Raw genomic sequence first — 56,787 nt, forward strand, 5'->3', positions numbered from 1 at the left:
CACGCGCAGCATCCCCAACGGCATCGACCTGCCGCGCCTGGCGCCGCTGCGCGCGCGCCGCAAGCCGGGCGTGCCGCCGGTGCTGTGCCTGATCGGCCGGGTGGTGCCGATCAAGGACGTCAAGACCTTTATCCGCGCCATGCTGACGGTGGTGCGTGAGTACCCCGATGCAGAAGGCTGGATCGCCGGGCCCGAGGACGAGGATCCCGACTACGCGCGCGAATGCTGCAGCCTGGCCGAAAGCCTGGGCCTGGGGCAGAAGGTCAAGTTCCTGGGCTTCCAGCGCATTGACGCGCTGCTGCCGCAGGTGGGCGTGCTGGTGCTGAGCTCGATCAGCGAGGCGCTGCCGCTGGTGGTGCTGGAAGGCTTTGCCGCCGGCGTGCCGTGCGTGACCACCGACGTGGGCTCGTGCCGCGAGCTGCTGTTCGGCCTGCCCGGCGAGGATGCCGCGCTGGGCTCGGCCGGCGAGGTGGTGCGCATTGCCGACCCTGCGGCACTGGCCGCGGCGGCGTTAGGGCTGCTGCAGGACCCGGCGCGCTGGCAGGCGGCGCAGGCCGCCGGCGTGGCGCGCGTGGAGCGCTACTACACCCAGGACCGCATGGTGGGCAGCTACCGCGAACTGTATCAACGGCTGATGGCGCAACCAGACGGCGCCGGGCATGGCGGACCTGAGCGGCAGGGCGGCGGCAACCCCGCGCGCTGCCCGGTCCACGGAGGAGCCTGAGCATGGCTGGCATTGGATTCGAGCTGCGCAAGATGCTGCGGCGGGACAACCTGTCGGGCATGCTGAGCGCCTACGCGTATGCCGGCATCATCAGCTCCGGGCCGTGGATCCTGTCGATCGTCGGCATCCTGCTGATCGGCATGCTGAGCCTGCCCTTCGTGGTGCCGGGCTCGCTGATCACGCAGTTCCAGGTGTCGGTGACCTACCTGATCGCCGGCAGCCTGATCCTGACCGGGCCGATGCAGCTGGCGTTCACGCGCTTCACCTCGGACCGGCTGTTCGAGAAGCGCGACCACCTGGTCCTGAGCAACTACCACGCGGTGGCGCTGCTGGCGACGGTGCTGTCGGGCGGCATCGGCGTGGCGTGCGCAGTGTTCAGCTTCGGCGAGCAGTCGGTGCTGTACCGGCTGCTGATGGTGGCGGGGTTCGTGGTGCTGAGCAATATCTGGATTGCCGCGATCTTCCTGTCGAGCATGAAGCAGTACAAGGCCATCGTGTGGACCTTCCTGCTGGGCTATGCGATCTCGGTCGGGGCCGCGCTGGCGCTGCGCGGCCACGGGCTGGAAGGGCTGCTGGGCGGTTTCGCCGCCGGCCAGCTGTGCCTGCTGACCGGCATGGTGACGCTGATCTACCGCAACTACACCAGCCGCCAGTTCATGTCGTTCGAGGTGTTCCAGCGCCGCTATGCCTACCCCAGCCTGGTCGCGATCGGCCTGCTGTACAACCTGGGTATCTGGATCGACAAGTTCATGTTCTGGTACGCGCCCTCCACGGGGCAGCAGGTGATCGGACCGCTGCATGCGTCGATCATCTACGACATCCCGGTGTTCCTGGCCTACCTGGCGATCATCCCCGGCATGGCGGTGTTCCTGGTGCGCATCGAGACCGATTTCGTCGAGTACTACGACGCGTTCTACAACGCGGTGCGCGGCGGCAGCTCGCTCGAGCATATCGAGGACATGCGCAACACCATGGTCCAGACCATCCGGCTGGGTTTGTACGAGATCGTCAAGGTGCAGGCCATCGCCGCGCTGCTGCTGTTTGCGGTGGGCGTGTGGGTGCTGCGGCTGCTGGGCATTTCCGAGCTGTACCTGCCGCTGCTGTACGTGGACGTGATCGGCGCCAGCCTGCAGGTGGTGCTGCTGGGGGTGCTCAATATCTACTTCTACCTGGACCGCCGCCGCGAGGTGCTGCTGCTGACCGCGACCTTCGTGGTGCTGAACTTCGCGCTGACGCTGCTGACGCTGCACCTGGGACCGGCGTGGTACGGCTACGGATTTGCGGTGTCGCTGCTGGTGGTGGTGGCGCTGGCGCTGTACCTGCTGGACCGCAAGCTGGACCGGCTGGAGTACGAGACCTACATGCTGCAATAGGTCCTGCCGGGGCCGCGCCGCCCGGCTCCCCGAGCAGCGCGATGGCGGCAAGGAGGGCGCAGATCGAAAGACGATCGCGGAGGGATCGGCGCAGTTACCGCCGCCACCCCTCGTCGGGGCATCTCGACGAATGGGCCCGCGATTGGGTAACATGGAGGCAGCCGGCGGGCTTCGGCCTGGCCCGTCGGATCAGATCGACGGCCGCGCCCCCTGGGGGTGAATATGAGGAATGACTTGCCGGCCGAGCCGTCGACATGCCGTGGCAGAGACCGCAGTTGCAGTCGGAAGCTGGCAGAAGGATGTAGAGGTATGCGTATTGCCTCCGTGGAGGATGATCCGGATCAGGCCGAACTGATCCGGCAGATATTGAGCGAAGCCGGCTTCGAGTGCGAGTCCTTCGCCAACGGTGCGGACTTGCTGCGCGCGCTGCGCGAGCGCGCCTATGACCTGTTGCTGGTCGACTGGCAGCTGCCGGGCACCAGCGGCTATGAGCTGGTCAGCTGGGTGCGGCAGAAGTCCGGCAATATGCCGCCGATCCTGTTCGTCACCAGCCGCACCGCTGAATCCGATATCGTCGACGGCCTGACGGTGGGCGCCGACGACTACATGCTCAAGCCTATCCGCGCCGGCGAGCTGATCGCCCGCGTGCGCTCGCTGCTGCGCCGCGCCTACCCCGAGGCCGCGCAGGAAGTGGAGCTGATCCGGCGCGGCAACTACACCGTCGATACCCACGCGCGCACCATCACCGTCGGCGGCGAGCCGGCGCTGCTGTCGCCGCGCGAATATGAGCTGGCCCTGTTCTTGTTCCGCAATACCGGGCGCCTGCTGGCGCGCGAGGTGATGGAGCAGGCCGTCTGGGGCCGCGCCATGGGGGCGGGCTCGCGCACGCTGGATACGCATATCTCGCGGCTGCGCCTGAAGCTGGCGCTGCGCCCCGAGAACGGCGTGCGGCTGACCTCCGTGTATTCGCACGGCTATCGCTTTGAAGAGGCTTCCGCGGCTGACGCGGAAGCGGATGAGGCCGGGGCGGATGCGTAAGGTGATGGGTGGTGTCGCGCTGGCCCTGCTGGCCGGCGTGGCGGTTCCGGCGCACGCCGGGCCCGCGGGCGCGGAAGGCGCCGATTTTATCTACCTGGTGGAGCCGGGCGATACGCTGATCGGCCTGGCCTCGCGCTACATGGCGTCCGAGCAGGGGTGGCGCACGCTGCAGCGCCTGAACGGCGTGGCCGATCCGTACCGGCTGGTGCCCGGCTCGCGCCTGCGCATCCCGCTCAGCCAGATTCCCGAACAGGCCGCCTCGGCGCGCGTGGTCTATGTGGCCGGCGAGGTCCGCGCCAATGGCCGGCCGGTGCAGGCCGGCATGACGCTGGACGAAGCCGCGCGCATCGAGACCCCCGCGGGCGGCTCGGTCACGCTGGAGCTGCCGGACCGCAGCCGCGTCACGGTGCCGCCGGCCACCAGGCTCTCGGTCAGCCGGCTGCGCACGTTCGCGCGCAGCGGCCTGACCGACACCGTGATCCGCATCGACAAGGGCGCCGCCGATACGCGCGTGGCGCCCACGGGCGGCGGCGTCGGCCGCTTCGAGCTGCATACGCCGATGATGGTGACCGGCGTGCGCGGCACCCGCTACCGGGTCTCGGCCGACACCGCGGGAAGCCGCAGCGAGGTGCTGGAAGGGCGCGTCGGCGTCAGCGCGGCGCGGGGCGCCCGCGCCCGGCCGGCAGCGGAGCGCGCCATGACCGCGGCGGCTTCGGTCGGTGCCGGCTATGGCATCGGCGTGTCGGCCGGCGGCAAGCTGTCGCAGCCGGTGGCGCTGCTGCCGGCGCCGGCCCTGCTGCCCCCGGCCGATACCGTGCTGGGCCCGTCCTTCGAGGCCGCCTGGCAGCCGGTGCCGGGCGCCACCGCCTACCGCGTGCTGGTGGCGCGCGATGCGGCGCTGAGCGAACTGGCCTGGACCGGCATCGTCAGTGGCGCCAAGGCCACGACCGCCCGTGTAGACGGGCTGCCCGAGGGCACGCTGTACCTGAGCGTCAGCGCCATCGACAAGCACCAGCTGACCGGGCACGGCGCGCAGGCGCCGGTGGCGGTGCGGCTGAACCCGCCGGCGCCGTTCACGCGGCAGCCTGCCGCGGATGCGGTGCGCTATGCCGACGCCGTCGCCTTCGAATGGGCCACCGTGCCGAGTGCTGCGCGCTACGAACTGGCGCTGGCCGCCGATCCCGCCTTTACGCGCGATGCCGTGGTGCAGGCGGCCTCCGGGCCCGCCGCCGCGCAAGCGCTGGTGCCGGGCCGCTGGTGGTGGCGCGTGCGCAGCGTCGATGCGGCGAGCCGGCCGGGCCCGTGGTCGGATGCGGTCCCGTTCAGCGTCGAGCCCAAGCCGCCCGTGCCGACCCTGCAGGACGACGGCGGCGCGCTGCATATCGGCTGGCCCGAGGGCAGTGGTGCCGGCGCGGGCTACCGGGTTCAGGTGTCGGCCGATGCCGGCTTTGCCACGCTGCTGGCCGACGAGCACACCACCACCAACACCATTGACCTGCCGCGCCCCGCGCCCGGCGTCTATTTCATCCGCGTGGCACGTGCGGCGCCGGGGGTGACGCCTGACCCGGCGGCGTTCTCCGCGCCGCAGCGCATCGAGGTCTCTGCCTTCCTGCGCGACTCGCAGGGCGGCGCGATCGGGTCGGGCGACCGGCCGGACGGTGGTGGCCGCGTCCGGCTCAACTGACGCGCCAGGCTCGCCACCGGCCGCGCCTACGCGGGCAGGCGGGCGGGCTTTCGGGCGGCGCACGCGGATCGAATGGTGCCTGCTGCTTGCGGCCGTGCTGGCGCTGGTGGTGCTGGCCGCGCGCCAGGGCTGGACCGAGCGCGCCGACCTGGCCGCCTACGATATCGCCATCAGCGCGCAGCACCATCCGGCCCGCGACGACATCGTCATTGTCGGCATCGATGACGCCAGCATCACCGCCATCGGCCGCTGGCCTTGGCGCCGCGCGGTGCTGGCGCAACTGGTCGAGCGCATCGCCGCCGGCCGGCCGCGCGTGATCGGCGTGGACGTGATCCTGTCCGAGCGCGACACCCGCTATCCGCAAGACGACGCCGTGCTGGCCCGCAGCCTGGCCCAGGCCGGCAACGTGGTGCTGCCGGTGGTGGCCGAATCCGGCCCCGCCGGCATGCTGGTGCGCTACCCGCTGGCCGGGCTGGGCGCCGCGGTGGGCCATATCAACATGGTGGTCGACACCGATGGCGTGGCGCGCCAGGTCTATCTGAGCGAGGGGCCTCATCCGGTGGCCGCCGCCGGCGTGCCGCACCTGGCCGCGGTGATGGCGGCGTTCGGGCACGCCGGAGAGCCGCCCGGCATCGCGCGCCAGGAGCCGGCCCGGATCACCGAGGCCAACGGCTGGGAGCGCAGCGGCCGCCTGCGCATCCCGTATGCCGGCCCGCCCGGCACCTTTGCCCGCGTGTCGGCGAGCGACGTGCTGGACGGCCGCGCCAATCCCGCCATCTTCGCCGGCAAGGCCGTGCTGATCGGCGCGCTGGCCACCGGCATGGGCGACGTGCTGCCGACGCCGGTGTCGCGCGATGGCCGCGGCATGAGCGGGGTGGAGATCCTGGCCAATACCGTGCAGGCGCTGGCCGACGGCGACGCCATCGTGGCGGTGCCGCGCGCGTGGCAGGTCGGCGGCACGCTGCTGGCGGTGCTGCTGGCCGCACTGGCCGCGCTGCGCCTGCCCCCGCGCGGCGCGCTGGTGGCCACCGGGCTGCTGCTGGCCGCCCTGCTGGGCGGCTCGCTGTTGCTGCTGGCGCTGGTGCGGCTGTGGTTCGCGCCCGCCGCCGCGGCGCTGGGCTGCGTGCTGTTCTACCCGCTGTGGAGCTGGCTGCGCCAGGAGGCGGCCCTGCGCTTCCTTACCGACGAACTGGCGCGGCTGGAACGCGAGCCCGGCCTGATTGCCGCGCCGCGCCATACCGGCGCCACGCTCGACAGCCGCATGCGCGCCGTCTACGGCATGAGCGCGCAGCTGCGCGGCACGCGCCGCTTCCTGTCCGATGGCCTGGAAAGTCTGCCCGATGCCACCGCGATCTGCGACCTGGATGGCGGCGTGATGCTGGCCAACCGGCGCTGCGTGGCGCTGGCGCCCGCCGTGCTGGACGGCGAGCCCGCGCGCGCGCCGGGCGAGGCCGGGCCGCCGCGGCCGGCCATCCACGCGCTGATCGAGGCGCTCTTTCCCGCGCCGGCACCGGCCCTGGCGTACTGGCAGGCGCTGCACGACCGCCACGCCGGCGCCCGCATCGCCCCGGCCCCGGTCCCCGACGGCGGCATCGAGGTGGCCGGGCGCGGCGACCGCCGCTACCTGCTGCATGGCGCGCCGCTGCATGCCGAGGCCGGCGCCGTGGCCGGCCTGATCGTCAGCGTGATCGACATCACTGCGATCCGCATTGCCGAGCGCCAGCGCGAGCAGATGCTGCGCTTCCTGTCGCACGACATGCGCTCGCCGCAGGCCTCGATCCTGGCCTTGATCGAGCTGCATGAGCGCCGCGCGCGGCGCGATGGCGCAGCCACCGGCGATGTCGCCACGGACAGCAGCGTGCTGGCCCGTATCGCCGCGCATGCACGCCGCACGATGACGCTGGCCGACGACTTCATCAGCGTCGCGCGCGCGGAGTCGAAGACCCTGGCGTTCATGGAAGTGGAACTGGGTGGCCTGGTGCTGGATGCGACGGACCAGCTCTGGGCACTGGCCAAGGCCCGCGACGTGACGCTGCAGATCGATCTGCCTGACGACCCCGCGGTGCTGCAGGGTGAACCGACGCTGCTGGCACGCGCCATCGCCAACCTGGTCAGCAATGCGATCAAGTTCAGCCCGCAAGGGGAGACCGTGACGGTCTCGCTCACGCGTGAGCCGGGCAGCTTTGTCGTTGCAGTGCAGGACCACGGGCCGGGGATTGCCGAGGCCGACCAGGCTCGATTGTTCGAACCGTTCGCGCGCCTGCATGAGGGACAGCAGGGCGCGCCGGAAGGCGCGGGCCTGGGGCTGGTGCTGGTGCGGGCCGTGGCCGAGCGGCATGGCGGCAAGGCCAGCGTGCGCAGTGCCGCTGGCGCGGGGGCGGTGTTCCGCATCGAATTGCCTGTGGCCTGAGCGGCACGGAAATTGCCGCTAGGCGTGTTGCGGCCGCCGACACAATTGTTGGCAGTCGTCACAGGCGGATTTGCGTAGCATCGGATCGCCGCTGGAGCCGCATCCGGTGGTTTTCGCGCCCACGCCAGCTCCCCCAATGGCCGTAACTGGCGTGGGCGGCTTTTTTTGGGGTTGGCAGCGGGTACGGCTTCGCGACAACGCGGAGCGCTCTCTCGCCGGCACAGGTGCGGGTGCAGCGACAGACACGCAGCCCGGCCTATCCCCTGAACGTCAAGACAAAGCGCGTCCTTCCCCCCTCCGACTCCACCCCGATTCCCCCGCCATGCGCAGCCACAATCGCCTGCGTAATCGCCAGCCCCAGCCCTGCACCATCGGACTCGGGCCGCGCTCGCGACTTGTCGGCACGGAAGAACCGGTCGAACAGCGATGGCAGCAATTCCGGCCGGATGGTGTCGCCTTCGTTCTCGACGACCACCGTCACCCCTTCGGCCGAGCGCAAAATCTCCACCACAATGCCCTTGCCGGCCGGCGTATGCCGCAGCGCATTCGACAGCAGGTTGCTCAACGCCCGCCGCAGCATCAGCCGGTCACCGGTGATGCGGCCACTGCCGCGCACGGCCATTCGCACGCCCTTGTCCTCGGCCAACGCATCGTAGAAATCGAACAGCGCAGCCACCTCATCAGCGACCTCGATCGGCTCGGCGTTCGGCAGGGTGATGCCGTGCTCCATCTTCGCCAGGTAGAGCATGTCCGACACCATGCGCGACAGCCGCTGCAGCTCTTCCACGTTGGACGCCAGCACGTCGCGGTACTTGTCCGCATCGCGCGGCTGCGAGAGCACCACCTGGGTCTGCGTCATCAGGTTGGTGATCGGCGTGCGCAGCTCGTGCGCCAGGTCCGATGAGAACTCCGACAGGCGCGCGAAATCGCGCTGCAGGCGTTCCAGCATGGCGTTGAGCGTCGCGGCGAGGTCGGCCATTTCCACCGGCACGGCATCGACCGGCATGCGCTCGTCCAGCTTGTGCGCGGTGACGGCGCGCGCGCGCGAGGCCATGGTGCGCAGTGGCCAGAGCCCCCGGCGCGCGGCCCACCAGCCCAGCAGCCCGCTCGCCAGCGCGGCCAGCGCGGTGTAGAAGGCCAGCGACTGGCGGAAGGCGTGCATGAAGTGGGCATGCAGCGAAGTGTCCATGCCGACCACGACCTGCAGCGGCCCCGGCTGCCCGGGCGCCAGCTGGGCCAGCGCACGCATGCCGCGGTAGGTCTGGCCACCCTGTTCCCAGGTGAAGGCATGCCGCTGCGCCGGCAGTTGCGCGGCTGCAGCCAGTGCGATGCCGAAGTCGAAGTCCTGCGTGGCATACAGGCGCCTGCCGTCGGCGGCGCGCACTTCGGCGACGAAGCCGGCATGGTGTTCCAGCACCGGGCCCAGGCGCTGCGGCAGCGACGCTGCCGGGCCTTTGGCCGCGATCTTCTGGATCAGCCGCACGTTGTCACCCAGCACGGCGTAGTCCTCGTCGGCGAAATGATTGTCGATCGCCAGCCAGATCAGCACGCCCAGCCCCAGCAGCACCGCGGCCGACGACAGCGAGAACAGGATGGTGAGCCGTGCCGTCAGCGACATCCGGCCCTTCATTCAGCGTCCTCCGCAGCCTCGGGGGCTTCCAGCACATAGCCCATGCCGCGCACGGTCTGGATCAGCTTGGGCTCGAACTCATCGTCGATCTTTGCGCGCAGGCGCCGGATGGCGACGTCGATGACATTGCTGTCGCTGTCGAAGTTCATGTCCCACACCTGCGAGGCGATCAGCGAGCGCGGCAGCACTTCGCCGCGGCGGCGTGCCAGCAGTTCCAGCAAGGCGAACTCCTTGCTGGTCAGCGTGATGCGGCGACCGGCGCGCGTGGCCCGGCGGCGGCCCAGGTCCAGCACCAGGTCGGCCACCTGGATGCGGTCCAGCGCCATCTGTGCCGTGCCCCGGCGCAGCAGCGTGCGCACCCGCGCGAGCAGCTCGGAAAAGGCGAAGGGCTTGACCAGGTAGTCGTCCGCACCCAGCTCCAGCCCCTTGACGCGGTCGGCCACGCTGTCGCGCGCTGTCAGGAACAGCACCGGCACGGCGTTCTCCGCGGCGCGCAGCGCCTGCACGATGCGCCAGCCGTCGACGTCCGGCAGCATCACATCCAGGATGACCAGGTCATAGGGCTCGGTCATCGCCAGATGCTGGCCGTCCAGCCCGTTGGCCACCAGGTCGACGACAAAGCCCGCCTCGGTCAGCCCCTGGCGCAGGTATTCGCCGGTCTTGGACTCGTCCTCCACCACTAGCAGTTTCACAGCACTTTCCTTGATCGATCGGCCCTTTGGGCAGGGTCCGGCAACTCTACGCCGGTAACGCGGGCGCCAACATGACCGGAAGATTACCGGAATGTCATGTTCCAGTCAGACGTGCGTAGGGTGGCCTTCGCTACGCTTGGCATGCTTTCAACCAGGACTGATGACATGCGACGCCACCCCAGTACCGGCCTTGTGCTGCCCGATTTACCCCGCCGCCGCTTCGTGCAAGGGCTGGTTGCCGGCGGCGTGGTGGCCAGCCTTGCCGGCGTTGGCGGCAGCGCGTGGGCGCAGCATGCGGGCCAGCGCGCCGGGCAGGCTGCCCCGGCCGGCTCCGGCTCGGCGCCGGTCCTGCGCGGCACCGAGTTCGACCTGGTGATCGGCGAGTCGCTGGTCAACTTTACCGGCAAGCCGGCCATCGCCACCACCATCAACGGCATGCTGCCCGGCCCGACGCTGCGCTGGCGCGAGGGCGACACGGTCACCATCCGCGTGACCAACCGCTTGCGCGAGGCCACCTCGATCCACTGGCACGGCATCATCCTGCCGTACGAGATGGACGGCGTGCCGGGCATCAGCTTTGCCGGCATTCCGCCCGGCGAGACCTTCACTTACCGCTTCAAGGTCGCGCAGACCGGCAGCTACTGGTACCACTCGCATTCCGGCTTCCAGGAAATGACCGGGGTGTACGGCGGCATCGTCATCGATCCGGCCTCTGGGCAGGAAACCGTGCGGGCCGACCGCGACCACACAGTGCTGCTGTCGGACTGGACCGACGAAGACCCGATGCGGGTGCTGACCAAGCTCAAGATCCAGGGCGACTACTACAACTACAACCAGCCGACGGTGGTCGACTTCTTCCGCGACGTCTCGCGCGACGGGCTGAAGCAGGCGCTGGACAAGCGCAGCATGTGGAACCAGATGCGGATGAGCCCGACCGACCTGGCGGACCTGTCCAGCGCCACGCTGACGCACCTGGCCAACGGCGTCACCCCGGCCGGCAACTGGACCGGGCTGTTCCGGCGCGGCGAATCCGTGCGGCTGCGCTTTATCAACGGCTCGGGCAACACCTTCTATGACGTGCGCATCCCCGGACTGAAGCTGCGGGTGGTGCAGGTCGATGGCCAGAATATCGACCCGGTCACGGTCGACGAATTCCGCTTCGGCCCCGGCGAGACCTGCGACGCCATCGTCGAGCCGCGCGACGACGCCTACACCCTGTTCGCGCAGTCGATGGACCGTACCGGCTATGCGCGCGGCACGCTGGCGGTCAGGGAAGGGCTGGCGGCGCCGGTGCCCGCGCTCGACCAGGCCGAATGGCTGACCATGACCGACATGATGGGCGCGATGACAGGCCACGGCGGGCATGGCGGACACGGTGGCATGCAGCACGGCGCGATGCCGATGCAGGGCATGGACCACGCCGGCATGGATCACAGCCAGCACGCCATGGCCGCCGCCGATCCGCTCAAGGTCCCCAGCAAGACCGCCCGCCACGCCCGCACCGAATACGGTCCGGGCACCGACATGCGCGTCGACATGGCCCGCACCAACCTGGACGATCCCGGCATCGGCCTGCGCAACAACGGCAGGCGCGTGCTGACCCTGGCCGACCAGCACACCATCGGCGGCGCCATGGATGCGCGCGGCCCCGGGCGCGAGGTCGAGCTGCACCTGACCGGCAATATGGAGCGCTACACCTGGTCCTTCGACGGCGTCGAGTTCGGCAAGTCGACGCCGATCTACTTCAAGCACGGCGAACGGCTGCGCGTGATTCTGCACAACGACACCATGATGACCCACCCCATGCACCTGCACGGCATGTGGAGCGAGCTGGAAGCGCCGGACGGCAGCTTCCAGGCGCGGCGCCACACCATCCCCGTGCAGCCGGCGCAGCGCATCAGCTTCCTGGTCACCGCCGATGCGCTGGGGCGCTGGGCCTGGCATTGCCACCTGATGCTGCATATGGATGCGGGCATGTTCCGCGAAGTGGTGGTGGCGTGATGGCTCAACCTGAATTCGCAATCTCCATGCACAGGCACACGAAGACGATACTGGCCGCGGCGCTGGCCTTGACCGCAATCGGCGCAGCCCAAGCGCAGGACCCGCATGCCGGCCATGCGCACAAGCACGATGCCCCGGCCGCCATGCAGGGCATGGACCATGGCCAGATGCAGGGCATGGAGCAGGACGGGATCCAGACCATGGACGGTGGCGGCGCGCCGGTGCCGGACATGCAGGGCATGGCCGCCCCCGCCATGGACCACGGCGACATGAAGATGCAGGGCGGCAGCGCGCCGCCCGACGCCCGCGATCCGCATGCCTATTCCGGCGGCTACCAGCTGGGCGTCGGCAAGTACGCGCTCGGCGACAAGCGCCAGCTAGTGATGGCGGACGAGCATTTGTTCGCCTCGGTGCTGGTCGACCGCCTCGAATGGGCCCACGCCAACGGCAGCAATGCCGCCGCCTACGAGATGCAGGCATGGTTCGGCAACAGCTACGACAAGCTGGTGCTCAAGGCCGAGGGCGAAGCGTCGAAGGGCAAGATGCACGAGGCCCGCACCGAGCTGCTGTGGGGCCACGCCGTGGCCAGCTACTGGGATACCCAGCTGGGCCTGCGCAACGACGCCGGCAGCGGCCGCCCGGCCCGCAACTGGCTGGCCTTCGGCGTGCAGGGGCTGGCGCCGTACTGGTTCGAGGTAGATGCCACTGCCTATGTCGGCACCAGCGGCCGCACCGCGCTGCGGCTGTCCGCCGAATACGAATTGCTGCTGACGCAGCGCCTGATCCTGCAACCACGCATCGAAGCCAACCTCTATGGCAAGAACGACCCGGAGGTGGGCATCGGCAGCGGCTTGTCCAACGGCACCGTGGGGCTGCGGCTGCGCTATGAGTTCAGCCGGCAGTTTGCGCCGTATATCGGCGTGGAGCGCTACCAGGCCTTCGGCAATACCGCCGACATGATCCGGACCTCTGGCGGCAAGGCGGGCGAAACGCGTTTCGTCGCCGGTGTCCGGGTCTGGTTCTGACACCACAACTTCATCATCCCCAAGCGGAGATAACCATGCATGCCAATCGCCCCCTGATCCAGACCCTGCTTGCCGCCAGCGCCGCGCTGGCCAGCAGCATCGCCTTCGCGCACCCGAAGCTGGTGTCGTCCACGCCGGCGGACAAGGCCGAAGTGGCGGCGCCGCAGAAGATCGAACTGCAGTTCTCCGAGACCCTGGTCACCCAGTTTTCCGGCGCCAGTCTGGTGATGACCGGCATGCCGGGCATGGCTAGTCATGCGCCGATGAAAATGGCCGCGAAAGTCTCCGGCAGCGACGACCCCAAGGCCATGGTGATCACGCCGGCGCAGCCGCTGCCGGCCGGCAGCTATCGCGTCGACTGGCGGGCGGTGTCATCCGATACCCATCCCGTCAACGGCAATATCGCCTTCACGGTGAAGTAATTGCCGCAACCGGACTGGGTGGCCGCCGGGCTGCGCCTGGCGCTCTATGTCGACCTGGCCTTGCTGTTCGGGCTGCCGCTGTTCTGCACCTATGCGCTGCATCGGGGTGAACGGGCCTCACGCTTTGCCATGCGATGCCAGGCGCTTGCGCTGGGCTGTGCCGTAGCGGGCATCGTGCTCTCGCTGGGCGCCCTCGTCGTGATGGCCCGGGCGATGACGGGGGTGTCCGACTACGCTTCGTTGCAGGGCCACGTCTTCGCGATGATCGTCACGGGCACGGATTTCGGCTTGGCCTGGTCGGTGCGCCTGATGGCCCTGCTGCTTTGCGTGCTGGCCGGCGTGTCCTGGCGCAGGCGGCCGGGCGCGCGCTGCGCTGCGCTGGCCGGGTTCGGCGGGATTGCACTGGCCACGCTGGCCTGGGGCGGCCACGGCGCGATGCATGAGGGCGCCTTGCGCTATGTCCACCTGAGCGCCGACGTGGCGCACCTGCTGGCCGCCGGCGCATGGGTTGGCGCGTTGGCCGCGTTCGTGCTGTTGTCCCTGGCGCGGCCGGGATCGGACCAGGCGGCCGTGGCGTTGCTGAGCCGCACCTCGAACGGCTTCGCCCGCGTCGGCACCATTATTGTTGCCACGCTGCTGTTGACCGGCGTGCTCAACTACTGGTTCATCGTGGGCCCGGCGCTGCCCGATGTTGCGCCGATGTCCTATGGCGGGCTGCTGGCCGCCAAGCTCGCGCTGTTCGTGGCGATGCTTGGCATGGCTGCCGCGAACCGCTTCCGCCTGAGCCCGCAGCTGGCGTTGGCGGTGCAGGCCGGGGACCATCGGGTGGCGGCGCTGGCGTTGCGGCGCAGCCTGCTGCTGGAGGCCGGCGCCGCCGCGCTGGTGATGGCCCTGGTGGCCATGCTGGGGATGCTGTCTCCGGCGCCGATATGAGGCCGGCGCGATCAGACATAGGCAATCAAACGCCCGGCACAGATTACCAGCGACCACGTCACCATCGAGGCAATGGCGCTGATCCGCGCGCCGGCTGGCGGCGCGACGCCGCTGTCCCAGCCCCGTTGCCCGGCATGCAGGCTGCGATATGGCCCCAGGTGGAACCAGAGCACATTGGCCAGCGCCAGCGCGATCAGGCACAGCTTGGCCAGGAATGCAGGATTGACGGCCAGCTCATCGGCATGGGCCAGGAACAGCAGCACGCCGCTGGCCGCGACCGCGACGAAGGCGCCGGCGGTGAAGGGCAGCGCATGGCGCAACAGCAGGCTCACCGGCAGCCGCCGGCCGAGTCCGGCCAGGCGCATGTCGACCACGAAGATGGAGCCGAACAGCAGCGCCATGCCGGCCAGGTGGACGATCTCCACTGCGGGATAGGCCCAGGCCGAACTGCGCAGGGCCATCGGGAACGGCAGCCGCGCCAGCGCGCCGGCCCATTCCGTCCATTGCGCGAACAGCACCGACATGCGGCGCGAGCCGGCTCAGCGCAACTCGACGGTCTTGCCGTCCATTGTGATGCGCTCGGCGCGCAGCTCGTCGGCCTTTTCCTTGCTGGCGTAGCCGACCAGCGTGACCTCGCGCCCCACGGCGACCTTGTCGGCGGTGGCGCCGCGCGCCTCCATCCGCGACACCGGTGCCAGCACGGCCAGCCAGCGCTTGCCGCCGGCGTCGACGCGGATATGCGCGTGGGGGTTCTCGTAGTGGCTTTCGACGATCTTGCCGGTCAGCGTCAGCGGCCTGGTCTCGTCATAGGTGGACCAGCCGTGATGGGCAATGGCCGGCACTGCGGCCAGCGCCAGCGCGGCGCTGGCGGCAAAGAGGGCGGGGCGGAACAGGGCGCGGATGCTGGGCATGGGTGGTCTCCGGTCAGGACAGGTGCAGTATATGCGCCGATCCCGACCGTGGAAGTGAGACCTATGCGCGGCACGAGTCTGCGCGCTGCACCAGCCGGTGCAGGCTAGGGCTCATGGGCTTGAGCGCGGCGCGTTCGGCCGTGAGCGCAATCGCCAGGTTGCTGCGGCCGCCGCGCAGCGCCGCCTCGAGCAGGGTCAGGCTGATGACGTCGCGCTGCGCATGGCTGCCGCCGAAGCGGTGGGCGATCAGGCGCACCGGCGTCAGCAGGTCGATGGCAGTGGTGTAATCGCCCTGGTCGAACGCGATCAGGGCATCGGCCACCGGCAGCCCCACATCGCGCGACATCATGGCATTGGTGCCGTTGCCCAGGGCGGCGCGCTCCAGCGCGGCACGGACCTGGTCGGCGGCCGCGGGCCGGTGCGCGCCCAGGCTGGCCATCACGGCATGGACATCGTTGAAGGCGTAGTAGCCGGCCGCGCCGCGGCCCAGCCAGTCGTCGGCCACCGGCTGCCAGCGCCGGCCCACATCCACGCCGCGCAGGTGCAGCCGCCACAGCAGCGCTGAGGCATCCACCAGGTCCAGCGCGATCGCCGGCGCGGGGCGCTTGATACAGCGGTCGTACAGCGCCAGCACCTCGTCGGTCCTGCCGTCTTCCAGCTGGAACAATGCCAGGTGCCACCAGTTGTGCACGGCCAGCATATTGTCGTCGGACCAGTCGTCGCGGCGCCCGTCCAGCCAGGCGATGCCGTCGGCCAGGCGGCCCTGCATCTCCATCACGTGCGCCACCGCGTGCACGGCCCATGGGTCGCGCGGATTGAGCTCCAGCGCGCGCCGGCCGCTTTCCTCGGCGCGCTCGTAGAGCTGGGTTTCCTCCAGGCCGAAGGCATGCATGCCGAGCAGGTAGCCGTAGCCCGGCATGCCGGCATCCCAGTGCGGCAGCGCCTGCGCCACGCGGTCGCGCAGCATCGATGACTGCCCCAGCAGGAAGTCTTCGAGATGCGCGGTCTGGATCGCCAGCAAGTCGCGTGGATAGTCGATCACGATATCGCCGTAGAGTCGGACCGAGCGCTCGAACTCGCCGTCCAGCCAGGCGCGTGCCGCGGCAATATGGCGGCGCTCGCGGTCGTTGGCGCTGGTGTGCAGGGCTTCGCCGGCTTCGACGCTCTGGCGCAGCATGAGCTCGGCGGTGCCGTCGCCAGAGGTGACCATCAGCGCGGCGCGCAGCGCGTGGCCCATGGCGAAGCCGGGGTCGGCGGCCAGCGCCGTGTCAATGGCGGCGAGCGGGTTGCCGTAGTAGCTGTTCAGCAGTTGCAGGGCGGTCTCATACTGCTCGACCGAGCGGGCGTTCTGGGTCGAGACCGGAAGATCCCGTGAATCCGTGAGTGCCATGGCAATCTCCGTGCGCCCGCGGCAGCGGGGCTGTCACGAACCATCGTAGACGGCAAAACGCCCCGTGTAACGGATGCGGCGGGGTGCGCCGCACCATGCCCGCCACAAGGCGCATGGCCGGGGTGCGTTGTGCGCTATATGCCGCTGCCGCCATATCGTTGCCGTGTGTCGGTTAAACTGCCGCATCCCCAATCACGACCTCACCATCAGGTTTCCCATGAAAACACTTGCGCTTTTCCTCGGCACCCTGACCTTCGCCTGCGCCGCATCCGCGGCCGCCCCGGCTGCCTCGGCCCCGGCCGCCCCGGCCGCCCCTGCCGCACCCGCGGCGGCGCCGCAGACGCTGGCGTCGGGCATGACCATCCAGCACCTGATCAAGGGCAATGGCGCCTCGCCCAAGGCCACCGACTCGGTGCAGGTCCACTACCGCGGCACGCTGGCCGACGGCACCGAGTTTGACAGCTCGTACAAGCGCGGCCAGCCGATCTCGTTCCCGCTCAACCGCGTGATCCCGTGCTGGACCGAAGGGGTGCAGGCGATGCAGGTGGGCGGCAAGGCCAAGCTGACCTGCCCGCCGGCCACGGCCTACGGCGCGCGCGGCGTGCCGGGCACGATCCCGCCGAACGCCACGCTTACCTTCGAGGTGGTGCTGCTGGGGATCGGCGGCTAAGAGCCCGCATCAGCGCGGCGCCTGCGGCTGCGCGGGCGCAGGCGTGCCCGCCGGCGCCTCCGCGGCGGGCGCTGCGGCCGCGCCGCTGTCGTCGTTTTCGTCGTAGTCCGGCAGCGACGTGCTCTCTCCCAGCAGGTAGCGGCGCCGCTGCACGTAGGCATCGCGCACAAAGGTGTACTTGTCCAGCGCCGCCAGCTTCAGCAGGTCGGTGGCGCCCAGCAGGTTGGTGCGCACGTCCACCACGTTCATCCCGAACAGCGAATTGCGCACCGCCGGCTCGGCATAAGTGGTCGGGTCGAACTGGAAATTCACATACAGGCCCACGCCGTCGCGGAATGAGCTGGGGCCAAACAGCGGCAGCACCAGGTAGGGTCCCGACGGCACGCCCCACGTGCCCAGCGTCAGGCCGAAATCCTGCGAATGCTTCTGCAGGCCGGCGGGCGTGGCGATGTCGATCAGTCCGCCGATACCCAGCACGGAATTGATCGCGACCCGCATGAAGCTCTCCGCGGCCTCAACGCCCTTGCCTTGCAGCAGGTTGTTGGCAAAGTTGCCGATGTCCGCGATGTTCGAATAGAAATTGGTGACCGCGGTGCGCACCGGCTCCGGCGTGACCGCCTTGTAGCCCTTGGCCACCGGCACGGCCACGTACTGGTCGAGCTTGTCGTTGACGGTGAAGACCGCGCGGTTCATGGGCTCGAACGGATCGTCGGGATTGGCTTGCGGGCCGGTGGCGCAGCCGGCGAGCAGGGTGGCGGCAATGGCGGTGGTGGCAACGGATGTAGCGCGCTGGCGTAAAGGCATCGTACGAAGGGGTTCGGGGTCGGCCGCGTCGGGTTTGTGATTATGACCGGGCAGCCTTGTCATGTTTGTGATGGGCGCCTTCGCGCGGGCGGCCCATCAGGATCGGCTGGAAGAACACGGCCCCAACCAGCGTGCACGCCAGCGCCAGCGCCAGCAGCTTGCCCATGCTGGCGGTGCCGGGATGCTGCGACAGCCACAGGCTGCCGAAAGCGGTGGCGGTGGTGGCCGCGCTGTACAGCACGGCGTGCGTCAGGCTGGACTGCAGCAGCTGGGTCTTGCCGTGCCGCCAGGCAATCACGTAATAGATCTTGAACGCGACGCCGACGCCCAGCAACAGCGGCAGCGCGATCACGTTGGCAAAGTTCAGCGCAATGCCGAACAGCACGCACAACTCCAGCGTGACGATGGCCGAAACCAGCAGCGGTATCAGCGTGCGCAGCACGTCGCCGAAACGGCGCAGCGTGATCCACAGCAGGATGGTGATCGACACCACCGCCCACGCGCCTGCCTGGGTAAAGGCGGCCATGATGGTATCGGCCGAGCCGCGGATCGCGATCGGCCCGCCGGTGGCGGTCGGTGCCACGCGCTGCACCGCGGTGATGAAGCGGTCCAGCGCGGCCTCGCGCTGCGCGCTGGCGGGCGGCGGCAGCTTCGGGCTGACGCTGACCAGCGCGCGCCCGTCCGGCGTGATCCAGTCGCGCACCAGTTCGGGCGGCAGCGTCTGCTGGCTGACAGGCTGCGGGTCCAGCGCCAGCTTTAGCCGTGCCAGCGCCAGCTGCAGCGGCACGGCGATGGCGCGCTCGGCGCGGTCGCGCGTGGCGGCGTCGGCGGAGGCCAGCTTCTTCAGCGCGGCGGACAGGTGCGCGGCTTCAGCCGCACCCGGACCGGGATGCTCGTCGGCGGCGATGGCCAGCTGCCGCGCGGCATTGCGCAGCGCATTGACGCGCACGCTGTCGGTGGCGGGCGTGGCGGTGGGTTGCGTCAGCGCCGGCATCAGCGCGGCCGAAGCCTGGCCGATGGCCTGCAGCTTGGGCGGCTGGTCGCCGGGGATAAAGGTCTGCAGCGTGACCGCGCGTGCCACCTCGGACAGCGCCGCGAGCTTGCCGGCGAGATCGCGTGCGGCCGGCAGCGAAGGCGCTAGCACGCTGACATCGTCGGTGCCGGCCTGCGGCGCGTCCCTGAGCGCCAGCAGCGTGGCCATCGATTCAGATTTGGGGTCCTTCAGGTGCAGCGGGTCGAAGTCAAAGCGCAGGTGCGGCAGCAGCGGCGCGCCTGCCAGGATCGCGAGCAGGGTGACCAGCAGCACCGGCTTGCGATAGCGGTCGAAGAACCGGTCCGCGGGCGCCAGCCACGCGAAGCCCGGCGCCTCGGGCTCGCCGCCGGGCTTGAGCACGCAGATCAGCGCCGGCAGCAGCGTGAAGGTGGTGGCGAATGCCACCATCATGCCCACGCCGGCGATCAGCCCCAGTTCGGCCACGCCGCGGTAGTCGGTGGGCAGGAAGCAGAAGAATGCCGCCGCCGTGGCCGCGGCGGCCAGGGCCAGCGGCGCGCCCACGCCGCGCGCGGACAGCCCCAGCGCTTCGACGATATGGTCGCGGTCATGGCGCTCGGCGCGGTAGCGCACGCCGAACTGGATGCCGAAATCCACCCCCAGCCCGACGAACAGCACCGCGAACGCCACCGAAATCATGTTCAGCGAACCGACCATGGCCAGCCCCAGCGCCGCGGTGATCAGCAGCCCGGCAAACAGGCTGGCCAGCACCGCCACGATCAGCCGCGCCGAGCGCAAGGCCAGCCACAGGATCAGGACCACCACCAGCACCGTCAGCACGCCGTTGAGCACGGCGCCGTCGCTGACCGAGGCGAATTCATCGTCGGCCAGCGCCTGCGGGCCGGTCAGGCGCACCGTGGCCTGGTAGCGCTGCGCCAGCTGCAGGTCGGCCGCTGCCTGCCGGATCGCGCGCGAGGCGGCGGCCCCGGCCTGCAGGTCGCTGTAGTCCAGCACCGGGCTGAGCGCGAGGTAGCTGTAGACCTGGCCATCGGGCCCAGGCTTGAGGCTGTCGTCAAGCAGCCCTGCCCAGGACAGCGCGGCGGGCTTGCCGGCCAGCACCTGGTCCAGTGTCTGGGCACTGCTGCCCAGCAGCCTGGCCATGTCGCCCAGCTTTACCTGCCCCATCTGCAGCGGCAGCGTCAGCGTGGTGGTGAGGAGATCGGACAGGCCGCGCAGGGTCGGGTCATGCGCGAGCGCGTTGACCAGCGGACGCGCCTGCACGAGCTGCTGCGAGAGCTGGCGCACTTCATCGTTGCTGGCGAACAGCAAGCCGTTGCGCGCGAAGAACGGGCCGCCGCCGGGCTGGCTGACCGCGGTGAAGCGTGCCGGCTGGCGGCGCAGCGCCTCGGCCAGCGCGTCGGCGGCGGCGTCGGCCAGCTCTGTCGCGGGCGCCTGCACCACCGCCAGGATCAACTGGTTGCGCTGGGGAAAGGCGTCGCCGATGGCGGCGTCGCGCACCGCCCAGGGGGCGTCGGATTCCAGCAGGCGGCCGATATCGGTGTTGATCGCAAAATTACGGGCCACGTAGACGCCACTGGCGGCGGTCAGCAATGCCGCGAGGATGATGACGCGCCACGGCCAGGCGGTGGCAAGCCGGACAATGCGTGTCAGCAGCGAAGTCAGCATGGGCGGATCCAAGGAGCACGAACCGCGAGTATATCGGCTGGAAGCGTGGCGCATGCGGCATGCGGCATGCGCGGCACAGGCATCCGCGATTCAGGCCGATCCGCTATAAACTGTCAGCCTGGCGCCTGCGCTGCAGCGGCGGCGCCGCTTCACATTCCTTCCTGGCTCTCACATCCATGACGATTCACGGTTTGCTTCCCCTGGCGCCGCTTGCAGCGGTGGCCATGGTTTCCGTAGCGCACGCCCAGGCTGTCCAGCCCGGCGACCTGCGCGCCAGCCCCGAGCGGCTGGTGCAGGCCGCGGTAGAGGGCGTGATCGGCACCATCCAGTCCAATCCCGACACCCGCGCCGGCGACCTCGGCAAGATTACCGCCGTCGTGCAGAAGCAGTTCCTGCCTTACACGGATTTCCAGCGCACCACGCGGCTGGCAGTGGGCAGTGCCTGGCGCACCGCCACGCCGGAGCAGCAGCAACAGCTCCATGAGCAGTTCCAGATGCTGCTGGTGCGCAGCTATGCGGTGTCGCTGGCGCAGCTGCGCGAGCAGAACGTCAAGTTCCGCTACCAGCCGATCAAGTCCGGCAGCGGCGCCACCGATGTGGTGGTGCAGACGCGCGTGATCAACAATGCCGACGAGATGCAGATCGACTACCGGCTGCAGCGCACTCCCAACGGCTGGAAGATCTACGACATCAATATGATGGGGGCGTGGCTGATCGAGGTGTACCGCAAGCAGTTTGCGGACATCGTCGCGCGCAGCGGGGTCGACGGGCTGGTGAAGTACCTGACCACCCACAACGCGCGCCAGGCATCTGACGCCTGAGCGCCGCACGCCATTATGGGGCGGCGTGACCGGTGTCCCGGCTGCGCCGCCAGTGGCGCAACTCCACCCATTGCCATGACAGCAGCGCGGGCACGCCGAACAGGATCTCGCGCGCGCGCTTGACCAGCGCCAGCGCTAGCGAGACCTGCGCATCGATCCCCAGCACCTGCCCCAGCAGCATTACCACCGCTTCCTGCACGCCCAGCCCGGCGGGCACGAAGAAGGCCACCTGGCGCGCGGCCTGGGTCAGCGATTCGATCGCCAGCGCCTGCCAGACCGGCACCGGATGGCCCAGCAGCATCAGCGCCAGCCAGATCTCCAGCGTGCCGCTGACCAGCCCTGCCAGTTGCCAGCCCAGCGCCGCCAGCAGCTCGCGCCGGCGCCGGTTGAGCGCGCGGATATGGGCATCGAGCCGCGCGCCGTCGATCATCGCGACAATGCGGTGATCTTCGCCAAACAGCTTGCGCGCCGCGCCTTCCAGTTTCTCGAAAATCGCGGTATGCCGCAGCGACATCGCGAACAGCACCGGCACCGGCAATGACAGCAACAGCCCGGCCAGGATGACCCAGGCCCCGCCGCTGTCCTGCAGCGCGGCCACTAGCAGCAGCACCCCCATGGCCGAGAACAGGTACTGCGAGAACAGCGTCAGCATCACTTCGACCACGATGCTGGCAGTCACCGCGGTGGTGTCGCGGATGCGCAGCCGCGTCAGGCGGATGCCGACCAGTTCGCCGCCGACCCCCACCGTCGGCAGCAGGCGGTTGACCGCTTCGCGCACTGTGGCGACCCACCACAGGAAACCGAGCCCCGCCTTCTCCTCGGGGTCGGCCGAGGTCAGCAGGACGCGCCAGCCTTGCGCGTCGAGCAGCAGCGGCAGTGCGTGCAGGGGCACCAGCAACAGCAGCAGCCAGCCGCCCTGCGCCACGATCGCGGCGATATCGCTGGCGCCCTGGTGGATCACCAGCGCGGTGAGCGCCAGCAGCCCGAGCAGGCCGGTCAGGTAAGCAATGCGTTTCATGTTGAAAAGTCAGGGCACCAGCACGTCGGCAAAGCCGCCGCGCCGGTTGGCCGCGCGCTCCAGCGCGGCGCGCACGCGCGGCGACAGCAGCGCGGCCAGTTCGTCGGCGTGGCGGTAGCCGCGCATCGATGCGGTGATGGCCTCGCCAGAGACCACGGCCGGGTGCAGGTAGATCTCGCCCACGCCCGCGGGCAACTGCGCCAGCGCCTGCAGCAGGGCTGCCTCGTCCATCTGGCCGCTGCGCGCGATGCCAACCACGTAGTCATTGTGCGCAATGCCGGCGCGGTCCAGGCGCCGGCGCAGCAGCGCCAGCCAGGGGCGCAGCAGCAACGGCGCGCCATGCTCGCGCGGCAGGCGCATCGCACGCAGGCCGTAGTCGCGCCCGATCGACAGGATCAGCGACAGCACCGTCGGGTGCAGGTGGAAATGCTTGTGTGTGTTGACGTGGTCCAGCGGCAGGCCGGTGGCGGCAAAGGCTTCGAACTGCGCGCGGATCTCCGCCGCCAGCTGGCGGCGCACCCGCGGCAGGAAGAAGAAGCGGCAGCCGTCCAAGGCCATGGCCGAGCCGAAGCGGCCTCCGGCGTCGACCAGGTCGGGGATCTGCGCGCGCGGCAGCGTGGCCGGGCCGTCGGCCAGCACCACGTGCAGCCCCACGCGCAACGACGGCAGCCGGCGCGCGCGCTCGACCGCGTCCGCCACGGCGGGCGCGCCCACCATCAGGCTGGCGGCGCTGAGCACGCCGTCGCGGTGGGCCAGCTCCACCGCCTCATTGACGGCGGGGTGCAGCCCGAAGTCGTCGGCGGTGACGATCAGCGCGCGTTGCGAGGCACAGGAAAGCGCGTGGGCCAGGATCAGGCCTCGTGCGAGCGCAGGAAGCGGAAGAACTCGACGCCTTCACGCAGGCGCCGCTTCATCATGTCCCAGCTGCCCAGCATCTCGCGCACGATTTCCCAGATTTTGCCGGGGCGGAAGTAGAAGCGCTTATAGAAGGTCTCCACGCCGTGGTAGATGTCTTCCTTGGACAGGTGCGGATAGCTGATCGCGGCCAGCTGCACGCCCTGGTCGTTGACCAGGTTGATGACCTTGTTTTCCTCGAGCCAGCCGTTCTCCACCGCCTGCCGGTACAGCGTGGTGCCGGGGTAGGGCGCGGCCAGCGACACCTGGATGGTGTGCGGGTTGATTTCCTTGGCGTACTCGATGGTCTTCTCGATGGTCTCGCGCGTCTCGCCCGGCAGGCCCAGGATAAAGGTGCCGTGGATCTGGATGCCCAGCTTGCGGCAGTCCTCGGTGAAGCGGCGCGCAATGTCCGTACGCAGGCCTTTCTTGATGTTCAGCAGGATCTGGTCGTCGCCGGACTCATAGCCCACCAGCAGCAGGCGCAGCCCGTTCTCCTTCATGATTTTGAGCGTGCTGTACGGCACGTTGGCCTTGGCATTGCATGACCACGTTACGCCCAGCTGGCCCAGCCCCCGAGCGATCTCTTCCACGCGCGGCTTGAAGTCGGTGAAGGTGTCGTCGTCGAACATGATCTCCTTGACCTCGGGCATGTTCTCCTTGATCCATTTGACCTCGGCGATCACGCTTTCAGCCGAGCGCGTGCGGTAGCGGTGCCCGCCCACGGTCTGCGGCCACAGGCAGAAGGTGCAGCGCGAACGGCAGCCGCGGCCGGTGTAGATCGACACATAGGGGTGCTTCAGGTAGCCGATGAAGTAGTTGTCGATCTTCAGGTCGCGCTGGTAGACCGGCGCCACGAAGGGCAGCTCGTCCATGTTCTCGATCATCGGGCGCTGCCCGTTGTGTTCGAGCGAGCCGTCCGGCAGGCGGTAGGACAGCCCCAGGATGTCCTTGAGCGGCTTGCCCGCGGCCACGTCCTGGCAGGTGTAGTCGAACTCCTCGCGGCAGACGAAGTCGATGGCCTCGCTCGCGCCTAGCGTGCCGCCTGGATCGACCGCGGGCTTGGCGCCGACCATGCCGATCATCACATCCGGCTTGCGCTTCTTCAGTTCCTCGGCGAACTTGGCGTCGGTGGGGAACGAGGGCGTGCTGGTGTGGATGATGACCAGTTCATAGTCCGCGGCGATATCCAGCGACTGCTGCACGGTCAGGCCGTCGGCCGGTGCGTCGAGCACCCGGCTGCCCGGCACCAGCGCGGCGGGCTGCGCCAGCCAGGTCGGGTACCAGAACGACTTGATCTCGCGCTTGGCCTGATAGCGCGAGCCCGCGCCGCCGTCGAAGCCGTCGAAGGAAGGGGCCTGGAGGAAAAGGGTTTTTTTCATAGCGGCCTCTGGGGATGGATGCCGGTGGATGAAGGTTGATTCGGGGTCAGCGCAGGACTGGCGTGCAGGGCATCGCGCACCGACAGCACCTGCTCGCGCCACTGCACGCGCTTGCCTGCCAGCGCAAATGCCCAGCCGGCCAGCAGCAGCGCATCGCGCAACGGTGCGCGCAGTGCGGCGGCGACGCTGCCTGCCAGCACGCTGCGCGCCAGCGCGCCGACGGCCGCCACCGCAAGTACCAGCGGCAGCGGTGCCAGCAGCACACCCAGCGCCAGCATCGGCCAGGTGAACGTGATGAAGGTAAAGGCAAAGCCCGGCGGATTCAGCGAACGGATCGTGCGTAGCCAGCGCAGCTCATGTCGCCACAGGTCGGTGAAATGGTCCTCGGTGACGTCGGTCGTGACCACCACCTCCGACAGCACCGTGCGCAAGCCTTGCTGCCGCGTCAGCTCACCCAGCCAGTAGTCGTCGGCCAGCCGGCCGGACAAGGCTGCGAGGCCGCCGATGGCTTCCAGCGCATTGCGGCGCAGCGCAATGGTCGCGCCAAAGGCAAAGCGTTGCGATCCGCCCGCGTGGGCGATGCGCACCGACGGCGCGAACCAGTCGTCGATAAACTGCGCACCAATGCGCGACCACAGCCCGCCAGTCGGTTTGCCGCGGTAGAGGCAGGTGACCACGCCCACGCCGGCGTCGGCCAGCGGCGCGGTCACGCGCGCCAGGTATTCGGGCGGCACGGCGATATCGCTGTCGGCGATCACCAGCACATCGTGCCTGGCCTGCGCGAACAGGTTGATCAGGTTGCTGACTTTCAGGTTGGTGCCGTGCACTTGCGGATCGACCACCAGCGCGATGTCGCACGCCGGGAAGTCGCGGCGCAGCCGTTCAACCACGGCGATGGCGGGATCGTCTGCGGCACGCACGCCGAATACCAGCTGGAACGACGGATGCCGCTGCCGGCACAGCGTGGCCAGGTTCTCGTACAGCCGGGGCTCGGCGCCGCACAGCGGCTTGAGCACGCTGACCGGTGTCGTTGCCGTGCCGCCGCCTGCCGCGGGCGCGCGGCGCGACAGCCAGGCGGCGGCCAGCGCATAGCCCGCCGACACGCAGGTCAGCGCAGCGCCCGGGAGGGTGGCGGCAAGTTCGGTGGCCATCGGCAGTGCAGTCAGTGCGTGGCCGCGGCGTTGGCCTTCGCCGGCCGCGGCCGGTTGGCGGGCGGCTTCGCGCGCTGGATTTCCTCGAGCTTGATCTCGACGTGGCGCGAAAACACGTAGTCGGCCGGCCGCTGCTTGTCCAGCGCAATATCGGGCGCCATCGGCCCGCTGGTGCGCACGCCGCGAAGGCTCACGCCCAGCGCCTTGAGCGGATGGGCAAAGGTGTCCGCCACGGCGGTGGCCTCATAGCCGCTGTGCACCATGCAGTCGGCGCACTTCTCGTAGTTGCCGGTGCCGTAGGCGTCCCAGTCGGTCTCTTCCATCAGCTCGCGGAAGGTGGCGGCATAGCCCTCGCCCACCAGATAGCACGGACGCTGCCAGCCGAATACGGTGCGCGCCGGGTTGCCCCACGGGGTGCAGTGGTAGGTCTGGTTGCCGGCCAGGAAGTCCAGGAACAGCGTCGACTGGCTGAAGGCCCAGTTCTTGCCGGCGCGGCCACGGCTCAGGATGTCGCGGAACAGCTGGCGGGTCTTGCCGCGGTTCAGGAAGTGCTGCTGGTCCGGCGCGCGTTCATAGGCATAGCCCGGCGACACGGTGATGCCGTCCACGCCCAGCGCCTTGACCGAGTCGAAGAACTTCGCCACGCGCTCGGGCTGGGCATCGTTGAACAGCGTGCAGTTGATATTGACGCGGAAACCCCGTTCCTTGGCCAGCCGGATCGCCTCGACGCAGCGGTCGTACACGCCTTCCTGGCACACCGAGCGGTCATGCATCTCGCGGTCGCCGTCCAGGTGCACCGACCAGATGAAATACGGGCTGGGCTGGTACTGGTCCAGCTTCTTTTCCATCAGCAGCGCATTGGTGCACAGGTAGACAAACTTGCGCCGCGCGATGATGCCTTGCACGATCTCCGGCATGTCCTTGTGCAGCAGCGGCTCGCCGCCGGCGATGGACACCACCGGGGCACCGCATTCATCCACCGCCCCCAGGCATTCCTGCACCGACAGGCGCTGGTTCAGGATGGGGTCCGGATAATCGATCTTGCCGCAGCCTGAACACGCCAGGTTGCAGCGGAACAGCGGTTCCAGCATCAGGGCAAGCGGATAGCGTTTCTGTCGCGACAGATGCTTGCCGACGATGTAGGCGCCCACGCGGGCGACCTGCAGTAGCGGAATAGCCAAGGCAACTTCCTCTGGTTGGGTTCAGCCGGCGATATTCTCGTTGGCGGTGGCAGGTACGGCCGCGGCTGCGGCGGTTTCCTTGCCGGCCTTGCGCGGGGCCGGTCTCGGCTTCACGTCGGCCAGCTCGGCCGGCAGCCGGAACTCGGCATGTTCCTCGCGCCCGGCCATGGTGGTGACATCCACCGGGCCCAGCCGGCGCAGCGCGTTGATCACGTCCTCGACCATTTCCTCGGGGGCGGAGGCGCCGGCGGTGATGCCCACCACGTTGGCGTTGCGCACCCAGGCGGGGTCCAGTTCGCTGCCTTCGGCGATCAGGTAGCTGGGCACGCCGCTTTCCGTGCCGATCTCGCGCAGGCGGTTGGAGTTGGAGCTGTTGGTCGCGCCAATCACCAGGATCACGTCGGCCAGCTTGCACAGGTCGCGCACCGCGCTCTGGCGGTTTTGCGTGGCGTAGCAGATGTCGCGCGTATCGGGACCGACCAGGTTGCTGAAGCGGCGCCCGAGCGCGGCGATGATATTGCGGGTGTCGTCCACGCTCAGCGTGGTCTGCGTGACGTAGGCGACCGGGGTGTCGGCGGGCAGGTCAAGCTGCGCGACCTCGGCCTCGTTCTGCACCAGGATCACCTTGCCCGGGATCTGGCCCATGGTGCCTTCCACCTCCGGGTGGCCGGCATGGCCGATCAGGATCACGGTGCGGCCGCTGGCCGCGTACTGGCGCCCCTGGGTATGGACCTTGATCACCAGCGGGCAGGTGGCGTCGATGGCATGCAGCTGGCGCTGGCTGGCATCGGCGATGACCTCGCGCGAGACCCCGTGCGCGCTGAAGATGGTCACGGCGCCGGTCGGGACTTCGTCCAGCTCCTCGACGAAGCGCGCCCCCTTGTCCTTCAGTCCCTCTACGACGTGCTTGTTGTGCACGATCTCATGTCGCACGAACACCGGGGCGCCATGCTTGACGAGGGCGCGGTCGACAATCTCGATCGCGCGCACCACGCCGGCGCAGAAGCCCCGGGGCTGAGCAAGAATCACCTGCATAGAGTAAGCCCCCCGACCCATTTCAACGGGTGTCAGTGTTTGGGATGGCGGGACGGGAAATGCACCGGCAACCACCGGAGATCCACCGCAGATCACATTTCCGTCGCACGGTGGTTACTATATACCCGACACGCCGGCTTTGTCTGGAGTCGCCTTGGCCAGCGCGAGGCTGGCCAAGGCGACTCCGCCTCACGGGAAAACGGGTTTATGACGAAAAACGATGACGTGCTGGTGACAGGCGCCTCGGGCTTTCTGGGCTCGGCGGTGGCGCGCAGGGCGCTGGCACGCGGCTTCCGGGTGCGCGTGCTGGTGCGCCCGCAGAGCCCGCGGACCAACCTGGCCGGGCTGCCGGTGACCGTGGCGGAAGGCGACATGCGCGACGCCGGCGCGGTGGCCGCCGCGCTGCAGGGCGTGCGCTACCTGTTCCATGTGGCCGCCGACTACCGGCTGTGGGCGCCGGACCCCGAGGACATCGTGCGCACCAACGTCGACGGCACCCTGGCCGTGATGGAGGCTGCGCAGCAGGCCGGCGTCGAGCGGGTGGTCTATACCAGCAGCGTGGCGACGCTGCGCGTGGCCGGCGCGCGGGCGCCGGTGGACGAGACCGCGGCGCTGCGCCCGCACGAGGCCATCGGCGCCTACAAGCGCAGCAAGGTGCTGGCCGAGCGCGTGGTCGAAAAGCTGGTGGCCGAGCGTGGCCTGCCGGCGGTCATCGTCAACCCGTCCACCCCGATCGGCCCGCGCGACGTGCGGCCGACGCCGACCGGGCGCATCATCGTCGAGGCCGCCACGGGCAAGATCCCCGCCTTTGTCGATACCGGCCTGAACCTGGCGCATGTGGATGACGTGGCCGAAGGGCATTTCCTGGCGCTGGAACGCGGCCAGGCCGGCGAGCGCTACATCCTGGGCGGCCAGGACGTGATGCTGCAGCAGATGCTGCGCGACATCGCGCAGATGTGCGGCCGGCGCCCGCCGACCATGCAGCTGCCGCGCTGGCCGCTGTACCCGCTGGCGTACGGGGCGGAGGCGGCGGCGCGCTTTACCGGCAAGGAGCCGTTCATCACTGTAGATGGACTCAATATGTCCCGGTACCGGATGTTCTTTACATCAGACAAGGCGCGCAAGGTGCTGGGCTATCAGCCGCGGCCATACCAGGAGGGCTTGCGGGACGCGCTGGAGTGGTTCCGGGCGCAGGGGTATCTCGACAAGCGCTAAGCTGGCACGGCACGCTCAGGACCGCACCGGCGCCTGCGCCCGGCCCTTCCACTGCCCGCCGCGCCGCAGCCAGTAGCGCCGTGCCGAGTCGATGGTCGCCCCCAGGTAGAACAGCGCCGTGACCGGCAGCAGCGGCGCCAGCCACGCCGGCTGCCGGTATTCGCGCAGCATCGGCAGGTAGGCCAGGGTCATCGCGCCCCAGGCCAGCCATGCCGGCCACAGCCGCCAGCCGAGCGCCAGCACCGGCGGCACCAGGTAGGTCAGCGCCATGCCCGCCACCGCGCCGCCCAGCAGCAGCGGCGAATAGCGCAGCTGGGTGTAGGCGCTGCGCGCGATCATGTCCCACAGGCTGCGCCAGTCGTTGTAGGGCCGCAACGACACGCTGTCGTCGGCCAGGTCCAGGCGGATCGCGCCGCCGGGCTTGATGCGCGAGGCCAGGCTGCAGTCGTCGATCAGCTCGCCGCGGATGGCGGCAAAGCCGCCAATGCGCGCCAGCGCCGCCCGGCTGGCCAGCATGCAGCCCCCGGCCGCGGCGGCCACGCGGCTGCGGCCATCGCGCACGCGGGCGAAGGGGTAGAGCTTGGCGAAGAAGAAGACAAAGGCCGGCACGATCAGCCGTTCCCAGGCGGATTCGCAGCGCAGCCGCACCATCAGCGAGACCAGGTCGCGCCGCTCGTGCTCGGCGCGCGCCACCAGCGCGGCCAGCACGCCGGGGCCGTGCCAGATATCGGCATCGGTCAGCCAGACGTAGCGGGCCTGCGCGGCGATGCGGTCGGCCGCGGCCAGCCCTTCGGATTGGGCCCAGACCTTGCCGCTCCAGCCGGCCGGCAGCTCGCGGGCGCCGATCACGGTCAGCCCCCGCGGGCGCGCGGTGGCCGCGGCGGCGGCGCGGGCGATATCGGCGGTGCCGTCCTGGCTGTGGTCGTCCACCACCACCAGCGCCAGCCGGCCCGGGTAGCGCTGGCCCAGCACGCCGGCCACGGCGCGGCCGATCACCTCGGCCTCGTTGCGGGCTGGGATGACCGCGACCACGTCTGGCCAGGCCGCGGGATCCGGTGCGGCAGCCGGCTTGCGCACGCGCCAGAAGCCGGCACGGGCAAAGATCAGCACCAGCCAGACCGCCAGCGACAGCAGTGACAACGCCAACGCAAGGTGCATGGGCCGGCCCTATTTGACGAAGCGCCGCGCCAGCCGGGCCAGCCGCGGCACGGTTTCCGGGCGCAGCAGGCGCGCGTCGTAGCCGGCCATGCGCCGGTCGTTCTCGGCCAGGCACAGGTCGATCATCGCGCCCGGCGTCAGGGCTTCGCCCAGCGCCGCGGAACCGTTCATGGTGAAGTTGGCGTCCTGGGCCACGCCGTCGGTGTCGATGCCGCGCGCAATGCCGATGCGCTCCCAGACCAGGAAGGCCCACACCCGCGCCACCTTCAGCGCAAACAGCGGGCGGCGCCACCACGGCAGGTTGCGCCGGTACCAGGCGGCCCAGTTGACGAAGAACAGGATATGGCGGCCTTCCTCCTGGATCACCGGCTCGAAGGTCTCGACCAGCTCGGCGGGGAAGAAGCCCGAGCGCCTGGCCGCGGCGAACAGGCCGAAGGCGAAAAAGCTGTCGATGCACTCGCTGTAGCCGGTGACCAGCCAGCCCCATTCCGGATCGTCAGGTGGCGGGTAGTCAGGCTCGGGCGCGAGCGCGATGCCATAGGCCTCGACCAGCTTCGACAGCACCACCTTGTGGCGCGCCTCCTCGCCGCCGTCCATTTCCAGCGCGCTGCGCAGCAGCGGATCGCCGACGGTATCGGCAAAGGTCTTGACGCGGATCGAGGCGCGGCCCTCGGTCTGCACGGCGATGTCCCAGATCGGCAGCGAGGTGACGCGGTGCAGGGCCTCCGGCGACAGCTTCGGCCAGTCGATCACGGTGGGTTTGTAGGGGTTGTGGGTCTGCAGCAGCATATTGCAGAACGTCTGCAGGTGCTGCGGGGAGCCGATGCGCACCGGCCCCGGGGTGGGGTCGGTCCAGTGGCGCATGGTATGGTCGGCCTGCTCGACGGCAGTGCGAGCGACCGTATCGGCAACCGCGATGGCGCGGGCCTCGGCATCGGCGGCGCTGTTGCGCGGCGGCGCGGCCGCCGCGTTGCCAGCAACCTCAGTGGTCTCGGACATTCGGCCCCCCTGGCGTTGGATTGCCCGGGGGTCATTGTAGCGAGGCGCGCCGGCCGGCGCACCCCGCAGGCTACGGCAAGGTCAGGCGCGGTAGCTGACCGGCCCGCGCGAGCGCATGTCCAGCGCGTAGTAGCACACCGTCAGCAGGACCAGCCAGCCCGGGCCCACGTACAGCGCCACGCGGGTCTCCGGGAAGTAGGCCATCAGCGCCACCACCAGCGCCAGGAAGGCCAGCGCGATGTAGGAGCCATACGGCCAGAACGGCATGCGGAAGGCCAGCGCCTTGCGCTCGGCCGCCGACAGGCTGCGGCGGAAGTTGATCTGCGTGACCAGGATGATGGCCCAGGTCCAGACCGCGCCGAAGGTGGAGATCGCCGTCACCCAGACAAAGACCTGCTCCGGCACCAGGTAATTGAGCAGAACGCCGCACAGCAGCGCGGCGATCGACACCAGCAGCGCGCGGCGCGGCACGCCATTGCGGTCGACCCTGGCAAAGGCCTTGGGCGCCTGGCCCTGCTGCGCCAGGTTGTACAGCATGCGTCCGGTGCTGAAGATGCCGCCGTTGCACGACGACAGCGCCGCGGTCAGCACCACGAAGTTGATGATGCCGGCGGCGGTCTTGATGCCCAGCCGCTCGAAGGTCAGCACGAAGGGGCTGCCCTGGGCGCCGATCTCGTTCCACGGGTACAGTGCCAGGATCACGAACAGCGCGCCCACGTAGAAGATCAGGATGCGCCAGAACACCGAGTTGATCGCGTCCGGGATCGACTTCTTCGGGTTGCGCGCCTCGCCGGCGGTCAGGCCGATCATCTCCACGCCCAGGTAGGCGAACATCACCATCTGCAGCGACATCAGCACGCCGGAGGCGCCGTTGGGCATAAAGCCGCCGTGCGCCCACAGGTTGGAGATGCCGGTGGCGACACCGCCGTTGCCAAAGCCGAACACGATCATCGCGCCGCCGCCGAACAGCATCAGCACGATGGTGACGATTTTGATCATGGCGAACCAGAACTCGAACTCGCCATAGGCCTTGACCGCCATCAGGTTGACCGAGCCCATCGCCGCCAGCGCGGCCAGTGCCCAGATCCAGCGCGGCACGTCGGGGAACCACATGCCCATGTAGATGGCCACGGCGGTGATTTCCGCCACGCAGGTCACCAGCCACAGGAACCAGTAGTTCCAGCCGGTCAGGTAGCCCGCCAGCGGGCCCATGTGGTCCTGCGCGTAGCGGCAGAAGGAGCCGGCCACGGGGTTGTGCACGGCCATCTCGCCCAGCGCGCGCATGATCAGGAAGATCACCGCGCCGCCGATCAGGTAGCCCAGCATGATGGCGGGGCCGGCCATCTTGATGGCATTGCCGGCGCCCAGGAACAGGCCCACGCCGATGGCCGAACCCAGCGCCATCAGCCGGATATGGCGTTCGCCCAGGCCGCGTTGCAGATGTTCTGCGCTTGCACTCATGTGTCGTTGTCTCCGTGTCATCTGAAAGGCCGCGCCGGCCTTCGTGGGGCCGGCGGGAGCAGCTATTTTCTCGTCCGCGGTGGGCCGCAAACGGAAAATAGCGGGCAGGTTAATCAGATAACGGGGGTATTTGTTGCTGAATTCGTCGTGAAAATCAGGAAAGATTGCTGGCGATGGGAGCGGCGATACCCCTGCGCGCAATTGTGTGGCTCGATGGTCCTGCCGTACTGGCACGGGAGCGGCCCCCCCTCCGGCTCAACTTGACACGTCGGTCGCCATCCCGATCCTGAAGGAGGAGATCGAGGCCGCGCGGCAGTCCTGAGCTTCCGCGATTGAGCTGTTCAGCCCAAAGCCTGGACGCCGGCTGAGCCTCGGTAGCTATGAGGTTTACCGGACCTGGATGATGGTCGAAGCCAATCCTGCGATCGAGACCTTTACTGAACGCCCAGCTCGAATTGCCGGTCCGGGCGGCGACGTGATTGACTTCTGGGTCCGCGTGTGCGAAGTGCCCGTCAGTGGCTATCGCGCAGCCCCAGCACGTTTGCGCCGATCTTCGGGTCGATGCCGCGTTCCAGTTGCTGCGGATAGGCCGTCACCGTCACTTCCAGCGATCCGGTGCCGACCTCCATCGACAGGATGTGGCCGCCGTACGTGTCGAAACTGCTGTCGCCGGCCACGCCGTGTGCATGAATCGACGGCTTGCCTTCTTTCCAGGCCAGGCTGCCGACGATGCTGGCCATCTCCACGTTGCGGAAGGTGCGCGGGTTGAACTGCTTCTTCGCGGCATCCCAGAAGCCGAACATGACGTTGGCGAAGCCGATCGCGGACAGGCTTGCGCTGGGCACCTTCTCGCAGATGGCAAAGGCTTCGATCTGCTCGAAGACGTTGTCGCCCATGCGCAGCACTAGCAGGTAGCCGGTGGGGGTCTTGATGTAGCGCGGCACGCTCTCGCGCGGGTAGTTCGGGTTCTGGGCACGGGCGTCCAGTGCCGTCCTGCATTCGGCGGATGGCGCCGGCTGCGCCGCGGCTGGCGCGGGCATCAGGGCGAGGCCGCCAACGGAGGTGGCCGCTGCGAGGATGGCGAGCGCCTGGCGGGCGCGCAGGGTTATGCGAAGGATCATCTGTAGTCTCCTGTCTGGTTTGTTTGCGGTTGGGTTTGTGGCTACGGCAAGAAAATTACGGAGCAGGCGGATGCGGCGGCAGCACGATGTGCCGCCGTCCATATGGACTTCGATGCGGACTCGGTCCACGAACCGGAGTCGGCGTACTCATAAAACATGCGCGGTACCCGCTGCCGGGCGAGCCGACGCAGGTCCTCGATCTCGTTGATGGATGACATCTTGTGTCCTGCAAGGAAGGGAAGCGGCGCGCGGTTGGCCTCAATGCAGCCATGCGGCCGGCACGAGAATCAGCTGCGGGAACAGCACGAACAGGAACATCAGCGCGGTCAGGCTCAGCAGGAAGGGCCAGACGCCGCTGATCACGCTGTCCAGGCTGCACCGGGAAGTGCCGGCCACCACATTGAGCACCGTACCGACCGGCGGCGTCAGCAGGCCGATGGCATTGTTGAGTACGAACATCACGCCGAAGTACACCGGGTCGATGCCCGCCTTGGTGATCACCGGCATCAGGATCGGCGTCATGATCAGCACGGTCGGCATCAGGTCGAGCGCGGTGCCGACCACGATCACCAGGACCATGATCACGAACATCAGCAGGATCTTGTTGTCGATGAACGGCTCGAGCAGGTCGGTCACCTGTGCCGGGATGTTGGCGATGGTGATCAGCCACGCCGAGACCAGCGCGCACGCCACCAGGAACAGCACCGTGCTGGAAGTCTTGGCCGCGGTGACGATCAGATCCGGCAGCGCGCGCAGCTTCAGCTCGCCGTAGACGAAGCGGCCGACCGCCATGGCGTAGACCACCGCCACCACGGCGGCTTCGGTCGGCGTGAAGGCGCCGATCTTCATGCCGCCGATGATCACCACCGGCAGCACCAGCGCCCACACGCCGTCGAGCGCGGCCTTGGCCAGGCGGCGCGCACTGAACGGTTCCACCGGCGCCAGCTTCTCCTTGCGCGCGCAGAAGTGCCAGGTGACGGCGAGCGTCAGCGCCATCATGGCGCCGGGCGCGATGCCGGCCAGGAACAGCTTGGTGATCGAGACCTGCGCGACCACGCCGAACACGACGATGGCGATCGACGGCGGGATCACCGGCGCAATGATGCCGCCCGCTGCGATCAGGCCCGCGGCGCGCGGCACGTTGTAGCCGGCGTTGCGCATCATCGGGATCAGCAGCGCGGCGACGGCGGCGGTATCGGCCACCGCCGAGCCGGAGATGCTGGCCACCACCGTGGCCGCGATGATCGCCACGTAGCCCAGCCCGCCGCGCACGTGCCCGACCGCCGCATTCGCCACGCGCACGATCCGTTGCGACAGCCCGCCGGCGTTCATCAGCTCGCCGGCCAGCATGAAGAACGGCACCGCCATCAGCGGATAGTTGTTGACGCCCTCGAGCATGTTCTGCGCGAGGATCTGCGTATCGAAGTTGCCCAGGTGCAGCATCAGCGCGACACCAGAAGCGAGCAGCGCAAAGGCGATGGGCATGCCGAGCGACATCGCGCCCAGCAGCGAGCCGACAAAGACAAAGATGGTCATGATGGGCTCCTCGCGGTCATTCGCCGGTGGCGCCGGACTGCGGCACCAGTTCATGCTGCGGCATGCGGCCGCTGACCAGCCGCCACAGCCCGTGCAGAAGAATCGCCGCCATGCCGACGCTGCATACCAGCAGGCAGGCATAGACCACGCCCAGCGGCACGCCGGTGACGGGGGCACGGTCGTCCATGCCGATCGCCACCAGCTGCCAGGCGCCGTGCGCCAGCAGCAGGCAGCAGCCCAGCGCGCCTGCATCGGCCAGCAGGCGGCAGGCGCGCTGGCCGTTTTCCCCCAGTCGCGAGACCACCGTGGACATGCCGAGGTGAGCCTTGTCGTGCATCACCAGCAGCGCGCCGGTCAGCGTCAGCCACATGAAGATGAAGCGCGAGGCTTCCTCAGAGAAGGCAATGCCGGAATTGAAGACGTAGCGCAGGACCACGTTGCCGAAGACCAGCACGATCATGGTGGCCATCATGGCGACCATGGCGCCCTGGGCCAGGCGGAGCGTAATGCGGTTCATGATTTGGAGCTCCTGGTTGGACGGGCGTCAGCGCAGGCTCGCTGCGGGCGCCTCGATCCGGTAAAAGCGCATGGCGTTGTCGTGCCACACCGCTTGGGCGGCGGCGTCGGGCAGGCATTCCAGCCCCGCGGCCACGGTGTTGACGATTTCATGCAGAGATGCGCGCAGGCCGGAAACCGGCAGATTGCTGGCGAACATGCAGCGCTGCCAGCCGAAGATTTCCAGCGCCTGCTGGATCACGCCGACATTGCCGGCGCGGTCCCACGCCGCGCCGGGCAGGCCGAACTCGGACAGCTTCAGGTGCACGCCGGGCAGGCTGGACAGCGCCGTGAGTCCGCGGCGCCAGCCGCCCAGGCCGGCTTCCGAGCGGTCCCACGGCAGGCCGGTGTGCTCGACCACCACCGCCAGTCCCGGCACGGCCGCTATCGCCTCCGCGGCTTCCTCAAGGTGCCACCAGGGCACGCGCAGGTCCCACGCCAGACCATGCTCGGCCAGCCGCTGCAGGCCGGACTGCCAGCGCGGATCCTGTAGCGTGCCCGGCTGCCCGCGCACGCTGCCATCGGCGGTGCGGCTGGTGCGCGGCTTGCACCGCACGCTCCGCACCAGCGGGAAGGCCTGGTGCGCGCGCAATTGCGCCGCCAGCGTGTCACTGTTGAAATCGGCATGCGCCACCACTGCATTGGGAAAGCCGTGTCGCGCGTGGACCTGATGCAGCCACGCGGTCTCGGCCATCGACTCGTCGGCATGCCGTTCGGCTTCGACATGCACGCTGGCGGCCAGGTGCAGCCCGTCCCACTGCCGCAGGTAGTCCGACGGATCGAAGTCCTGCCGCAGCGTGGCGTAGTCGCCAAGGAAGAAGGCGGCAGGGTCGTATCCTTCCTGCAGCCAGGGGTAGCGCGCCGTGCCGAGCCGCCACAGGTGGTGGTGGGCGTCGACGATGGCGGTGGGTAGCACCGGCATGGCTCGTCCTCCTACCGCTGGGCGTCCATGGCGCGCAGCACGGCGTCGCCGTTCTTCTGCACGAACAGCTGGCGCGTTTCCTCGCGCACTACCTTGCGGATGCCGGAGTTGTCGGGATGCTCGTTGACCTGCACGCCCTTGGCGCGCAGCGTGGCGATTGCGGCCGCTTCGTTGTCGGCGTTGAGCTTGCGCTGGTAGTTGGCGGCGGCCGCGGCTTCTTCCAGCAGCACCTTCTGGTACTCAGGCTTGAGCGAATCAAACCTGGCCTTATTCATCAGCACCACCAGCGCCGTATAGGCGTGGCGCGTCATCGAGACGTACTTCTGCACCTCGTACATCTTGGCCGACACCATCAGCGTGGGCGGGTTTTCCTGGCCGTCCACCGCACCGGATTCCAACGCGCCGAAGACCTCGGCGAACGGCATCGGCTGCGGGCTCGCACCCAGCAGCTGGAAGGCCTTGATATGCGAAGGGTTGGGCGTGGTGCGGATCTTCAGGCCGCGGATGTCCTCGGCCTTGTTGATGGGCCGTTTGTTGTTACCCAGGCTGCGGAAGCCGATTTCCCAGAAGGCCAGGCCCTTGATGCGGTGCGCGCCCAGCTCGTCGAGCAGCGAGAGGCCCACCGCGCCGTCCAGCACCTTGTAGGCCGACGGGCCATCCTCGAACTGGTAGGGCAGGTCGAGAACGTTCAGGCGCGGCACCAGACCGGTGACAAAGGGATTGCCGGTGGCACCGATGTCGATGGTGCCGCTGCGCACGCCCGTGACCAGCGTGGTGTCGTTGCCGAGCTGGCTGTTGGCAAAGACCTGGATCTCGACACCGCCCTGCGTGCGCTCCTTGACCTTCTTGCTGAAGGCCAGCGCGGCCTGATGCTGCGAATCGGTTTCCGGAACGGTATGGGCAAAGCGCAGCTTGACGGGCGTCTGCGCGGCGGCCACGCCGGCGACGGACAATAGCGCCGCCAGCACGATATGCGGGATAACGTGTTTCATGGTGTCTCCTGGTTTGTCATGCGGCCCGGTCGGGTATGCCGGGCTCTGTGCTGCCCCGTGCGGGGGCGGGTGTTTCGCGCGATCTACAGAGAGGCCTGCAGCATTGCCGTGTAGTCTTCGGCGCTGGCCACGCGCGGGTTGGTCTTGTGGCAATGGTCGGCCAGCGCGTAGTTGATCGCGCGGGGGAACAGGGCAGGGTCCACACCCATCTGCCGCAAGCCTGCCGGCAGGCCCAGGCGCTGGTTCATGTCCGTGATGGCCGCGCCGATGGCGCCGGCGTCGGGCAGGCCCATGGCCTGCGCGATGCGCTCCAGCTTGGCCTCTGCCTGCATCGACGGCGCGTCCGCATTGAAGCGGATCACCGCCGGGAGCAGCACCGCGTTCAGGGTGCCGTGGTGCAGCGTTGGCATCAGCCCGCCGAGCGCATGGCTCAGGCTGTGCACGCAACCCAGGCCTTTCTGGAACGCCAACGCGCCCTGCATCGACGCGCTCATCATCGCCAGCCGTGCGGCACGGTCCTTTGGATCGCGCCGCGCGCGTTCGATATGTAGCCAGGCGCGGCGCAGGCCATCCAGCGCGATGCCGTCGGCCGGCGGGTTGAAGGCCGGCGCCATGAAGGTCTCCAGGCAATGCGCGATGGCATCCATGCCGGTGGCCGCGGTCAGCATCGGCGGCAGGCCCAGGGTCAGCTCGGGATCGCAGATCGCCACGCGCGGCACCAGGTAAGGCGACAGCACGCCCACTTTGCGGCCGTCGTCGAGGATCAGCACCGCGCCGCGGCCGACTTCGCTGCCGGTGCCGGCAGTGGTGGGGATGGCGATCACCGGCGCGGTCGCAGGCGTGATCCGCGCCACGCCGCCTTCGATCGCGGCGAACTGGCGCAGCGGGCCGTCGTGCGTGGCGCACACTGCCACGCCCTTGGCCAGGTCGATGGGCGAGCCGCCGCCCACCGCGATGATGCCGTCGCAGCGGTAGTCGCCATAGAGGCGCACGGCTTCGCGCATGGCGGCTTCGGTCGGGTTGGACGGCGTGCCGTCGTAGATCACGGCTTCGCAGCCAGGGCGCAGCTGCTCCAGCACGCGCTGGACGATGCCCGCGGCCTTGACGCCGGCGTCGGTGACCACCAGCGGGCGCGTGATGCCGATGCGTTCGCATTCCTGGGCCAGCAGCCCGATCGCGCCGAAGTCGATCTGGATCTGGGTGATGTAGTTGATGAGGGCCATCTTGTCTCCGTGCTGTGTGTGGTGTGCCGGGCGCCGCAGGCGGGCCGGCTGCATTGGTGACGAAGTCTAGAAACAAGGCCCGCAGGTAACAACGTGGATTTACTTGAAGGGAGCCCAAGAAAAATTCACAGCAACGAATGCCTAGTTTTTCTTGAAACGGCGCTGAGATTTTCTCGTTTTGCGGCGCGCGACGCGGGCCCTAGACTGGCGCAGACCAGCCGGATTCCGGACCACCGCCCGCACATGCCGGGCCTCCTCCACACCAACGACAACCATGAGACAACCGATCCTGATCGAGCGCGACGCCCAGGTCGCCACCATCACGCTGAATAACCCGGACAAGCTCAATGCCATGGACCTATCCATGTGGCAGGGCCTGACCGAAGCCATTCAGGGCCTGTCTGCCGACGACACGCTGCGCTGCGTGGTGCTGCGCGGCGCCGGCGACAAGGCCTTCGCCGCCGGCGCGGACATCGCCGAGTTCGACACCATGCGCGCCAACGCGGCGCAGGCGCAGCAGTATGGCGAGATCACCAACGCCACCATGCGCGCCATCGCCGAATGCCGGCACCCGACCATCGCGCTGATCCAGGGCGCGTGCGTCGGCGGCGGGCTGGAGATCGCCTCGATGTGCGACCTCCGCATCTGCGGCGAGTCAAGCCGCTTCGGCGTGCCGGTCAACCGGCTCGGACTGGTGATGTCGTATGGCGAACTGGGCGGGCTGGTGGCGCTTGCGGGGCCGGCGACCGCGCTGGAGATCGTGCTGGAAGGCCGCGTGTTCGATGCTGCGGAGGCACTGGAAAAGCGCCTCGTCAACCGAGTGGTGGCGGATGAGGCGGTGCCTGACGAAGCCTACGCGACAGCACGCCGCATTGCCGCCGGCGCGCCGCTGGTGGCGCGCTGGCACAAGCAGTTCGTGCGCCGGTTGTCGGACCCCACGCCGCTGCGTCCGGAAGAGCATGCCGAGTCCTATGTCTGCTTCGATACCGAGGATTTCCGTATCGGCCACCGCGCCTTTATCGACAAGACCCGGCCGCAATTCGTGGGCCGTTGAAAGCACCTTTTTTCCAAGCACCGTGGCACCGTCATTCCCATGCGGCTGCCTCAACCTCAGGTGGTATCCATGAATTTGCCGTTATCGAAAATCAAGGTCCTGGACGTCAGCCAGATCATGGCGGGTCCGTTCTGCTGCATGCTGCTGGGCGACATGGGCGCCGATGTTATCAAGGTCGAAGCGCCGGGTGCCGGCGACCAGACCCGCAAGTCAATGGGTTTCCGGCTCAAGGGCGATGACAGCGGCGGCTTCCTGGCGCTGAACCGTAACAAGCGCAGTGTCGAGATTGACCTGAAGAACCCGGCCGGCCTGGAGGCTTTCTATGAACTGGTGCGCGGCGCCGACGTGCTGGTGGAAAACAACCGCCCGGGCGTGGCCGCTCGTTTGAAGATCGACTATGCGGTGCTGCGCGAGATTAACCCGCGCCTGGTCTACGCGAGCATCTCCGGCTTCGGCCAGACCGGACCGTGGTCGCGACGCCCGGGGCTGGACCTGATCGCGCAGGCCATGTCAGGCGTGATGAGCGTGATGGGCCATCCGGACGCGCCGCCGGTCAAGGCTAGCGTGCCGATCGCCGACCTGGGGGCCGGGCTGTTCACTGCCTATGGCGTCCTGAGCGCGCTGATGGGGCGCGAGCATACCGGACAGGGACAATATGTGGATGCGTCGCTGTTCGAGACGGCGCTGGGGTTGTCGGTATGGGAGTCGGCCGAGTTTTGGGGCACCGGCGCCGTGCCGGTACCGATCGGCAGCGCCAACCGCATGAGTGCGCCGTACCAGGCTGTGCGCGCCGCCGACCGGCACTTTGTCATCGGCGCGGCCAACCCCAAGCTGTGGGCCGCGCTGTGCGAGGTCATCGAGCGGCCCGACCTGCTTGCCGATCCGCGCTTTACCGACAACGCCGCCCGCATCCGCAACCGCGCCGCGCTGATTCCTGAAATTGAGGCAGAATTCGCGCGCAAGCCGGCGGCGGAGTGGGTGGATGCGCTGCTGGCGGCTGGTGTGCCGGCGGCACCGATCTTCACCTACGACGAAGCGCTGGCCAGCGAACAGGCGGTGGCGCGGGACATGGTGCTGGAGATCGATCACCCGGTCGAAGGGCGGGTCAAGGCGCTGGGGTTCCCGGTCAAGCTGAGCGGCACGCCGCAGCAGGTGCGCTATCCGGCGCCGTTGCTGGGCCAGCATACCGATGAGGTGCTGGGCGAGTTCGGCCTGGACGCGGCCACCGTCACGCGGCTGCGTGCGCAGGGGGCGTTCGGCGCACCGGCCCGCGCACAGGAACTGGAACGCGGTGCCGCCTGAGCGCACCGCGGTCATCATCTATACCGATAAAAGACAGGAGACAACCATGACGATGTCACGTTCGCTAATGCGGCGCTGGGCGATGCCGGCGGCCGTGGTACTGGGGCTGCTGGGCGGTACAGCCACGGCGAGTGCGGAAACATACCCTAGCCGGCGCATCGAACTGATTGTGCCGTGGCAGGCAGGCGGCGGGGCGGACGTGGTGGCGCGCGCGCTGTCCGCCGCGGCCGCCAGGCACCTGCCGCAGCCGATCGTCGTCATCAACAAGCCGGGCGCCACCGGCGCGGTAGGCTTGGGCGAAGTGGTTCACGCGAAGCCGGATGGCTACAAGCTGGTGCTGTCGTCCAGCGAGCTGACCTTCCTGAACTACCTCGGGCTGGCCAAGTTCACTTACCAGGACCTGATCCCCGTCGCTCGCCTGAACGCGGACCCGGCCGCCGTGGCGGTACGGGCCGATGCGCCGTGGACCACGATCGAGCAGTTCGTCGCCGATGCGCGCAAGCCGGACGCCAATGTCCGCGTGGGTAACGCAGGGCAGGGCTCCGCGTGGCATATGGCAGCCGCCGCGCTGGCGGACAAGACCGGCGCGAAATTCAACCACATTCCCTATGCCGGCGGCGCTCCCGCTACGCTCGCGCTGCTGGGCGGGCATATCGATGCGGTCACGGTCAGTACGGCGGAGGTCTTCACGCATGTGGCCGCGGGCAAGCTCAAGGTGTTGGCGGTGATGGCGGACAAGCGGGTCGGCGGCTTCGAGAACGTGCCAACGCTGAAGGAGCGCAATATCGACCTGTCGATGGGGATCTGGCGCGGCATCTCGGCGCCAAAGGGCACGCCGCCCGAGGTGATTGCGGTACTGAAGACGGCGATTGCGAAATCCGTGCAGGAGCCGGTGATGCGCCAGACGCTGGAGAAGCTGCACTTCAGCACCGACACCTATGCCGATGACGTGACGCTGCAGGCCGCCATGGTGAAGGAGTCGGCGCAGTTCAAGCAGCTCGCCAGCCGCATCAGCGTCAGGGAGTAGGCCCATGCGCGACACACCTGCGGAGAGCGCGGCGCCCGTCGAGCCTTTTATCGATGCACACCAGCATTTCTGGAACCTGGCGCGCAACCCTTACCCGTGGCTGCAGGACGAAACCGTGCCGAACTTCCGCTATGGCGATTACTCGGCGCTGCGCAGGAACTATCTTCCGGAGGATCTTGCCCGTGACACGGCTGGCTGCGCGCCGGTGAAGACGGTGCACGTGGAAGCCGAATGGGCGCGCGCCAATCCTGGCGACGAGACCGCGTGGCTGACGCAGCTCGCCGCGCAGACAGGCCGGCCAACGGTGATTGTCGGCCATGCCCAGCTTGACCGAGGCGATGTCGATGGAGTGCTGGCGGGGCATGCCGCCTACGCCATGATGCGCGGCATCCGCAACAAGCCCGTGACCGCGGCGCGGCGCGAGGACGCGCGGCGCGGCGTGCCGGGCTCGATGGACGATGAGCGCTGGCGGCGAGGCTATGCCTTGCTTGCTCGCCATGGCATGTCCTTCGACCTGCAGGCGCCGTGGTGGAACATGGATCAGGCGGCAGCACTGGCACGGGATTTCCCGGGCACGCAGCTGATCCTGAACCATACCGGGTTGCCGGCTGACCGCAGTGAAGCCGGCCTGGCCGGCTGGCGCGCCGCGATGGCCGAGCTGGCCAGGCAACCCAATGTTGCCGTGAAGATCTCTGGCCTGGGATTGCCGGGCAAGCCGTGGACGCAGGCCGACAACGTGCCCGTGATCCGCGATGCCATCGCCATCTTCGGCACGGAGCGCTGCATGTTCGCCAGCAACTATCCGGTGGACAGCCTCGTGGCGAGCTACGACACCATCGTCGCAGGCTTCCGCGCCGCCATCGCCGTCTATTCACCCGAACAGCAGCGCGCGCTGTGGCACGACAACGCCGCGCGCTTCTATCGCCTGTAGCAGTGCATCACAAGGATCCGCCACCCGCCCGGCTCGCGCTGCGGCGGGCCGGGCGGCTTCGTCCATAAACCTGAAAGGAACCCCTGATGAAGAACGGATTGCAACCGGGCGCGACCTGCGCGCGCACGCTGACAGTCGACCGCCAGCGCACCATAGATTTTCTCGGCGAAAGCCTGCGCATCTACGCCACGCCCGAGCTGGTACGCGACATTGAGCAGACTTGCCTCGACTTCGTGCAAGGCGTTCTCGATGACGGTGAAAGCTCGGTCGGCGCGGAGGTCTCGGTGCAACACACCGGTGCCACGCCGCTGGGCGGCGAGGTGCGCATCCATGCCGAGATCACGGCCGTCGACGGCCGCAGTGTCACATTTAGCGTGACCGCCGACGATGCGGTGGAGCGGGTTTGCAGCGGCACGCATCGCCGCTTCATTGTCGATGTCGAGCGTTTGCGCGCACGCGTGCAGAAGAAGACGGCGTCGATGCCGGCCGTGGCCTGAAGCCGCGCTGTTTGCCTGTCCGGTGCGGCGGGCACGGGCAGCTTGCGGGACGCGCCCCGCAAGCTGCGCTCAGACGGGGGCCGGCTGCTGCTGGTCCGCCGACACTTCCGCGCGGATCCAGTCAGTGAAGCTGCGGATGCGACGATCCTCCAGCCTCTCCTTCGGGAAGACCACGAAGTAAGAGAATTCGACCGGCAGCCGGATCGCTTCGAACAATCGCACCAGCCGGCCTTCGGCCAGGTCCTGCTCGATCCAGTTCTTCTTGACCAGCGCCACGCCCAGGCCATTAAGCGCGGCGTTGATGACCAGGTGGCTTGGCCAGAACGACGGCCCGCGGCTGGCATCGACATCGGTCACGCCGGCGTGCTCAAGCCACATTGCCCAGTCGGGGTTGCTCACGTCCGTATACGTGCTGTCGTCGTGCAGCAGCGTATGGTGCTTCAGGTCGGACGGCGTTTCGAGCGGCAGAGAACCTTGCAGCAGCGCCGGGCTGCACACGGGGATGACTTCGACCGCCATGCAAAGCTCGCAGTGCAGGCCGGGGTAATCGCCGCGGCCATAGCGGATCGCCATGTCGAAATCGTCGCGCTCGAAGTCGATGCGATGGTTCGAGGTGGACACCTTCAGGTCGATATCCGGGTGCGCCTTCATGAAGCGGTCCATGCGCGGGATCAGCCATTTGACCGCGAACGTGGGCGGCATGTTGACCTTCAGCGCGGGGCGGTCCTTGCTATGCAGGCGGTGCGTGGCATCGGCGAGCTGCTTGAAGGCCAGCTGCACGCTGGGCAGGTAGGCGGTGCCGGCGGGTGTCAGGACCAGCGCCTTGGCCTCGCGGATAAACAACTGCACGCCAAGGCTTTCTTCCAGTGCCTTGATCTGGTGGCTGACTGCCGACGGCGTGACGAATAATTCCTCCGCGGCCCGCGTGAAGCTCAGATGCCGGGCAGCCACTTCGAACGCCCTGAGCGGGTTGAGTGGGGGAATCTGTCTCGACATATCGGGGGTACGCAATCCTGTAGACGCCTTGCCGGCATGCGGGGTGCTGTGGCACCGGCAAGCCGCTGCACGATAGCATTCGTGCCGGGCCATGGGAATAGGGCCTGTCCCCATGTAGGTGAATTCACGGCCGCCCCGTTTGCGGCCCGCCGGGCAGCTCGATAAGCCTAGGCCAGCATGACAATGCGCATGTTTAGAGGGAGCGTCAGCCCGCCTCCTGCGGCGTGAGATCGGGTATCTCGCCGCTTGCCGGTACCAACGTCTTGCGAAAGATCTCCACCAGGGGCCTCAGGTTGATCTTGTGCCAGGCCGCCCATAAAGGCGTCCGATAGTTGAGCCACGACAAATCGTGCAGTACCACACCCGCCGGCGCTTGGTGGCGCAGGCTTTGCTGGATCGTGGTGACGCCGAGTCCCGCGGCGACCAGGCCAAGGGCCGCCAGCGGTTCCGTGGCCTCCATCGTTATCGTCGGCGTGAAGCCGGCCTTCGCACAAGCCGCGATGAACGTGTCATGCCGTAGCGCGCTTTCCCTGTGCATGACACCGATCCACTTCTGCGCAGCGAGATCTTCCGGGGTGATCCGTTGCGCCACTGCCAGCGGATGCCCCTCGGGCAGCGCCAGCAGCATCGGATCATTGAGCACCTGGGCAGCCTCGAGGTCTGTATCGTCAGGTGGCGGCGGCTCGCAGACGAGTGCGATGTCGAGGCTGCGCTGGCGCAGCCCCTCCAGTTGAACGTCCGACTGCTGGTTGTACAGCGCGATATGCACCGCAGGCCGGCTGTCGCGCAGTTCGCGCAAGGCATTCGGCAGCACGCCCGAATGCATCGCATATTCCAGGTAGCCGATGCACAGCCCGCCTTCGTCGCCGCGGCCAAGCCGTCGCGCCAGCGATTCGAGCCGGTTGGCATGCGTCAGGAATGCGCGGGTCTCGGCCAGGAACGTGCGGCCGTCGCGGGTCAGGCGGATTCGTTGCTGCGAGCGCTCGAACAGCGTCACCCCGAGTTTCTCTTCAAGCTGGGCGATCTGCCGGCTAAGTGGCGATTGGGAGATATGCAGCCGCTCGGCGGCACGTCCGACGTGCTCATCCTCGGCGACGGCCACGAAATAATGAAGTTGGCGGATATCTAACATTTAAGACCTTTTGGGACTCAAGTTCGGCAAATTCTGTCTTGGACAGACTTAATTGGCAACCCTAGACTGCCTTCACCCCAAACATATTTTGCAATTGGAGCAGTCATGGACATCAAGGACAAACTGGCCGGCAGCGTGCTCGGGTTTGGTACGGCGCCACTGGGCAACATGTTCCGCGACATCCTGGAAGCGGAAGCGCAGGCCACCGTGGACGCGGCCTGGGCGCAAGGCGTGCGCTACTACGACACGGCGCCGTTCTATGGCGCGGGCCTGGCCGAAATCCGGCTGGGTGAGGCGCTGTCCCGACACAAGCGCGACGAATTCGTGCTCAGCACCAAGGTCGGCCGCCTGATCCTGGACGAAGTCGAGGACGCCAGTGCGCGGGCCTTGGGCGAAAAAAGCGGACTGTTTGCGGCTGGCCGCCCGAACAAGCTCGTCGTCGACTACACGGCCGACGGCACGCTGCGCTCCATCGAGGACAGCCTCAAGCGGATGAAGACCGACCGCTTCGATTTTGTGTGGGTCCACGACATTGCCCAGGACTTCTATGGCGATGAATGGCTGTCGTACTTTGAGACCGCGCGCAAGGGTGCCTTCCGCGTGCTGACCCGCCTGCGCGAGGAGGGCGTGATCGAGGCCTGGGGCCTGGGCGTGAACCGCGTCGAGCCGATCGAACTGACGCTGGATCTCGCCGAAGCGCAGCCGGACGGATTCCTGCTCGCGGGCCGATATTCGCTGCTCGACCACGAGCGCGCGTTGCAGCGCCTGATGCCGAAGGCGGCGGAACGCAAGACCGGGATTGTCGTCGGTGGTCCGTACAGTTCCGGCATCCTGGCCGGAGGCGCGCACTTCGAATACCAGAAGGCGCCGCCCGAGATCATCGCCAGGGTAGAGCGCATCAAAGCGGTCGCGCAGCGCCACGGCGTCAGCATCAAGGCGGCGGCCCTGCAGTTCGTGCTGGCGAACCCGGTGGTGGCGGCCGTGATCCCGGGCGCGAGCCGGCCGGAGCGCATCGCCGAGGACGTGGCCGCGCTGAAGGAAGTCATTCCCGCCGATTTCTGGCGCGAACTGCGTGAGCAGCACCTGGTGGCCGCGAACGCGCCGCTGCCGGTCGATCGCGTCTGATACGGACCGGTGCCACTAGCTCTCGAACGGCTTCTGGCCGAGCACCTTGACCACATATTCGACGAAGCAGGTGATGCGGGACGCCAACGCGGTGTTGCGATAGTAGACCGCGTTGATCGACTGGCGCACATCGAGGGTCTGTTTCGCAAACAGTTGCACCAGTCGCCCGTCCTGCCGATCGTCGCGCGTCATGAAGTCCGACAGGCAGACAATGCCCTGGCCGTTCAGGGCCAGGCTCCTGAGGGTCTCGCCGCTGGACGAGGCGATGGTTGGCTTGATATGCATCACGCTGCCGTCGTCGTCGCGCAGCGGCCAGTCGTTCAGCGATTCCGGCTGGGTGAAGCCCAGCAGCGCATGCTGCGCGAGCTGCGCCGGTTTGGTGGGCGTGCCGTGGCGCTTCAGGTAGTCGGGACTGGCAAGGATGCGGATTCGGCTGGTGCCGATGGGGCGCGCGTGCAGCGTGGAGTCCTTTAGCTGGCCGATGCGGAACGCCACATCGGTCCGCTTTTCGATCAGGTCGATGATGCCTTCGTTCGAGTTGAGTTCCAGTTCCACTTCCGGGTAGCTGGCGCAAAAGCCCTCCAGTAGCGGCACGATCACATGCAGCATGAACGGCGTTGCCGCATCCACCCGCAAGCGCCCAACCGGCCGCATGCGACGCGCCGCGATCTGCTCTTCCGCCTCGTCGACCATCGCCACGATTGCGCGGGCGTGTTCCAGGAATGCCGCCCCTTCCTCGGTCAACTCCAGCCGCCGCGTGGTTCGCCGCAGAAGCGTGGTCTGCAGCTTCTCCTCCAGCCGGCCCAGGGTGCGGCTGGTGGCGGAGACCGTCAGCTTGAGCTGCTCGGCGGCCGCCGTGATCGAGCCGGTGTCCACCACGGCAGCAAAGGCCAGCAGTTCGTCTATGGTCGTCTTCATTGTTGATTTAAAATCAAATGAATTTCCCTTATACACGGCTTAATCCGCAAAGGTAAGGGCGGCAAACTGCGTGCATTCGAATTTCCTTCATAGGAGTTGCACCATGAGCATTCCTTCGTTTGGCGTTGGTACTTTCCGCCTGACCGGCCAGGCCGTGATCGATTCGGTGCGCAACGCGCTGGACCTGGGCTATCGCGCCGTCGATACGGCACAGATCTATGGCAACGAGGCCGACGTCGGCCAGGCGATCGCCGAGGCCGGTGTGAAGCGCGATGAACTGTTTGTGACCACCAAGATCTGGACGGCGAACTACGCCGCCGACAAGCTTGTGCCAAGCCTGCGCGAAAGCCTGGACAAGCTGCGCACCGACTACGTCGACCTGACCCTGATCCACTGGCCGGCGCCGGGCAATGGCGTGGAACTGCCCGAGTACATGGCGGCGCTGGCCGAAGCCAAGGCGCTGGGCCTGACGCGGCAGATCGGTGTTTCCAACTTCAATATCGCGCTGACGAAGCAGGCGATCGATGCGGTTGGCAAGGGCGAAATCGCCACCAACCAGATCGAACTGAGCCCCTATCTGCAGAACCACAAGCTCACCGCGTTCCTGCAGGAGCAGGGCATCGCCGTGACGTCGTACATGACGCTGGCCTATGGCAAGGTGCTGAAGGACCCGGTGCTGGCGCAGATCGCGAACAAGCACCACGCCACCGTCGCGCAGGTTGCGCTGGCATGGGCGCAGCAACTCGGCTATGCGGTGATTCCGTCGTCGACCCAGCGCGAGAACCTGGCCAGCAACCTGCTGGCGCGCGACCTGAAGCTCGACGCCGACGACATGGCGCAGATCGCCGCGCTGGAGCGCAACGGCCGCGAGGTCAGCCCCGAGGGCCTGGCCCCGGCCTGGGACTGAGGAGGCCATGATGCCCGATACACGCAATCCGCTGTTCCAGCCGCATTCGCTGGGTGCCCTCACGCTGCCCAACCGCATCGTGATGCCGCCGATGACGCGCTCGCGCGCAGGCCAGCCTGACGACGTGCCGAACGAACTGATGGCCGAGTACTACGCGCAACGCGCCAGTGCCGGCCTGATCGTCAGCGAGGGCACCTGGATTTCGCCGCTCGGCAAGGGCTATGCGTGGACGCCCGGCATCCACACGCCGGCGCAGGTCGCCGGTTGGCGCAAGGTCACCACTGCCGTGCATGAAGCGGGCGGGCGCATCTTCGCGCAGCTCTGGCACGTGGGCCGCCTGAGCCATATCAGTCTGCTCGATGGCCACGCGCCGGTGTCGTCGTCCGCCATCCAGGCGCACGGTGTGAACGTGTTCGTTGCCGAACAGGATGGCAAGCCGGGCTTCGTGCAGGCATCCCAGCCGCGCGCGCTCAAGGTGGAAGAGATCCACGCCATCGTCGACGAATTCCGCCAGGCCGCGCGCAACGCGATGGCGGCTGGCTTCGACGGTGTGGAACTGCACGCGGCCAACGGTTATCTGGTCAACCAGTTCATCGACTCGGAAGCCAACAACCGTACCGACGTATATGGCGGCCCGCTCGAAAACCGCCTGCGTTTCCTGGGCGAGGTGACGCAGGCGCTGATCGAGGGCACGGGGAGCAAGGACCGGGTTGGTATCCGCCTGGCGCCGCTGACCACGCTCAATGGCTGCGTCGACGCCGATCCGGAAACCACCTATGCTGCCGCGGCAAAGCTGCTCGGCGAGCTGGGCGTGGGCTACATCCATATCGCCGAGGCCGACTGGGACGATGCACCGCATATGCCCGCCGCATTCAAGCAGCGGCTGCGCGAGGTGTATCGGGGCACGCTGATCTACGCCGGCAAGTACACCGCGGAACGTGCGCAAGCCGCGCTGAACGAGGGATGGGCCGATCTGATTGCCTTCGGCCGGCCGTTCGTTGCCAACCCCGACCTGCCGGAGCGCCTGCGCGCTGGCGCGACGCTCAACCCCCACGACCGCGACACGCTGTTTGGTGGTGGCGCACGCGGGCTGACCGACTATCCCGCACTGGCCGCCAAGGCGACCTGAGTGGAAATCAGGAGATTCAGAATGAAAACACTGGCGAAAATCTCCCTGGCGGCGACCCTGCCGTTCGCCATGCAGGTCAACATCAATCCGGTAGCCATCCGATGAACACGAATTCCACTCCCCAGAAGCCGCTCTTCGCCGGGCGCAGCTTCCGCGTCGACTATGACGGCCTGTCGGCGCACAACATCTACTCCGAGGATGGCGAGTCGATCCACTACGCGATCGTCGCCGGCCCCTACGCCGGAGCGACTGGCGAGGCCCGTTGCGCGTGGCAGGAAATCTCGGAGGGCGTGTATGCGATCTCGTGGCAGGAAGCTGATGGCGCGACCGTGGTGCATGTCGACGACTTCGTGCGCGGCCGCTCCATGGCATTCTTCACCGCCGCGGACAAGGCGTTCTACCGGATGCAGGGCCCGTTGACGGCGCTGGCCGACCCGTCGGCTACCCAGCGCTGAGTATCCTGATAGATCCACGCCTGGTGCCGCATGTCATCAGAGCGTGACGGAGCGACAGCGGGACGTTGCCGGTCATGCGGCGGCGGTACCGTTGCCGCAGCAGTCGCAGTCATGGTCATCAACGGCATGCTGCCACGACGTCGCGCATGTCCGCGCTGTCCAGCCCCTCGGTAAACGCGCTGCGGATCTGGTCAAGCAGTTGCCTGGCCGGCTCGGGCCTGCCCTGGTGCAGCCAGAGCCGCACAAGGCTTAGTGAGGCCCGCAACTCCAGCGACCTGGCATGCTGCCTGCGGGCTACCGCGATCGCCTGGTGAAAACACGCTTGCGCGTCATCTTCAGGCAGAAGGCCATCGGAACGGCAGCCATGAAGGATCATCTCGCCCTTGATCCGATGCCACTCAGCTTCGCAATAGTGCTCCCCGGTCCTTTGCACCGCGTCTTCCGCTTCGGCTAGCGCGTCCAGAGCTGAATCGACCTGTCCCATGCGTGCGTAGATTTGCGCCAGCAGTTCCTGGAAGTGCGAATGTCCCAGCGCCGCACCGGTGGCGTGGTACGCCGCCAGCCCCTGGTGCATCTGCGCGATGCCTTCCTCATGCTGCCCTTGCTCGGCCAGCGCCCAACCGCGCAGGACGGTCGACCAGGCAAGCCACACGGGGAAGCCCTGCTCGCTTGAGAGCGCGATGGCCGCGTCGGCGCACTCCAGCGTGAGCCTTGGGTCGCAGCGGAACTGGTGCAGCTCGGCCGCCAGGCAGAGGGAATGCGCGAGACTGAAGGGATGGGACAGCTGCCGGGCCAGCGTGAGCGAATTCTGTGCTCGCTTGCAGGCCTGGTCCGGATAGCCGAGATTCCACAGGACCAATGCCGAAAAGGATAGCGCCCGTGACTCCGGATCGACGCCATGCATATTCACGTGGACATGCTCCGGTTCGGCGCCGTAGAGGGCGAGCGCATCTCGCAGGTGGCCATCGGAGGTCCTGAATCTTCCACAGTAATACAAGGTCGTGGCGAGCGAAACATGGGCCTCGCCCAAGAGCTCCGGGTCCTGCGTCTTCCTGGCCTGCGCAAGCAGTTGCTTGCCCAGCTTGTAAGCCTTGCGATGCTCGGCGCGCAGGGAGAAATACGTGCGCAAACCGACTAGCGTGGGAAAGAGCTGTGGGGTCTCCCCGACCTCGCCGCACAGCGCCAGGGCACGGCTGTAAGTGGCTTCGACCTCGGACGAGGCAAAGCCCCTGGCGGCGATCAGCGCCGGCCCGATGGCAAGGCGCAGCGTGAGTTCCTGGCGTGCGCGTTCGGGCGAATCGGGCTGGCGCTGGAGCAATTCCAGCGCGGCATTCAGGTGGCGGATCGCTTCGTGGTACGCGGAGCGCTGTACCGACTGCTGGCCGGTACACTGCAGGTACTCGACGGCCTTCGGTTCGTTGCCGCTCAGGCTGTAGTGCCGAGCCAGCTCGCTGTAGTGATCCTTCAGCTGATGCCGGAACAGGGCTTCGATCGCCTGCGCCGTGCGTTGGTGCAGCGCGGTGCGCTCTTCGGTCAGCAGCGAGCTGCCGGCGACTTCCTGGGTCAGCGCATGCTTGAACATGTACTCCGTATCCGGGAATGCAGGCCGCTCGTAGATGAATTCGCCGGCCTCCAGCCTGGCCAGCAGCGGCTGCAATTGTTCCTCCGGCTGGGAGACCACGCGCTGGATCAGGCTCAGGGAAAACTCCTTGCCGATCACGGCAAGGCTCTGCAGCAAGTCCTTCTCGGGGCGGGGCAGCCGGTCGATGCGGGCAGCCAGCACGCCCTGGACCGTGGTGGGAATATGCAGCGCGATAGGGGTCTGCTCGATGCGGTAGTGGCCAGGTTCGCCGAGCAGGGCCTTCTCCTCGGACAAGGTCTGCACCACTTCCTCCATGAAGAAGGGATTGCCCTCGGTCTTGTCCAGGATGAGCCGCTTGAGCGGCATCAGCGCGGGATCGTCGCCAAGCAGCGCGGCGAGCAGTTCCTGGGCCTCGGCCTGGCCCAACGAATCGAGCCGGAGCTCGGTATAGGCGTCCTGCTGGTGCCGGCCATGCCGGTACTCGGGCCGATAGTTGAGCAGCAGCAGGATCCTGGCACCTGGCAGGTGGCTGGCGAGGACATCCAGGAACGCCTCGGTCTCGCTGTCCAGCCATTGCAGGTCCTCGAAGATCAACTCGAGCGGCTGGTTGTGGCTCTCGCGGACCAGCAGGCGCGTGATCGCGTCGAACGTGCGCTGGCGCCGGATGCGGGGATCCATGTTCGGTAATGCCGAACCCGGCTCGCTGATGCCGAGCAGGAAGAGCAGGTAAGGCAGCAGCTCTTCCAGTGTGCGGTCCAGCATCAGCATCCTGCCAGCGACCTTCTCGCGGCACCTGCGCTCATCATCGAGCGGCTCGATCTGAAAATAATTCTTCACCAGGTCGATCAGTGGCAGGTACGCGAACGACTTGCCGTGCGACACCGAGAAGGTCTCCAGCACCATGCAGCCTCGCTGCGACAGCACCTTGAACTCGTGGAACAGCCGTGACTTGCCGACCCCGGCCTCGCCGACCACGCCCACGATCTGCCCGTGTCCCGCCTTGGCCTGCTCCAGCGCGTCACGCAATTGCGCCAGCTCGCCCTCGCGGCCTACAAACCGCGCCAGGCCGCGGTGTTGCGCCACCTGCAGACGTGTGCGCAACACGCCCAGGCGCAGCACCTCATACACGGCAAGCGGTTCCCGAACGCCCTTCACCTGGGTCGCGCCCAGGGCCTTGAAGTCGAAATACCCCTCGGTCAGCTTGCAGGTCGCCTCGCTGACCAGAATGGAAGACGGCGTGGCGATGCTTTCCATCCGCGAGGCGATGTTGATCGTGTGTCCTACCGGATCGTAGTCGGTATGCAGGTCGTCCCGGCGGATGGACCGCACCACCACCTCACCGGTGTGGATGCCCACCCGGATCTGGAGCGGTATGCCTTGCTCCAGGCGGATGCGGTCGCTGTGGCGGCGCATCGCTTCCTGCATCCGCAGCGCCGCATACAGCGCGCGCTGCGGGTGATCTTCATGCGCGATGGGCGCACCGAACAGGGCCAGTATGCCGTCGCCCAGCGACTTGGCGACATAGCCTTCGTAGTGGTGCACTGCCTCCATCATCAGGGCGATCACGGGATCGATCAGTCGGCGTGCTTCTTCCGGGTCCAAGTCGTGGATCAGCGCCGTGGAGCCCGCCATGTCGGCGAACAGCGCCGTGATGGTCTTGCGCTCGCCGGCGGTCGCGCCCCTGGCTTCCATCGCCGCCTGCTGCGCCAGGATTCGTTCGACCAGGTGGCGTGGGGTGTAGTCGATGGGAGCGGGCGCCGTCGTCGGCTGATTTCCATCAGAAGGGCCGACAGTCGGTAAGATCAGCGATGCGCCGCATGCGGTACAAAACCTGTCGGCCGAACCCGAGTCGTGGCCACAGTGCGGGCAGCGTCGGCCCAGTCGCGATCCGCAATCCTTGCAGAACCTAGCGTCAGGAGGGTTCTCGGAACCGCAGTTTGTGCAGTGCATATAGACCTCGTCACTTCAGGTCCCTGTCTCTGGATGATTAGACGCTTTCTCCACTTTGGGATCAATGGGCGGCACATCAGATCGCCGACGTCGCGCAGCCACTCGGTCCGAAAATACGGATCGATCCAGCGACGCGATCCGCGCCATCGAAAAACGGCGCCGCTGCAGCCACAGCGCCGTCTGCTCCTGATTGCAGAGGCTGGTGTGTTGTCGAGAGCGCTCGGCAGGCGTGAATCCTGAGCCTGGTCATCAGGCTCAGGAATAGCGTCGGATGGACTTTGCTACTTACTCGGCCACGACATGCGCAACCTTGATGGTCTGCGCATAGCGAGCCGCCTCGTCGGCAATGACCTTCGCGTAGTCCGCACTGGATCCTCCCACGGGTTCGATACCGGCAACGTGGAACTGCGAGACCACCTCGGGCATTTTGACTGCCTCGGAAACCGCGTCGGCCATTTTCTTGACCACGGCGTCCGAGGTTCCCTTTGCGGCAAGCAACCCGACCGTCACAGCGAAGTCGTATCCTGGCACCACCTCGGAGATTGCCGGAATCTTAGGCGCAAGAGCGGAGCGCTGCAGGGAGTTGGTGCCGAGAATCTTGACCTGGCCCGATTTGACGAAGCCTGACAGCGACGGCAAGGCAGCAAACACCACCTGGACCTGGTCCCCGATCAAAGCCGGAACGGACTGGCCGGAGCCACGAAACGGTACGTGCTTGATATCCAGCTTGAGCGCGGTTTTCAGTGCTTCCATCGACAGGTGATGGGTGCTGCCGATGCCGGAAGATCCATAGTTGAGCGTGCCAGATTTGGATTTTGCCAGCGCGACGAAATCGTTGAGTGAGTTGGCTGGAACGCGTGCATTGACGGCGAGGAAGAGCGGGGACCTGGCGGCAAGCGAGACGGGTACGAAGTCGCGCTTGGGTTCATACGACAGGTTTTTGTAAATCGCCGGATTGATGGACATCATCGAGCCGTCGGTCACCAGGAACGTGTAGCCGTCGGCAGGGCTCGTCATGAGCGCCTGGGCGGCGACCACGCCATTGGCGCCGGGCCGGTTGTCAACGACCACCGGCTTGCCCAGGCGCTGGGTGAGTTGCTGGGACAAAACGCGCGCAACGGTGTCAGGCAAGCCTCCGGGCGCGTAGGGAACGATAAAGCGGATGGGCTTGGTGGGCCAGGCATCGGTGCTGGCCATGGCCAATGCGGGAACGAATGCTGCGGTGAGGCCGAGGCCCAGGCTGAGGCAAAGCCTGCGTCGTGCTAGGCGGATTTGGGGGCGGTTCATGTGTTGTCTCCACTTTACGATCGTAGTGCATGCGGCGACCCTTGGCGATGCCGTTCTGACGACGGCATTCGTGGGCTCGCTGCGCGGGGGTTACCCGGATGGTGGTCTTGGGCGAGCCATGGGGTCAGGCGACCGGTGATACGTCGACAGGATATGGCGAAGCTCTCGCCCGGCGCGTGAGCGTGACGTCCCGATCCTCGCGCGCCGAGGTCAGCATCGCCAGGCAGACCTCGAGCGTGGACCGCGCCCACGCGCCGTCATGGAGCGGGTCGCGGCCATGGATGACGGCGTCGACCAGTTCGTCGATGACCTCGAAGCGGGGCACCGCCGGTGCCGGCAGGGGGATGTGCTCGCGCTGCGTGTCGGCGTAGATCCAGATGCCGTCCGGCATCGGCCGGATATCGGCATGTTCGCAACTCACGATGACCGGCCCGAAGTGCTGGTTGGCGAGCGCGCGTTCCGTGCCGGCCGGGGCCTGCCACGACGGGCCGCCGTAGGTGCCATCCGTCTTCAGGCGCGCCTCCGCCTGCGCCGAGCCGATCGACGCCAGCTTGCGCCGTGCGCGGCCGTAGTCCTCCTCGCGCGTGGCGAATCCCATTTCGCTGAAGCCGCCGTTCCACGGGTCCGTGTCGAAACGGCCATAGCCGCTGTAGGTCAGCGACGCGTAGGCACCGTCCTCGAACCAGAGCATGGCGCTATAGGCGCCCTCGGTCGGCCGGGCCGGGTCCCATCTGCCCAGTGTCGCCCGCACACGTGTGGCGGGCGCGCCTGCCAGCAAGCGCACCACGTCGACCTGGTGCGCGGCCTGGCTGAACACCACGCCGCCACCGGCCTCCGTCTGCAATTCCTCGGGGCGCCGCGGGCGATACAGGAAGTCGGTGTAGTTCAGCGCGTGAATCATGCGCACTGCGCCGAAGCGCCCTGACGCGATTAGTTGCCGCGCGTGCAGGTATGGCGAATCGAAGCTGTGGCAATGCCCCACGATTATCCGTACGCCGCCGCGCTCGCAAGCCGCGATGATCCGGTCGCACTCCGCGAGCGAGATCGCCATCGGCTTCTCCACGAGCAGGTGCTTGCCGCTTTCCGCCGCCAGGCACGCGTGCGCAGCATGGTACTGATGAGGGCTCGCGATGTAGATGGCGTCAAGGTCTGGCGACGCCGCCATGGCCGCCAGGTCCTCATAGACGGGCGCATTGAAATCGCGCGCGAACTGCACGCGTGCCGCCTCGCGGGGATCGCAGGCGGCGGCGAGGCGCACGCGCTGATCCGCGAGGAACGTAGGCAGCATCAGCGAGAAGGCCCGGCCGAGCCCGACCACGCCCAGGCGCACTTGCCGGGTTGCGTTGGCGCTCATAGGTCGATCACCAGTTCGGCGCACTTTGCCCGCGAGACGCAGATCATCACCTGGTGGTCCATCTCCTCCGGCATCAGCACCATGTCGCGATGG

General features: G+C 67.8%; 51 protein-coding genes (2 of these 51 only partly in view). 21 read left to right on the plus strand and 30 right to left on the minus strand.

Going from position 1 to position 56,787, the window contains the following annotated elements; genetic code table 11:
* From pelF to AC3WL8_RS04395, 5 genes are all read left to right on the plus strand, one after another.
* Positions 1–724 carry the end of a GT4 family glycosyltransferase PelF gene (pelF, locus tag AC3WL8_RS04375; RefSeq protein ID WP_492377946.1) on the plus strand. It extends 875 nt beyond the left edge of the window, so the window shows 724 of its 1,599 coding nt (coding positions 876–1,599); the start codon falls outside the window, past its left edge; it ends in the stop codon at positions 722–724.
* Between the two features lie 2 nt (positions 725–726).
* Positions 727–2,097: an exopolysaccharide Pel transporter PelG gene (pelG, locus tag AC3WL8_RS04380; RefSeq protein ID WP_013953801.1), complete on the plus strand. Its 1,371-nt coding sequence runs from the start codon at positions 727–729 to the stop codon at positions 2,095–2,097.
* Positions 2,098–2,406: 309 nt separating this feature from the next.
* Positions 2,407–3,135 (plus strand): response regulator transcription factor, encoded by a 729-nt coding sequence (locus tag AC3WL8_RS04385; RefSeq protein ID WP_013953800.1) that lies wholly within the window; start codon positions 2,407–2,409, stop codon positions 3,133–3,135.
* Positions 3,128–4,819, plus strand: coding sequence for a FecR family protein (locus tag AC3WL8_RS04390; protein WP_492377947.1), 1,692 nt, complete (start codon positions 3,128–3,130; stop codon positions 4,817–4,819). Before AC3WL8_RS04385 ends, AC3WL8_RS04390 begins: the two co-directional genes overlap by 8 nt.
* Positions 4,794–7,229, plus strand: a complete 2,436-nt coding sequence (locus AC3WL8_RS04395) for a CHASE2 domain-containing protein (protein ID WP_492377948.1) — start codon at positions 4,794–4,796, stop codon at positions 7,227–7,229. Before AC3WL8_RS04390 ends, AC3WL8_RS04395 begins: the two co-directional genes overlap by 26 nt.
* 256 nt (positions 7,230–7,485) lie before the next feature.
* On the opposite strand, the gene AC3WL8_RS04400 is transcribed toward AC3WL8_RS04395, so the two are convergent.
* Together AC3WL8_RS04400 and AC3WL8_RS04405 are read right to left on the minus strand one after the other, a co-directional pair.
* Positions 7,486–8,859, minus strand: a complete 1,374-nt coding sequence (locus tag AC3WL8_RS04400) for a heavy metal sensor histidine kinase (protein ID WP_492377949.1) — start codon at positions 8,857–8,859, stop codon at positions 7,486–7,488.
* The gene (locus tag AC3WL8_RS04405; RefSeq protein ID WP_211979424.1) at positions 8,856–9,551 is read right to left on the minus strand and encodes a heavy metal response regulator transcription factor; all 696 of its coding nucleotides are present in this window, start codon (positions 9,549–9,551) and stop codon (positions 8,856–8,858) included. Before AC3WL8_RS04405 ends, AC3WL8_RS04400 begins: the two co-directional genes overlap by 4 nt.
* A 165-nt stretch (positions 9,552–9,716) precedes the next feature.
* On the opposite strand from AC3WL8_RS04405, the gene AC3WL8_RS04410 reads away from it, so the two are divergent.
* The 4 genes from AC3WL8_RS04410 to copD are packed head-to-tail and all read left to right on the plus strand — an operon-like array spanning position 9,717 to position 13,932.
* Positions 9,717–11,552: a copper resistance system multicopper oxidase gene (locus AC3WL8_RS04410; protein WP_153953297.1), complete on the plus strand. Its 1,836-nt coding sequence runs from the start codon at positions 9,717–9,719 to the stop codon at positions 11,550–11,552.
* Between the two features lie 26 nt (positions 11,553–11,578).
* Positions 11,579–12,577 (plus strand): copper resistance protein B, encoded by a 999-nt coding sequence (locus tag AC3WL8_RS04415; RefSeq protein ID WP_041228717.1) that lies wholly within the window; start codon positions 11,579–11,581, stop codon positions 12,575–12,577.
* Between the two features lie 35 nt (positions 12,578–12,612).
* Entirely contained in the window at positions 12,613–12,999 is a 387-nt protein-coding gene (copC, locus tag AC3WL8_RS04420; protein ID WP_013953793.1) for a copper homeostasis periplasmic binding protein CopC, read from the plus strand.
* Positions 13,000–13,932 carry a copper homeostasis membrane protein CopD gene (gene copD / locus AC3WL8_RS04425; RefSeq protein WP_013953792.1) on the plus strand — a complete coding sequence of 311 codons (933 nt, stop codon included), beginning with the start codon at positions 13,000–13,002 and terminating at the stop codon, positions 13,930–13,932. It begins immediately after the preceding gene.
* Between the two features lie 11 nt (positions 13,933–13,943).
* Here the strand turns inward: copD and AC3WL8_RS04430 are convergent, their stop codons facing one another.
* From AC3WL8_RS04430 to AC3WL8_RS04440, 3 genes are all read right to left on the minus strand, one after another.
* Entirely contained in the window at positions 13,944–14,456 is a 513-nt protein-coding gene (locus AC3WL8_RS04430) for a DUF6644 family protein (protein ID WP_211979423.1), read from the minus strand.
* A 15-nt stretch (positions 14,457–14,471) separates the two neighbouring features.
* Positions 14,472–14,843: a DUF6152 family protein gene (locus AC3WL8_RS04435; protein WP_211979422.1), complete on the minus strand. Its 372-nt coding sequence runs from the start codon at positions 14,841–14,843 to the stop codon at positions 14,472–14,474.
* 61 nt (positions 14,844–14,904) lie between these two features.
* The gene (locus AC3WL8_RS04440) at positions 14,905–16,233 is read right to left on the minus strand and encodes a tetratricopeptide repeat protein (RefSeq protein WP_492377950.1); all 1,329 of its coding nucleotides are present in this window, start codon (positions 16,231–16,233) and stop codon (positions 14,905–14,907) included.
* A 217-nt stretch (positions 16,234–16,450) separates the two neighbouring features.
* Between AC3WL8_RS04440 and AC3WL8_RS04445 the strand changes: the two genes are divergently transcribed.
* Positions 16,451–16,903 (plus strand): FKBP-type peptidyl-prolyl cis-trans isomerase, encoded by a 453-nt coding sequence (locus AC3WL8_RS04445; protein ID WP_013953788.1) that lies wholly within the window; start codon positions 16,451–16,453, stop codon positions 16,901–16,903.
* Between the two features lie 9 nt (positions 16,904–16,912).
* Here AC3WL8_RS04445 and AC3WL8_RS04450 read toward each other — a convergent pair whose 3' ends face one another.
* Both AC3WL8_RS04450 and hpnN read right to left on the minus strand, forming a co-directional pair.
* A complete protein-coding gene (locus AC3WL8_RS04450) occupies positions 16,913–17,707 on the minus strand; it encodes an MlaA family lipoprotein (RefSeq protein ID WP_013953787.1) in 795 nt (264 codons plus the stop codon).
* A 40-nt stretch (positions 17,708–17,747) separates the two neighbouring features.
* Positions 17,748–20,384, minus strand: a complete 2,637-nt coding sequence (gene hpnN, locus AC3WL8_RS04455) for a hopanoid transporter HpnN (RefSeq protein WP_211979421.1) — start codon at positions 20,382–20,384, stop codon at positions 17,748–17,750.
* A gap of 176 nt (positions 20,385–20,560) precedes the next feature.
* Here hpnN and AC3WL8_RS04460 point away from each other — a divergent pair, with 176 nt between their 5' ends.
* A complete protein-coding gene (locus AC3WL8_RS04460) occupies positions 20,561–21,205 on the plus strand; it encodes an MlaC/ttg2D family ABC transporter substrate-binding protein (RefSeq protein WP_211979420.1) in 645 nt (214 codons plus the stop codon).
* A 13-nt stretch (positions 21,206–21,218) separates the two neighbouring features.
* Here the strand turns inward: AC3WL8_RS04460 and AC3WL8_RS04465 are convergent, their stop codons facing one another.
* From AC3WL8_RS04465 to ispH, 6 genes are read right to left on the minus strand one after another with little or no spacing between them, the layout of a single operon-like run.
* The gene (locus AC3WL8_RS04465; protein WP_211979419.1) at positions 21,219–22,223 is read right to left on the minus strand and encodes a lysylphosphatidylglycerol synthase domain-containing protein; all 1,005 of its coding nucleotides are present in this window, start codon (positions 22,221–22,223) and stop codon (positions 21,219–21,221) included.
* A 9-nt stretch (positions 22,224–22,232) separates the two neighbouring features.
* Complete coding sequence (gene hpnK, locus AC3WL8_RS04470; RefSeq protein ID WP_080569609.1) at positions 22,233–23,036, minus strand: hopanoid biosynthesis-associated protein HpnK; 804 nt, start codon at positions 23,034–23,036, stop codon at positions 22,233–22,235.
* A gap of 38 nt (positions 23,037–23,074) precedes the next feature.
* Positions 23,075–24,499: a hopanoid biosynthesis associated radical SAM protein HpnJ gene (hpnJ, locus tag AC3WL8_RS04475; protein ID WP_211979418.1), complete on the minus strand. Its 1,425-nt coding sequence runs from the start codon at positions 24,497–24,499 to the stop codon at positions 23,075–23,077.
* Positions 24,496–25,650, minus strand: coding sequence for a bacteriohopanetetrol glucosamine biosynthesis glycosyltransferase HpnI (gene hpnI / locus AC3WL8_RS04480; RefSeq protein WP_211979417.1), 1,155 nt, complete (start codon positions 25,648–25,650; stop codon positions 24,496–24,498). Before hpnI ends, hpnJ begins: the two co-directional genes overlap by 4 nt.
* An 11-nt stretch (positions 25,651–25,661) precedes the next feature.
* Positions 25,662–26,831: an adenosyl-hopene transferase HpnH gene (gene hpnH, locus AC3WL8_RS04485; RefSeq protein ID WP_013953780.1), complete on the minus strand. Its 1,170-nt coding sequence runs from the start codon at positions 26,829–26,831 to the stop codon at positions 25,662–25,664.
* A 21-nt stretch (positions 26,832–26,852) separates the two neighbouring features.
* Positions 26,853–27,866, minus strand: a complete 1,014-nt coding sequence (ispH, locus tag AC3WL8_RS04490; protein WP_114133171.1) for a 4-hydroxy-3-methylbut-2-enyl diphosphate reductase — start codon at positions 27,864–27,866, stop codon at positions 26,853–26,855.
* Positions 27,867–28,073: 207 nt separating this feature from the next.
* Between ispH and hpnA the strand changes: the two genes are divergently transcribed.
* A complete protein-coding gene (gene hpnA, locus AC3WL8_RS04495; RefSeq protein ID WP_153953303.1) occupies positions 28,074–29,081 on the plus strand; it encodes a hopanoid-associated sugar epimerase in 1,008 nt (335 codons plus the stop codon).
* Positions 29,082–29,096: 15 nt separating this feature from the next.
* Here the strand turns inward: hpnA and AC3WL8_RS04500 are convergent, their stop codons facing one another.
* From AC3WL8_RS04500 to gbd, 10 genes are all read right to left on the minus strand, one after another.
* Positions 29,097–30,239 carry a glycosyltransferase gene (locus AC3WL8_RS04500; protein WP_013953777.1) on the minus strand — a complete coding sequence of 381 codons (1,143 nt, stop codon included), beginning with the start codon at positions 30,237–30,239 and terminating at the stop codon, positions 29,097–29,099.
* 9 nt (positions 30,240–30,248) lie between these two features.
* A complete protein-coding gene (locus tag AC3WL8_RS04505; RefSeq protein WP_492377951.1) occupies positions 30,249–31,238 on the minus strand; it encodes a ferritin-like domain-containing protein in 990 nt (329 codons plus the stop codon).
* Positions 31,239–31,319: 81 nt separating this feature from the next.
* Positions 31,320–32,699 carry an amino acid permease gene (locus AC3WL8_RS04510; RefSeq protein WP_153953305.1) on the minus strand — a complete coding sequence of 460 codons (1,380 nt, stop codon included), beginning with the start codon at positions 32,697–32,699 and terminating at the stop codon, positions 31,320–31,322.
* 512 nt (positions 32,700–33,211) lie between these two features.
* A complete protein-coding gene (locus tag AC3WL8_RS04515; protein ID WP_492377952.1) occupies positions 33,212–33,820 on the minus strand; it encodes a PPC domain-containing DNA-binding protein in 609 nt (202 codons plus the stop codon).
* 41 nt (positions 33,821–33,861) lie between these two features.
* Positions 33,862–34,038: a hypothetical protein gene (locus AC3WL8_RS04520; RefSeq protein ID WP_153953306.1), complete on the minus strand. Its 177-nt coding sequence runs from the start codon at positions 34,036–34,038 to the stop codon at positions 33,862–33,864.
* 40 nt (positions 34,039–34,078) lie between these two features.
* Entirely contained in the window at positions 34,079–35,356 is a 1,278-nt protein-coding gene (locus AC3WL8_RS04525) for a TRAP transporter large permease (RefSeq protein ID WP_153953307.1), read from the minus strand.
* Positions 35,357–35,372: 16 nt separating this feature from the next.
* Complete coding sequence (locus AC3WL8_RS04530; RefSeq protein ID WP_013953770.1) at positions 35,373–35,873, minus strand: TRAP transporter small permease; 501 nt, start codon at positions 35,871–35,873, stop codon at positions 35,373–35,375.
* 27 nt (positions 35,874–35,900) lie between these two features.
* Positions 35,901–36,833, minus strand: a complete 933-nt coding sequence (locus tag AC3WL8_RS04535) for an amidohydrolase family protein (RefSeq protein ID WP_114133179.1) — start codon at positions 36,831–36,833, stop codon at positions 35,901–35,903.
* Between the two features lie 11 nt (positions 36,834–36,844).
* Positions 36,845–37,825, minus strand: a complete 981-nt coding sequence (locus AC3WL8_RS04540) for a DctP family TRAP transporter solute-binding subunit (RefSeq protein WP_492377953.1) — start codon at positions 37,823–37,825, stop codon at positions 36,845–36,847.
* An 83-nt stretch (positions 37,826–37,908) separates the two neighbouring features.
* Entirely contained in the window at positions 37,909–39,048 is a 1,140-nt protein-coding gene (gene gbd, locus AC3WL8_RS04545) for a 4-hydroxybutyrate dehydrogenase (RefSeq protein ID WP_492377954.1), read from the minus strand.
* A gap of 274 nt (positions 39,049–39,322) precedes the next feature.
* On the opposite strand from gbd, the gene AC3WL8_RS04550 reads away from it, so the two are divergent.
* The 5 genes from AC3WL8_RS04550 (at position 39,323) to AC3WL8_RS04570 (ending at position 43,859) form a co-directional block, all read left to right on the plus strand.
* Positions 39,323–40,102 carry an enoyl-CoA hydratase-related protein gene (locus AC3WL8_RS04550; protein WP_013953766.1) on the plus strand — a complete coding sequence of 260 codons (780 nt, stop codon included), beginning with the start codon at positions 39,323–39,325 and terminating at the stop codon, positions 40,100–40,102.
* 69 nt (positions 40,103–40,171) lie between these two features.
* Positions 40,172–41,404 (plus strand): CaiB/BaiF CoA transferase family protein, encoded by a 1,233-nt coding sequence (locus AC3WL8_RS04555; RefSeq protein ID WP_013953765.1) that lies wholly within the window; start codon positions 40,172–40,174, stop codon positions 41,402–41,404.
* Between the two features lie 46 nt (positions 41,405–41,450).
* Positions 41,451–42,431, plus strand: a complete 981-nt coding sequence (locus AC3WL8_RS04560; protein ID WP_492377955.1) for a Bug family tripartite tricarboxylate transporter substrate binding protein — start codon at positions 41,451–41,453, stop codon at positions 42,429–42,431.
* A 4-nt stretch (positions 42,432–42,435) separates the two neighbouring features.
* Positions 42,436–43,362 (plus strand): amidohydrolase family protein, encoded by a 927-nt coding sequence (locus tag AC3WL8_RS04565; RefSeq protein WP_013953763.1) that lies wholly within the window; start codon positions 42,436–42,438, stop codon positions 43,360–43,362.
* 86 nt (positions 43,363–43,448) lie between these two features.
* Positions 43,449–43,859, plus strand: a complete 411-nt coding sequence (locus AC3WL8_RS04570) for a thioesterase family protein (RefSeq protein ID WP_492377956.1) — start codon at positions 43,449–43,451, stop codon at positions 43,857–43,859.
* Between the two features lie 69 nt (positions 43,860–43,928).
* Here the strand turns inward: AC3WL8_RS04570 and AC3WL8_RS04575 are convergent, their stop codons facing one another.
* Entirely contained in the window at positions 43,929–44,855 is a 927-nt protein-coding gene (locus AC3WL8_RS04575) for a transcriptional regulator GcvA (RefSeq protein WP_041228714.1), read from the minus strand.
* Between the two features lie 205 nt (positions 44,856–45,060).
* Positions 45,061–45,987: a LysR family transcriptional regulator gene (locus tag AC3WL8_RS04580; protein WP_153953310.1), complete on the minus strand. Its 927-nt coding sequence runs from the start codon at positions 45,985–45,987 to the stop codon at positions 45,061–45,063.
* 105 nt (positions 45,988–46,092) lie between these two features.
* On the opposite strand from AC3WL8_RS04580, the gene AC3WL8_RS04585 reads away from it, so the two are divergent.
* Positions 46,093–47,112 (plus strand): aldo/keto reductase, encoded by a 1,020-nt coding sequence (locus AC3WL8_RS04585; protein ID WP_153953311.1) that lies wholly within the window; start codon positions 46,093–46,095, stop codon positions 47,110–47,112.
* A gap of 15 nt (positions 47,113–47,127) precedes the next feature.
* Here the strand turns inward: AC3WL8_RS04585 and AC3WL8_RS04590 are convergent, their stop codons facing one another.
* Positions 47,128–48,030, minus strand: a complete 903-nt coding sequence (locus AC3WL8_RS04590) for a LysR family transcriptional regulator (RefSeq protein ID WP_013953758.1) — start codon at positions 48,028–48,030, stop codon at positions 47,128–47,130.
* Between the two features lie 103 nt (positions 48,031–48,133).
* Between AC3WL8_RS04590 and dkgB the strand changes: the two genes are divergently transcribed.
* The 3 genes from dkgB (at position 48,134) to AC3WL8_RS04605 (ending at position 50,521) form a co-directional block, all read left to right on the plus strand.
* A complete protein-coding gene (gene dkgB, locus AC3WL8_RS04595) occupies positions 48,134–48,937 on the plus strand; it encodes a 2,5-didehydrogluconate reductase DkgB (protein WP_013953757.1) in 804 nt (267 codons plus the stop codon).
* A gap of 7 nt (positions 48,938–48,944) precedes the next feature.
* On the plus strand, positions 48,945–50,066 hold the full coding sequence (locus tag AC3WL8_RS04600) for an alkene reductase (protein ID WP_492377957.1): 1,122 nt from the start codon (positions 48,945–48,947) through the stop codon (positions 50,064–50,066).
* 101 nt (positions 50,067–50,167) lie between these two features.
* Positions 50,168–50,521: a MoaF-related domain-containing protein gene (locus AC3WL8_RS04605; RefSeq protein WP_013953755.1), complete on the plus strand. Its 354-nt coding sequence runs from the start codon at positions 50,168–50,170 to the stop codon at positions 50,519–50,521.
* A 118-nt stretch (positions 50,522–50,639) separates the two neighbouring features.
* Here AC3WL8_RS04605 and AC3WL8_RS04610 read toward each other — a convergent pair whose 3' ends face one another.
* The 4 genes from AC3WL8_RS04610 to AC3WL8_RS04625 all read right to left on the minus strand — a co-directional run.
* Positions 50,640–54,053, minus strand: a complete 3,414-nt coding sequence (locus AC3WL8_RS04610) for an adenylate/guanylate cyclase domain-containing protein (RefSeq protein WP_492377958.1) — start codon at positions 54,051–54,053, stop codon at positions 50,640–50,642.
* A gap of 285 nt (positions 54,054–54,338) precedes the next feature.
* Positions 54,339–55,340, minus strand: coding sequence for a Bug family tripartite tricarboxylate transporter substrate binding protein (locus AC3WL8_RS04615; protein ID WP_013953753.1), 1,002 nt, complete (start codon positions 55,338–55,340; stop codon positions 54,339–54,341).
* Between the two features lie 124 nt (positions 55,341–55,464).
* Complete coding sequence (locus AC3WL8_RS04620) at positions 55,465–56,694, minus strand: Gfo/Idh/MocA family oxidoreductase (RefSeq protein ID WP_211979407.1); 1,230 nt, start codon at positions 56,692–56,694, stop codon at positions 55,465–55,467.
* A protein-coding gene (locus AC3WL8_RS04625) for a PDR/VanB family oxidoreductase (RefSeq protein ID WP_211979406.1) crosses the window boundary here: on the minus strand, positions 56,691–56,787 show its final stretch. It continues 887 nt past the right edge of the window; the window shows 97 of its 984 coding nt (coding positions 888–984); the start codon falls outside the window, past its right edge — the gene reads right to left on this strand; the stop codon is at positions 56,691–56,693. Before AC3WL8_RS04625 ends, AC3WL8_RS04620 begins: the two co-directional genes overlap by 4 nt.

The sequence above is a fragment of the Cupriavidus sp. FW305-F7 genome, from assembly GCF_058782875.1.

Bases quoted from the DNA above. Each gene is read 5' to 3' on its own strand.
- pelG (WP_013953801.1), top strand. From the start codon at position 727: ATGGCTGGCATTGGATTCGAGCTGCGCAAGATGCTGCGGCGGGACAAC.
- AC3WL8_RS04385 (WP_013953800.1), top strand. From the start codon at position 2,407: ATGCGTATTGCCTCCGTGGAGGATGATCCGGATCAGGCCGAACTGATC.
- AC3WL8_RS04390 (WP_492377947.1), top strand. From the start codon at position 3,128: ATGCGTAAGGTGATGGGTGGTGTCGCGCTGGCCCTGCTGGCCGGCGTG.
- AC3WL8_RS04400 (WP_492377949.1), bottom strand. From the start codon at position 8,859: ATGAAGGGCCGGATGTCGCTGACGGCACGGCTCACCATCCTGTTCTCG.
- AC3WL8_RS04410 (WP_153953297.1), top strand. From the start codon at position 9,717: ATGCGACGCCACCCCAGTACCGGCCTTGTGCTGCCCGATTTACCCCGC.
- AC3WL8_RS04415 (WP_041228717.1), top strand. From the start codon at position 11,579: ATGCACAGGCACACGAAGACGATACTGGCCGCGGCGCTGGCCTTGACC.
- copC (WP_013953793.1), top strand. From the start codon at position 12,613: ATGCATGCCAATCGCCCCCTGATCCAGACCCTGCTTGCCGCCAGCGCC.
- AC3WL8_RS04430 (WP_211979423.1), bottom strand. From the start codon at position 14,456: ATGTCGGTGCTGTTCGCGCAATGGACGGAATGGGCCGGCGCGCTGGCG.
- AC3WL8_RS04435 (WP_211979422.1), bottom strand. From the start codon at position 14,843: ATGCCCAGCATCCGCGCCCTGTTCCGCCCCGCCCTCTTTGCCGCCAGC.
- AC3WL8_RS04440 (WP_492377950.1), bottom strand. From the start codon at position 16,233: ATGGCACTCACGGATTCACGGGATCTTCCGGTCTCGACCCAGAACGCC.
- AC3WL8_RS04445 (WP_013953788.1), top strand. From the start codon at position 16,451: ATGAAAACACTTGCGCTTTTCCTCGGCACCCTGACCTTCGCCTGCGCC.
- AC3WL8_RS04450 (WP_013953787.1), bottom strand. From the start codon at position 17,707: ATGCCTTTACGCCAGCGCGCTACATCCGTTGCCACCACCGCCATTGCC.
- hpnN (WP_211979421.1), bottom strand. From the start codon at position 20,384: ATGCTGACTTCGCTGCTGACACGCATTGTCCGGCTTGCCACCGCCTGG.
- AC3WL8_RS04460 (WP_211979420.1), top strand. From the start codon at position 20,561: ATGACGATTCACGGTTTGCTTCCCCTGGCGCCGCTTGCAGCGGTGGCC.
- AC3WL8_RS04465 (WP_211979419.1), bottom strand. From the start codon at position 22,223: ATGAAACGCATTGCTTACCTGACCGGCCTGCTCGGGCTGCTGGCGCTC.
- hpnJ (WP_211979418.1), bottom strand. From the start codon at position 24,499: ATGAAAAAAACCCTTTTCCTCCAGGCCCCTTCCTTCGACGGCTTCGAC.
- hpnI (WP_211979417.1), bottom strand. From the start codon at position 25,650: ATGGCCACCGAACTTGCCGCCACCCTCCCGGGCGCTGCGCTGACCTGC.
- ispH (WP_114133171.1), bottom strand. From the start codon at position 27,866: ATGCAGGTGATTCTTGCTCAGCCCCGGGGCTTCTGCGCCGGCGTGGTG.
- hpnA (WP_153953303.1), top strand. From the start codon at position 28,074: ATGACGAAAAACGATGACGTGCTGGTGACAGGCGCCTCGGGCTTTCTG.
- AC3WL8_RS04500 (WP_013953777.1), bottom strand. From the start codon at position 30,239: ATGCACCTTGCGTTGGCGTTGTCACTGCTGTCGCTGGCGGTCTGGCTG.
- AC3WL8_RS04505 (WP_492377951.1), bottom strand. From the start codon at position 31,238: ATGTCCGAGACCACTGAGGTTGCTGGCAACGCGGCGGCCGCGCCGCCG.
- AC3WL8_RS04510 (WP_153953305.1), bottom strand. From the start codon at position 32,699: ATGAGTGCAAGCGCAGAACATCTGCAACGCGGCCTGGGCGAACGCCAT.
- AC3WL8_RS04515 (WP_492377952.1), bottom strand. From the start codon at position 33,820: ATGATCCTTCGCATAACCCTGCGCGCCCGCCAGGCGCTCGCCATCCTC.
- AC3WL8_RS04520 (WP_153953306.1), bottom strand. From the start codon at position 34,038: ATGTCATCCATCAACGAGATCGAGGACCTGCGTCGGCTCGCCCGGCAG.
- AC3WL8_RS04525 (WP_153953307.1), bottom strand. From the start codon at position 35,356: ATGACCATCTTTGTCTTTGTCGGCTCGCTGCTGGGCGCGATGTCGCTC.
- AC3WL8_RS04530 (WP_013953770.1), bottom strand. From the start codon at position 35,873: ATGAACCGCATTACGCTCCGCCTGGCCCAGGGCGCCATGGTCGCCATG.
- AC3WL8_RS04535 (WP_114133179.1), bottom strand. From the start codon at position 36,833: ATGCCGGTGCTACCCACCGCCATCGTCGACGCCCACCACCACCTGTGG.
- AC3WL8_RS04540 (WP_492377953.1), bottom strand. From the start codon at position 37,825: ATGAAACACGTTATCCCGCATATCGTGCTGGCGGCGCTATTGTCCGTC.
- gbd (WP_492377954.1), bottom strand. From the start codon at position 39,048: ATGGCCCTCATCAACTACATCACCCAGATCCAGATCGACTTCGGCGCG.
- AC3WL8_RS04550 (WP_013953766.1), top strand. From the start codon at position 39,323: ATGAGACAACCGATCCTGATCGAGCGCGACGCCCAGGTCGCCACCATC.
- AC3WL8_RS04555 (WP_013953765.1), top strand. From the start codon at position 40,172: ATGAATTTGCCGTTATCGAAAATCAAGGTCCTGGACGTCAGCCAGATC.
- AC3WL8_RS04560 (WP_492377955.1), top strand. From the start codon at position 41,451: ATGACGATGTCACGTTCGCTAATGCGGCGCTGGGCGATGCCGGCGGCC.
- AC3WL8_RS04565 (WP_013953763.1), top strand. From the start codon at position 42,436: ATGCGCGACACACCTGCGGAGAGCGCGGCGCCCGTCGAGCCTTTTATC.
- AC3WL8_RS04570 (WP_492377956.1), top strand. From the start codon at position 43,449: ATGAAGAACGGATTGCAACCGGGCGCGACCTGCGCGCGCACGCTGACA.
- AC3WL8_RS04575 (WP_041228714.1), bottom strand. From the start codon at position 44,855: ATGTCGAGACAGATTCCCCCACTCAACCCGCTCAGGGCGTTCGAAGTG.
- AC3WL8_RS04580 (WP_153953310.1), bottom strand. From the start codon at position 45,987: ATGTTAGATATCCGCCAACTTCATTATTTCGTGGCCGTCGCCGAGGAT.
- AC3WL8_RS04585 (WP_153953311.1), top strand. From the start codon at position 46,093: ATGGACATCAAGGACAAACTGGCCGGCAGCGTGCTCGGGTTTGGTACG.
- AC3WL8_RS04590 (WP_013953758.1), bottom strand. From the start codon at position 48,030: ATGAAGACGACCATAGACGAACTGCTGGCCTTTGCTGCCGTGGTGGAC.
- dkgB (WP_013953757.1), top strand. From the start codon at position 48,134: ATGAGCATTCCTTCGTTTGGCGTTGGTACTTTCCGCCTGACCGGCCAG.
- AC3WL8_RS04600 (WP_492377957.1), top strand. From the start codon at position 48,945: ATGATGCCCGATACACGCAATCCGCTGTTCCAGCCGCATTCGCTGGGT.
- AC3WL8_RS04605 (WP_013953755.1), top strand. From the start codon at position 50,168: ATGAACACGAATTCCACTCCCCAGAAGCCGCTCTTCGCCGGGCGCAGC.
- AC3WL8_RS04610 (WP_492377958.1), bottom strand. From the start codon at position 54,053: ATGCACTGCACAAACTGCGGTTCCGAGAACCCTCCTGACGCTAGGTTC.
- AC3WL8_RS04615 (WP_013953753.1), bottom strand. From the start codon at position 55,340: ATGAACCGCCCCCAAATCCGCCTAGCACGACGCAGGCTTTGCCTCAGC.
- AC3WL8_RS04620 (WP_211979407.1), bottom strand. From the start codon at position 56,694: ATGAGCGCCAACGCAACCCGGCAAGTGCGCCTGGGCGTGGTCGGGCTC.